The organism is Lyngbya aestuarii BL J (assembly GCF_000478195.2).
Lineage (GTDB): Bacteria > Cyanobacteriota > Cyanobacteriia > Cyanobacteriales > Microcoleaceae > Capilliphycus > Capilliphycus aestuarii.
Genome location: NZ_AUZM01000029.1, coordinates 1 through 57,671, shown reverse-complemented (window position 1 = coordinate 57,671; position 57,671 = coordinate 1). Strand labels below are relative to the sequence as shown.

The following is a 57,671-nucleotide window of genomic DNA, read 5'->3' as shown; positions in this document are numbered from 1 at the left end:
GACTAACTTGGTGATTTAGACCATTTGTTGCGCCTTCGGGTGCCGCTGCGATTGGAAAGCGACCATTTACAAATAAATTTCGGGCTGATCTTAATCCTTGACGATCTAGTTTTCCTCGTAATATTGAGGTGCCGCCCAATTTTGGAAATAACCAAGTCACATAGTTTCCCGCCCATAATGGAATACCGCGATCATACATGAAATGGGCATGAACAGGAGATTTTAAAGCAATTCCTTGTTTTTTTGCCTGTTGAGGAATTTTTCGCCAAAATAACTGAGAAATCGATAAGGGATCATCGGGGTTGGGATGACGAAAGGCTAACATAAACCGAACTTTTTCCTGTTGGAATTGTTGATAGAGTTCAACTAATTGTTCGACGTTTTCCGCTTGGATTTCTGTGATGGGAGTTTTGAAGCGAATCCACCACGGGAAAATCCATTGACTGAGTTTTAAAACTCCAGATTGAAAGTCAGGAGGGATAAATTCTAAGGGCGGTTGTACGTTGGTCATTGAATTGGGCATTTTTTATTTCCCTGATTATTTTAGATTAATTTCACCATACTCCTGAGTTGTACCTTTGTATAGAAAGTTGATTTCTAAAAGACTGGGGTTACTTGCCAATACAAAATCGACTGAATATTCGATCTAAAACCGATTCGGTGACTTCTTCTCCGGTGACTTCTCCTAACGCTTGAACGGCATCTCGCAGATCAATGGTCCAAAAATCTAAAGGAAGTTGATTGTCAATGGTGGTTTTCATTTGGTCTAAGGCTATTTTTGCTCGAGTAATCACAGATGCTTGACGTTGGTTGATGGCAATATCTAGGTTTTCGGCTTGAAGATTTCCGGCGTTAATGGCGGTTAAAATTGTAGTTTCAAGTTCTGAAATTCCTTGATTTAAAGCGGCTGCGGTTTGAACTGTTAATAAATTTTCTCGGTTCAGTTTTGCGAGGATTTCCTGAACTTTTGAGTCTAACTCGTTGACAGATACTCGGTCAATTTTGTTGAGGATTAAAATCAAAGGGCGGTGTTTGACTTGTTGATAAATTTCTTGATCGCTTTCTGTCCAACCTGCTTCGGCATCTATGGTTAATAACACTAAATCTGCTAACTTTGCGGCACTACGCGATCGCTCTATGCCGATTTTTTCAACTTGATCTTCGGAGTTACGAATTCCAGCTGTATCTAATACTTGTACGGGAATTCCACCCACGACTAATTGCGATTCTACCACATCCCGAGTTGTCCCCGGAAGGTCTGTTACAATTGCCCGATCGCTCTGACTCCACGCATTTAATAAACTTGATTTTCCCACATTTGGACGCCCGACAATTGCCACTTTCAATCCACTTCTTAACCGCTCACCTTTTTCGGCTGTTTCTATTAGTATTGACAATTCCGCAGAAATCTGGTTTACTTGTGATATGATATCGGGAACGTTTAGTGGCGGTAGGTCTTCCTCGAAGTCGATCCGAGCTTCAATTTCCGCTAATACATCTAAACAGGTAGCCCTGAGTTGGCGGATGGGAGTGGCGAGTTTTCCTTGTAATCCAGCTAAGGCAGCAAGAGCCGCCGCTTGAGACTGAGAACCGACTAACTCGGCAATACTTTCAGCTTGGGTCAGATCAATTCGGCCATTGAGAAAAGCCCGCAGGGTAAATTCACCGGGTTGAGCCAGTCTCGCTCCGGCTTCTAAACAGAGTTGTAGTACCTGCTGAACAGCGATAATTCCGCCATGACAGTGCAACTCAACGACATCTTCACGAGTGTAAGAACGAGGAGCAAGCATCAGCAACAGCAAGGCTTCATCGACAACCTGTTGAGTCTGAGGATGACGAATATAGCCGTACAGGATGCGATGACTTTCCCAAGCTTGACGTCCGGGGGCATTAAACAGCAATTTAGCGATCGCTTGGGCTTGAGATCCAGATAGACGCACAATTCCGATGCTCCCCTGCTGAGGAACAATCGCGGTGGCGATCGCTGCAATTGTTTCACCGCCTGATCCGGTTTCAGCCATGATTCGTCATTGAACAAACTAAGTTCTTTGATCTTATCTGAAATCGAAACAATAATGCGATCCTAGCCAAGAGGAATAAATCAAGGTCTGCCTTTGTCTCCATCAATCATAGTCACGCAAACATTTCAGGATTTCAGATCATCTACCTATGTCAAATGAAGGATCAAACAATCACAATAGTTTCTCTCTAAAGATCGATGGAGTTATCCAAGTTTGACTGATATATTAGTAAATGTGAATAACAAGCGTACCGGATGAGGGTTTTGCTGTTGTGACTCATTGCTTTTCACCGAAGGAGAGCGAATTGACAGGTGAAAAGACGGTACAAATAATAGAAGGCTAGTCCGTTGAGAAGTTTTTATCGCTTCCTTCTCTTAACCACTCCAAGGCGAGGCGCAATCCTCGATCAGAACGGCCCGAGGTAGTGGACGGCGTTAATCCTTCCCTTTCACGTTACTTAAGTGTAACTGATTATAGCACCGGATGAGGGTTTTGCTGTTGTGACTCATTGCTTTTCACCGAAGGAGAGCGAATTGACAGGTGAAAAGACGGTACAAATAATAAGAAGCTAATTTCGTTGAGAAGTTTTTATCGCTTCCTTCTCTTAACCACTCCAAGGCGAGGCGCAATCCTCGATCAGAACAGTCTGAGGTAGTGAACGATATTAGTTGATTATATCCCCTTTATTGCCTATTTCTTGTGAGAGTTCTCGCTCTTTGATTTAGGCAATATTTATCTATAGGCTAGCATAAAATATTGAGGTTTGCAACTTTTTTTAAATTTACAAAACAGAAAATTGGGCTGAGTTGGCTTGAATCGCTTGCCATTCGTGATCAGATAGAGGTTCAGTATTTAACTGTATTTGAAAACATTGACAAGCTGCTTGAACTAAAGCAGTGATTATCCGATTTTGAACCTCAGAGCATAGAGTTTCTGATTCACCACTGGAGTTCTGATTAAACCGTTGTAGAATAGAAGGCAAAGCTATCATCCCAAACACCTGTTGATGCAGTTCAATATCAGGATATAACCGCATAGAACCGTGTTGTAAAATTGTTTTATCCCGTCGGAGTTGAGCGCTACCAATTAACTTAGAACCATCGGATAAAATTAAATCTGCACCTGTTGCTGTTCCAAAACAATTAGGATTGTGAATGTAGCCTCGTCCTGCTGAACCGTAATCAAGTTTAAACCCCAGTTGACCCCACCCCTCAATCAAAAACTGACAAACCGTTTGATAGGCTTCCAGACGGCTCTCAGAGAGTCCTGAAGTCACCACCGCATAAGTTAAATCCCCTTGATGTAGCACTGCCCTTCCCCCGCTAGGACGGCGCACCAAATCTACAGATTGTCCTCGCCACATTAAGTTTTGCCAAGATTCTGGCCAACGGCGTTGATGATAGCCGAGAGAGATTGCCACAGGTTCCCAGGTATAAAACCGCAAGGTGGGGGGATGTTTTCCCAGGCGGTGTTGTTCGAGTAACCAAGCATCAATCGCCATTTGAAGATGTCCTGAAGCCTTAATAAATGGGATAAAACGCCAGACTGAACCTTGATTAGACATAGAAACTTTCGCTTCGGGAAATTGAGGAAGTTGGGGAGATTTATTGAACGGCGAGATGTTCTAGACTCAGGACTCCGCAAAAACAGAATATTTAATCTTTACTGTCCAAATTCCGCCTGTAAATCGTCGTCGTTATCATCGGCAATTGTAGCAACAACGGTAATAATCCGAGAAATTTCAGCCGGAGTAATTCCAGCCAGAGTGCGGTTAGAAAGAACAATTACCTGATTATTATTGATGGCAAAATGAGATTCATAGGTTGATAACCAATTGATCTCCAATAGTTTTCGCATCAATGTTTCTTCATTTTTAGCGGGAAGTTGCAAGACAGGCGACCAAACCGTAAGTGTATCGTCTTCGGTGTCTCCCGTTAATTGTACAAAAACTTCAGCACTTCCATATTGAAACTTCCACAAATGACCTGCATCACTTTGACCAACCATCACTTTCTGGTCTTTTGCCAAACCTGCAATCACCGTTTCAATTTCTTCAGTATAGGTGATCGTTGTCTCCGGTTCTAAATCTTCGGAGATGGCCTCTGTATTTTGGGGGGTTGTACTGCTCATCGCAAGTTCCTCTGATGATAAAATTGAGTGTCTGCACCCATATTATCTCGTTCGAGACATTCCCCGAGAACATCTCTAGGGAACATCTCCACCGTCAGTTTTGATTATCCCTCAACAGGTTTATGAGCAATCCAGTATTTGCTAACAAAATGATTTTGAGTGCTAATGTTCTCAAACCCTGCCTTTTCTAAACGTTCGATTAGATTATCCGTCGTATAGTGCCGATAATAGGGTTCATGGAACATAATCGGGAAATTGTCCATCATCGTTTTCATCTGCGGACAATCATTGACTTGCATGGAGTCACAAATCACGAAAACTCCGCCCGGTTGAAGGACTCGGAAACATTCCTCAATCACCCCTTGACGGGCTTCTGGGGGCAGTTCATGGAACATAAACACCGAGGTAATCCCGTGGAAGTATTGGTCTACATAGGGCATTTCTTCAGCATTTCCCTGAACCAGTTGGGGTAACTCGCCCGGAATTTCAGACAGCAATTGATTGGCTTTGCGTAAATAGGCAGGTGAGAGATCAATGCCGTATAGAGAAGCTTTAGGAAGACTAGCACGAGTATATTTTAAAGTTCGACCTGTTCCACAAGCAACATCTAAAATCCGAATGTGTTTAGGAATAACAGTATTAAACGTGCTTTGTACACCTTGTTTGAGAGGTGCTAATACCCGTCGCCGCATGGCATCAGCAGCACCACTAAACAGAATGTCTACCTGAATATCGTATAAGTTAGCAGACATATCGCTGAGATAACCATCGGTTTGATGATGGAAATTTTGCAGGTAATATTTGGGATAGCCCTCAGTATCAATATTCGGTGCAAATTCTTGATAACGTTTTTGGTTAGCCCGTTCTTGAATCGTCAACAAGTCAAACCACAGAGTCGGATAGTAGCTAAAAAAGTCTTCCCATTCGTTCTCAAACAGGAGAGATTCGGGATAAACGCCCCGCCTAGCATCCTGCAAGTCTGTTTCGATGATTTTATCCAGCCAACCTTGCAGGGTAGCCAGATTTTCAGGACTGAGGGATTGGGGTTTGCGTTCGGGTGTGGAAGGATGAACCCAGTTTAACAGTTGAGTGCTGAGGGTTTTATGTGCAACACCAAAATAAATCTTGCCTTTCTGCAAAGCTTCGTAAGTGAGTTTTGTTAAGGTATCAGTCATAGAGAATCAGTAAATCAATCAAATGAATTGCTTAATCATCTTGTAAATTATTGTAAACTTTTTCTGAAAATGACAACGCTCTTTGGAGAGAATTGTCCAGAAAAGAGCCACCCATAGTAGGTGGCGTGTAAAATCTCAATATTCAATCTGCCTAAACGTTAGACATCATAGTAGAGAGCAAACTCATAGGGGTGAGGACGTAACCGCATGGGGTTAACCTCGTTATCGAGTTTGTAGGAAATCCAGTTAGCGATGAAGTCTTCGGTGAAAACGCCGGATTCGGTTAAGAAAGCGTGATCATTTTCTAAGGCTTCTAGAGCAAGTTCCAACGAACCGGGAGTAGAAGGAATCTTACTTAACTCCTCTGGAGACAAGTCATAGATGTCTACATCGAGGGGTTCACCGGGGTCAATTTTGTTTTTGATCCCATCTATCCCTGCACACAGCATCGCCGCAAACGCTAAGTAGGGGTTGGCTGTCGCATCCGGACAACGGAATTCAAGCCGCTTGGCTTTGGGACTATCACCAGAGAGCGGAATCCGAACTGAAGCCGAACGATTACCCTGAGAATAAGCCAAGTTTACCGGGGCTTCAAAACCCGGAACCAAGCGCTTGTAAGAGTTGGTTGTCGGGTTTGTTAAAGCCAGTAACGCCGGAGCATGACGTAAAATACCGCCGATATAATGCAAGCCCATTTCGCTGAAACCTGCGTATTTGTCCCCTCCAAATAGAGGCTGACCGTCTTTCCAGATGGACTGGTGACAGTGCATCCCTGAACCGTTGTCATTAAAGACAGGCTTGGGCATAAACGTTACGGTTTTGCCATATTTTTTAGCAACATTCTTAATGACATATTTATAAATCATCAAGTTATCAGCCGCTTCAATTAGAGTTCCGAAGCGGAAACCCAACTCATTCTGACCCCCAGTTGCAACTTCATGGTGATGCTTTTCAATGGGAACGCCACACTCTGCCATCGTCAGCAGCATTTCAGTCCGCATATCCTGCATTGTATCCGTCGGAGAAACGGGGAAATAGCCTTCTTTGTAACGGGGTTTGTTTCCTAAGTTTCCACCGGGTTCTTCCCGTCCCGAATTCCAACGACCCTCAATAGAATCTACATAGTAGTAGCCACAGCTTTGGGTTTGATCAAAGCGAACATCATCAAATACAAAGAATTCTGCTTCAGGCCCGAAGAAAGCAGTACTTCCTATACCGGTTGATTCGAGATAGTCAATCGCTTTTTGAGCAATCACCCGAGGACAACGACTATACCATTCGCCTGTGCGGGGTTCTTTGATGCTACAAATGAGACTCAGTGTGGGTTCTGCCATGAAGGGATCGATCCAAGCCGTTTTGGGATCGAGTGTCATCATCATGTCCGATTCGTTGATCGCTTTCCATCCCCGAATACTGGAACCATCAAAGGGAACGCCATCTGTAAATGAACTTTCGTCAATTTGATCGTGGTAAACCGTTAAGTGCTGCCAGATTCCTGGCATATCAATAAACTTAAGGTCGATCATCTTGATCTTTTGGTCTTGAATCATGCTCAAGACTTCTTGCGCTGTTTCTGGCATAGGGATCTCCATATGATTTACGATCTGAGGATATCAGCAGATCTTCTCAACCAAGCATCTGGCTGATCATAGTGACTCAGATTGATTAAGTTTTGTATCAAGCATTACACTATAACACGACATGGCTGAGAATAATTGAAAGAATATGATAAGGAGATTATTTTCATGCGGGACGCAGTTACAAGCCTAATTAAAAATTACGACTTGACAGGACGATATTTAGACCGAGATGCCATTGATCAATTAAAATCCTACTTTCAGACGGGTACTGCACGGGTTCAAGCTGCTGCCGTGATTAATGGTAACGCAGCCGGACTGGTCAAACAAGCAGGTTCTCAATTGTTTGAAGAACTCCCGGAACTGATTCGTCCGGGTGGTAATGCCTACACGACTCGCCGTTATGCGGCTTGCTTGCGTGATATGGATTATTATCTACGCTATGCAACCTATGCGATGGTCGCAGGGGATACCGATGTTCTCGATGAACGGGTTTTACAAGGATTACGGGAAACTTATAACTCTCTGAGTGTCCCTATTGGCCCGACGGTTGTGGGAATTGGTATTCTCAATAATCTGGTTCGTGAACAAGTTGCAGCAGCAGGAGTTCCCACAGGTGAATATCTTGATCGACCTTTTGATCACCTGATTCGTGAATTATCAGAAACAGATATCTAGAGATTTTTTCTAGAATTGACTCGATTTCACTGGTTTGTAGAAAACTTGATACCCAATCACTGGGGGGTGGCTTTTTTCACCCCTCTTTATGATCGAGATAATCATCTAAAACAGTTGTGGTAAAATTAGTCTGGTTAAGATGCGTAGAACCCGCTCTGAGAAAATCTCTTGGCAAAACAAAGGCTCGATACTCTATTAATTGATCGCAACTTGTGTTCTTCCCGACACATCGCCCAACGCTTGATCCGGGCGGGAGAGGTGATGGTGAATCAACAGGTAATTGATAAACCGGGTACGGAAATTGACTTAGAAGCCCAAATCAAAGTTAAACAGCGATCGCCTTTCGTTTCTCGGGGCGGAGAAAAATTAATCAAAGCTTTAGATTATTTTAAGATTAATGTGAGCCAACGGATCTGTATTGATGGCGGAATCTCCACCGGAGGGTTTACAGACTGTTTGCTCCAAGCCGGCGCCCAACGGGTTTACGGGATTGATGTCGGTTACGGACAAGTAGACTGGCGACTCCGCACAGATCCGCGAGTGATTTTGCTCGAACGCACCAACCTCAGACATTTGACACCCGAACAACTCTATAGCCAGTCTGAACACTCTATTTCTCCCCTTGCGAAAAATGATATCGAATCGGATACTAAGGAAAGTGATCTCGAAAGTTACGCAGATTTAGCAGTTATTGATGTGTCATTTATTTCCCTAACGAAAGTTCTCCCGGCTCTGTGGAATCTTCTCCAACCGCCTCGCGAGGTGGTACTCTTGGTAAAGCCGCAATTTGAAGTCGGTAAGGGGCGCGTCGGGAAAAAGGGCGTTGTGCGATCGCCATTTGATCAAGCTGATGCCATATTTCAAGTCGCTTGTGCAGCGCAAACCCTTGGATGGAAGTATCGGGGTTTAACGGGATCACCCCTACAAGGCCCAGCCGGTAACATTGAGTATTTGTTGTGGTTAAGTGTCGAAGGTGAGCCTTTTCCCGACCTTGATTTCATCCAACAAACGGCACAATCAACTCAAGAAGACTTATCTCGTTCGTCGTCTAAATCCTCAATTCGCTCGTAGTTCCATGCAGTTGATCAACCAACTAGGGCGTGTCGGTCTATACATTATTAGTGCCTTTGGCTATGTGGCTTGTGGAGCGATTTTGTTTGGGGTCGCCGTTGCCATTAAAGTTGTGGCACTGATGCTAGCTCATCGATATTTATATCCTATCTTTATTTTTGGTGATTTGCTTCGGGGACTGGAGCTAATCGATTTACTCAATCTATTGGTTTTTGCTGTAGTCGGAATGGGATTTGGGTTAGCAACTGCTTTGCTTCCTTCTCAACTGGGTCGCAAAATTAGTGCTGGATTTTTGGTGATTTTGGTTCCGATCATTTTAGCGATTCCTCAATCTGTGAAATACGATTTGTGGATTCAAGATATTGTCAGCGATGATCAGATTTCTAAGCCCGAAGCGATTGATCTGGCGAATTCTTTTTTAGAAAGTCGGGTCAACCATTCGGGAGTGTTTGGATTTTATCTTTACACGGGTCAGTTTCCCATGATTCCCACAAAAGCATCTCAGATGGAAGATTTAGCCAAACTCGAAAAACAAGTCAATTCTAGATTTGTTAAAGTGAGTGGTATTCCTCCGACAGTGGTGACGTGGTTAATGGGAATTTGTTTTTGGGGAATTCGTATTTTTTATTTTTGTGTTGCTGTTGTGACCACGGTTGCTCATTTCAAAGATGGTTTAAAAATTGTTGGACGTTATTAAAAAATTGGGGTGCTTTAGCGCAGCAAGAAACACGGAATTAAGTAACGTGCTACTGTAGCATCTACCGACTGTTCTCCTCTCACTGTGATTGTTATGTCTATGATCCCGGATTATTTAGTTATCCTGATTGTTGCTTTAGTGATTATTCCTGCTGTGGTGGCGGTGTTGTTACGCATGGCACTTCATTATTATCTCACGAGTCAAGGTAATCAAGTTTGGCGATTAATCTACGGGAAAGTTTCAGGAAATAAACCGAGATTGATACAAGAACTAGAAGTTCGTTTAGCACAAGCCAGACGGGAGTTAGAACAAGTGAATACAGGTGCATTAATCGATCACGTTTACAGTCAGGAAAGAGTTTTCTTCATCTCTTGCGAACAAGTTGATTATTTTACTCGGATTTTACCGAATTTATTATTATCTTTTGGCTTATTAGGAACTTTTGTCGGAATTACAATTAATTTAGCCGCTTTGAGTCAAGCGGTGAGTGCAACGAGTGGAACTGATATTACCAGTTTATTACAAGAAATTCAACAACCGCTCCAAGGTATGGGAATCGCCTTTATTACCAGTTTAACAGCCATTTTATTTAGTGCATTTCTAACCATTGTTAATTTTTTGTTTAATACAACCTTTGCCAAAAATAAACTCTTGAGTGGATTAGAAGATTATCTGGATAATATCTACCAACCTACTCTAAAAGGAGAAACGCATTTAGATAAAGTGGTTCAGGGAATGGTGAATACTTTTGAACGGTTTTTACATCAATTTAGCCAAACGATTCAAAGTTCTATTGAAGTTGCACTCCAAGAAAAAATTCAAGAAGTTTCAGAAGCCCAAATTAAAACCAGTCAACTCACCGAACAAGTTTATCATCGACTCGTTGAAGCTTCATTGCAAATCACCCAAAGTTCCGAGAGTTTCCAACAAACCACAAATCAGTTTATGGAAGCAGCACAAGCTTTTGAACGCAGTCAGTTCCCGCAAACACTCTCTAGCGCAACCACAAATCTAGCCAATACTCAGCGTAATTTTTCTCAGTCTGCTACGAGTTTATCATCTTCTGTTCAATCCGTCGATTTGGCAATGATCGAACTGCAAAATTATAGCAAACGGTTGATAAAATTTGGCGAACAAATGAATCAAACTAATCAAACTTCCCAGGAGATTATCGAAGCCCATCGCATCAACCAACAGTCTCTCGGAGAGATGACGCAACAGCTTCAAAATGCGACTCAAGGCTTCCAACTGGCGATGAATACTTTAGATATTTTACAACGACGAATGGTAACACGCACCGAAAGTTTAGAAGAAATTCAAAGTGAGTTAACTAAGCTAGTTATTGCGATTGAACGATATACAGAAACCGTGCGTACAGGGCTGGATAAACTTGGCGATCGCCTGACTCAAAATACTCTATATTCTACCCAAAAAAATCCTTAGCCTTAAATACAAAACCAAAAATTAATGAATATTAGTCTGGAGAAGTTAAAATGCGTCATTCTCGCTACAAAAGTTCTGAGGAAGAATTAAATGTTTGGCCAGCGTTTACCGATTTAATGTCAAACGCTTTTATGATTTTGAGTTTATTTCTCATTTTAGCAATTATAAAATCAGTTTTTGTGCAGTCTGTTTCTGAAGCAAACGCCTCTCGTTCTGAACAACTCGAACGACAATTACAACAACGTTCTAATCGGGTTAGTAACTTAGAAGGAGAAATCGCCAGAATGAGAGGAGATTTAAAACAACGCAGTAGCCGCATTACTGAACTCAATCAAGAAATTGAACGGTTAAAATCTCCTCCGGTGATTGTTTTAAGAGATTCTGCTGAACGTAAATTTGAATCAGGAAGTGCAGAACTTTCTCCCCAACTGAGTCAATTTGTGGAAGAAGATTTAATCAACCAAATTAAAACTCAGGCGCAAGATTATCAAGGCTATATTGTCGAAGTGATCGGACATACAGATGGTCAAGTTAATACGGGAAATTATAGTAATTTAGATTCTAACTTAGAACAAGTTCTTCAGGGGAATGAATCACTCAATCAGTTAATCCCCGGATCTAATGCTGATTTAGGGTTAATGCGAGCATTGGCAGTAGTTGAAAAGCTACAAGAAAATCAAGAATTACAAGAGTTGGGGTTAAAATTCAAAGCCTATTCTGCGGCACAACTTTATAATCCATCGGGAGATTATGCACCCCAAAATAGAGCCGCTAATCCTAACCGACGCCGGATTGAAATTCGCTTTACTCCTCCGGCTGAAGAAAGATAAAATAGCTTAATAGTATTGTTATAAACCCTTGATTTGACCTCTCCCCCAACCCCTCTCCTACGAGGAGAAGGGAGTAATAATTGGTACAATATTAAGTTTGACAAAACGATAAAAAAGTGCATTCCCAAACTAAGCGAGGTTGTACAAACCGCAGTAAAGATTGTCGCGCTTTTTCTAACTGTTGGAGAAACAAAGGGTTAATTAAGTCCGTTTTTTGTTGCTGTTGCCAATAACAATGTTGTAAATAATCAATTAACCAAATTTGGGCTTCAGTATCGAGTGTTTTGCTAATTTCTTTAGCTAAATTTAAAGCATCATAAACCGTTTGAGGAGGCTGTTTAACACTTGCTAAAAATTCTGGTGACATTGCTTGTAATTGTTGCCAACACACCATCGCTTCACCCGGACTTCCTTGAGACATAGCAATAATTTCGGGATGTGATAATATTTCTTGCTGTCCCTGTTCTTTTAACACTTGGGCGACGGCTTGTTCATCTAAACGATAAAAGGGAATTTTGGCACAACGGGAGACTAAAGTTGATAACAACGAATCTACTCCGGGGGCAATTAAAATAAGAGTCGCTTTTCCTGGTTCTTCTAGTGTTTTAAGTAATCCATTTGCAGCGGCTTCTGCCATTGTTTCGGCTTGTTCTAAGACCACAATTAAACGACTTGCTTCTAAGGGAGGACGACTCAAAAATTGACCGATTTCTCTAATTTGTTCTAAGCGAATTTGAGGCCGGGAACGACGTTTAATTCCGGCTTCTTCGGCTTCAGAGACAGAAAACCGTTTTCCTTGATGTAAATAAGTCGGTTCAACCCAAAGTAAATCGGGATGATTTCTCGCTTGAATTCGATGTCTAACCTGTTGAGGATTGAGAGATTTTTGACTCCCATGACAAAATAAAAACTCGATAAAACACCGGGCGGCTAAACTGCGTCCAATTCCTGAACTTCCGACAAATAAGTAGGCAGGTGCAATTCTATTTTGAATCACGGTTTGTGTCAGTAATTCAATCGCTTGGGGTTGTCCAATCAAGGGAGAAAAGGAATCGTTTAAAGTCATTGTCAAAAGTTGTAAAAAATTAGGACTAAAGAGTGAATCCCCATTTCAATAAATATTGAGTTAAAATAGTTTGGATTTGGAGGCTAACTTGTTGTAAACTTAGATTAGCATCAATGCGAATTATGCGATCGCCTGCTTGATCGGCTAATTCACAAAACCCTTGATTGACTCGTTGATGAAAGGCTAAATCAGCTTTTTCCATCCGATCCATTTTGCCTCGGCTTTGAGTGCGGGCTAACCCTTTTTCAATCTCAATATCAAACCATAACGTTAAGTCGCTTTCTAAACCCACCGTGGCGATCTGGTTGAGTTGTTTGATCAAATTTTTGTCTAAACCGCGACCAAAACCTTGATAAGCAATGGTAGAATCGGTGAAGCGATCGCATAAAATAATTGCACCCTGTTTTAAATGGGGTTTGAGGAAGGTTTCAACGTGTTGAGCGCGATCGCAGGCGAACAAAAGCAATTCTGCTGTCGGTGCGATGGGTTCTTCCAAACGACTGTCTAGTAGGATGTTCCGCAGCGATCGCCCTAAAGCCGTTCCACCGGGTTCTTTGGTGGTGAGAATTGCAGGTACAGATGATCCGAGTTGATCGCGCAACCATTGCTCAGTTTGCTGGATCTGCGTTGTTTTCCCTCCTCCTTCGCACCCTTCAAACACGATTAATTTTCCGTTCATTGACTATTCTGGTTAAACCTGATGTTATTTTCGAGCAAAACCCGATTAGAAATTGCTTTGGTATCCTCTAGTATAACTCGCTGACTGCGTTCAAATTCTGAGTTACCCGTTTAAGTTGATACTGAAGAAAACGGCTAAACTTTGGTATAATTTTAACGATGGATTTTGCTAACGGTTTAATAGAATAGTCAAGATTTTTGTGACTTACGGGAGGCATCTGTCTGATTGGTGTGAGGATAAAATGATACATCTTTACAGATTTTAAGAAATACTCTGATCTTACGAGAAATGATTTGAAGAACAGTTCTAGTAGTCTTGCTGTCAAGTTGTCTAGTGAAAACTCTCATTCGCCGACACGCAGCTAGAGTTTACTCTCTACTCTACTCTGTTTAAATCTCAATATCTTGAGTTTGAGTTTTGTTGATCAACCCTTTTTCGCTAGAATCTTATTCGTTTGTGTTGCTGGAAGTGATTAGATACAATGGCAAAATTGTCAATCGAGGCTTTACCCCTTTGTAGTGACTCACATCATTTGAGATTGCATGATTTAACTTGATTTATTCATGTCGCCCTTAAAATTAAAGTTGATTAAAATGTTTATGACTTTCTAGTTATATTCAGTCTTTGGACAACGTTAATTTACATTAATTTCACTGAATACATTAGTTTATTCTTAATAACTTTGGAGTTTGATATGGCTCGCTACACTGGTTTTTTTGTGATTGCTACTCGGATTGATGAGTTACGACTGATGTTAATTGAAATGTTAGAGCCTTGTAATTTAGAGTTGATGTATGAAACTCCAAGTTCAATTATTTGTCGTGAATTTATTGGTCAAGTTCCTGTTCCTAAATTAGTGACTGTAGAGGTGGTGTTTGATACTGCAACATCTACAGAGTCGGAAACAAAAATGACATTAGTGATTAAAAACGAAGAACTTCCTTTACAAGTTAATAATCACTGTCGTCAAATGTTTGAACTGATTAGTCAGTTAATTATCGATAACCGTCACTGGGAACTGTTAGAAAGTATTGCGTTGTAAGGTCATTTGCAGTTATCAATCAAAACTCGGCATTGAATGTTACATAACTTATAAAATTGACAGAAACATCAAAATTATCAGCAGAGGGGTGATAGCTTTACATTCGCCCCTCTTTTGTAAAGGAATGCTGTTTTATTCGATTTAATTGCGGTGTTTGGCTTTGGGGTTTTATTCCCACAAAAACAGCGTTAATCGTGAGAAATGATTACCCCTTCCCGACTCCAATTTCAACAGGAAGGGGTTAAAAATCAGGAAAATTTACGCCGTAATAATAGCGAATTTGTGACCACACTCACCGAACTAAATGCCATAAATGCAGCCGCTGTTGCTGGACTGAGAATAATCCCAAAACCGGGTAAGAGTAAACCCGCAGCGACTGGAATTCCTAACGTATTATAACCAAACGCCCAGAATAAATTTTGGCGAATTTTGTTAAAGGTGGAACGACTTAAACTGATGGACTCAACCACATCCATTAATGAGTCTCGCATCAACACAATATCAGCCGTTTCCATCGCCACATCGGTTCCGGTATGTAATCCAATTCCCACATTAGCTTGGGCTAACGCAGGCGCGTCATTAATCCCATCACCTACCATCGCCACTTGCTGACCTTGCTGTTGTAGATCGGTAATGGCTTTTACTTTACCATCAGGTCGCACTTCTGCCAATACATTTTCTGGGGATAAATCCAATTGTTCGGCGATACTTTTAGCAACATCGGCGCGATCACCCGTTAATATTATCACCTTTAATCCGATTTTTTGCAACTGTTTAACCGTCGATTTTGCATCTTTTTTCAAAGGATCGCTAACTGCAATTAAACCGACTAACTGTTTCTCAAGCGCCACATAAACCGCCGTTTTTCCAGCAACATCGGGGGTATTTTCTGGAAATTCAATTCCTTGCTGAATTAACCAGTTTTGATTTCCTACCCAAACTCGTTTACCGTTGACATTGGCGGAAACCCCTAAACCCGCTTCGGTTTGAAAATCGTCTGCGGAAAGTAGGGATAATTCCTGTTTTTGGGCTTGATTAATAATCGCTTTTGCAATCGGATGATCTGAACCTTGTTCAACCGTTGCCACGAGTTGTAAGAGGTTTTCAGAGTTATAATGATCACTGATAGACAAACAATCAGTTACCGTCGGATGACCTGTGGTTAACGTTCCTGTTTTATCAAAAACAACAGTATCTAATTGATGAACTCGTTCAAGAATATCGCCGCCTTTGATTAATAAACCTCGTTCAGCGCCGATCCCTGAACCGACTAAAATCGCAGTCGGTGTCGCTAAACCCAACGCACAAGGACAAGCAATAACTAACACCGCAATGGCTAACTTCATACTCAATAATAATGAAGCGTGAGTCGCCATTTCTGACGCCCCAAAATCAATCACATCCGGCCAGATTTTTGTGCCAATTCCATACCAAAACAGGAAGGTAAACGTTGCTAAACTGATCACCCCATAAGTAAAATATCCCGCAACTTGATCGGCTAAATTTTGAATAGGGGCTTTACGAGTTTGGGCATTTTCAACTAAACTGACAATGTGAGCCAAAGTGGTATTTTCAGCAGTACGAGTGGCTTGAATAATAATCACACCAGACTGATTAATGGTTCCGGCTGCAACCTTCTCTCCCGACTCTTTAACCACAGGCATTGACTCGCCCGTTAACATCGATTCATTAACCGTTGTTTTCCCGGAAAAAATTTCACCATCCACCGGGATTTTTTCCCCAGGTAAGACTTTTAACCATTCCCCAACTCGGACTTGTTCGGCGGGAATTTCAACCGCTTGTTCAATCTTTTGATTCTCTTGGTCCGCTTGGGGTTGCGGAACTAAACGCGCCATTGTCGGTTGCAAGGCGATTAAAGATTGAAGGGCGTTTGTTGCCCGATGTCTGGCTTGTTGTTCGAGAGTTTTTCCGAGTAAAATAAACCCTAACAACATCACAGGTTCATCAAAGAAACATTCCCAACCCAATTGCGGAAATAACAGCGCCACAAAACTGGTTGTATAAGCCGTTATGGTTCCTAAGCCCACCAAAGTATTCATATTGGGGGCGTTTCTCAGCAGGCTACGAATCCCATCAATAATAATAGCTCTACCGGGAAATAATAACGCAATTGTTGCTAATCCCCAGTGAAACCACATATTATTTAAAATCGGCAGATGACCGATCCCAAAATGATGTAAATGACCAATCCCTGAGAGTAAAATTAATAACCCACAAGTAATGACTCGACCAATTTGTTGGCGAATTTCTTGACGGTGACGTTGGGCTAAATTTTCACTGGCTTCGGCTGTTTGACGACTTCCACTTCGAGGTTGAGAAGGAAAGCCAGTATCGGTTAATTTTTGGGCTAATTCTTCCGCTTCAACGGTGTTTGCTTCACACTCAACTGTTGCAACTTCTGTTGCCAAATTCACACGGGCGGAAATCACCCCAGTTTGTTGAGTAAGCTGACGTTCAACTGCACTGACACAGCCCGCACATTTCATTCCACCAACATCTAGAATAATCGTTTCTTTCGACTGCTGAGGCGAAGTAGATTCAACCTGAACATCGGTTTTGGAAGCAAGTTGCATAGATAAAAATTATGGCTTAATCTAAGTGGTTATAATTTTAGCAAGTGAGTCGATTAACGATCTACCCCCGTAATGAATAGATTGAAAGGTTTAGAGGTGTTTTTAGGCAATTTTCAACTCTATTAATTTTTTAGCTTTCCCGTTCTAAAATCAGAGTGACTGGGCCGTCATTTTGGATCGAGACTTCCATCATTGCCCCAAATTCCCCTGTTTCGACCTTTAAGCCACTTAAACGCAACTTTTCGACAAATTTTTCATACAGTTTTTTGGCGGCTTCTGGCGCGGCTGAACGGTCAAAGGAAGGACGACGACCTTTGCGACAATCTCCATACAAGGTAAACTGACTGATCACCAAAAGTTCACCCCCAATGTCTTGAACGGATTTTTCCCAGCGCCCAGTCTGATTATTTTGATCGGGAAAAAGTCTTAATTCCAAACATTTGCGAGTCATCCAGTCAAGTTCGGCTTCTGTATCCGTTTCTGCAATTCCCACCAGTAAATTTAACCCCTGGCTAATTTTACCGATAATTTGACCTTGAACTTCTACTTGAGAAGCTGTAACTCGCTGGATAATGACTCGCATTTGTTCAATCTAGTCTCAGTAAATACATCAAGAAATCAGTGATAAATTAAGCTTTTCCAAAGCCTTTTCCTTTGTTTTCTTTGGGTGTACCTAAACAGTTTTCAAGTTGCGATCGCAAAGTTTCGTGATCAAGATTTTGACCAATTAATACTAACTGATTTTTCTTCTCACCTTTCCATTCTGAATCATCAATCGAAAATCGCTTTCCACTTAAGTGAAAAATATGACGTTTCGGACTTTCATCAAACCACATAATTCCCTTAGCCCGAAATACATTACTGGGGAGTTGGTTATCGAGGAAATATTGAAATTTTCGCAGAGAAAACGGACGATCACTCTCAATGGAAAGAGAAGTAAAGCCATCATTTTCTAAGTGATCGGAATGGTGATGATGGTGTTCGTGATCGTGATGTTCATGGTGTTCATGTTCATGGTGTTCGTGATCGTGGTGTTCATGTTCATGGTGTTCATGTTCATGGTGTTTATGTTCATGTTCATGTTCATGTTCTTCAGCTTCAAAATAACGATCTGACTCAAACAAACCCACACTCAAAACTAACGCTAAAGGAACTTGAGATTGAGTGGTTCTTAAAATTCGCGCATCTCCTTTGAGATCTCGAATTCTGACTTCTAAACTATCAACATCCGCCTCATCAACCAAGTCCGTTTTATTGAGAACAATAATATCACCGTAAGCAACTTGACTCTGAGCCGCTTGACTATTGAATAGATCTAAACTAAAGTTAGCACAATCTACCATTGTCACAATTGAATCAAGGCGAGTCATATCGCGCAATTCTGTTCCCAAAAACGTTAACGCCACCGGAAGCGGATCAGCGAGTCCAGTGGTTTCTACAACCATATAATCCACTTGTTCTGGACGTTCCAAAACCTTGTAAACTGCGTTCACCAAATCTTCATTAATGGTACAGCAAACACAGCCGTTACTCAACTCGACCATTGTGTTATCTTCATCGGTGGTAACGATTAATTCATTATCAATCCCAATCTCTCCAAACTCATTCACCAAGACGGCAGTTTTTACCCCTTCTTGATTGGAAAGAATATGATTGAGTAAAGTCGTTTTCCCACTTCCCAAAAAACCTGTAATAATCGTAACAGGTAAACCCCGTTTGGGATCATTCATGGTAGATTCTGTATTGGCAGCAGCGATTGAGGTCATAACAAACTTACCTGAACGAAAATATTATATCTTGTAGTTTATAGTTTATCGTATGGTTTTGCTGAACGTGAGGAAATCTCAGCGTTTTTTTAAGTTTTCCGTCTGTCCTCCCCTCCCCACGGGTATTCACGGTGTCAGCTTCGACTCATCTCAACGTCAAATCCTCCATAACTAATGATTACTCTAGTTGGCTTCTGATCCATTGACGAAATTCTCGCACCTTTGTTTACTAATATCTTTGAGTAAATATTCGTAGGTTTCCCATCGAATATCGGACAGTTTAATCGAGTCTCAAGCTAACGTTAAATCCTGAGTGTTTATTGTAAGATTAACTTCCTATCTAGATCAACTTTTCTCAAACTAACCTTGTAGTCTGGATGACAACCGATCATTTAATTTTTCATCGAATCAACTTTTTTCTGTCATCCACCCTACTTTTAAAAAATGACGGTCAGCAATTGATCGACAACGTGTTTCCAAGTAAAATTGTTGGCGACAAATTGGGGTAAATTCTGATAAGCTTGATTTCGGAAACTAGAATTTTCAATCATCGCCTCCATCAACTCAATTAAATGTTGGGTATTGGGTTCGAGGAAAAACTTAATATCTCCATTTTTTTCAGTATTAACTTTAAGTTTACTGTCAATTTTCCAAACAAACTCCGGTTGAACAAAATCATCCGTTGAACCTCCCTCTGTACAAATAACAGGTAAACCACAAGCCATTGACTCTAATACGGGAAGATTAAAACCCTCCGCAGAATAAGGCGAAACATAAGCATCAGATCCTTGGTAAAGTTCCGCCATTTCTAACGCCGATAAACTCTCTCCAATATAATACATTCGAGATTTAATTCGTTCAAGTTCGGCTTCTGTTAAAATATTTTTACTAGCTTTTTGAATTGATTCTTTAGAGGGAAAAATTGCATCTCTGCCTTTAAGAACTAAGCGAATATCGGGATACTTTTCAGCTAAAATAGCAAAGGCTTTTAATAACCGTTCAATTCCTTGACGTTCATTCCACATCACCCCAATATTGAGAAACACAAAAGCATTATTCCATCCAAATCGTTGACGTAAAGCTTGACGTTGATCCGGTTTTAAGGGATAATAAATATTAGGTTTAACTCCTAAAGGCACAACAACAACTCGTTCTGGATCAGCACCACTATTGAGAAATCCTTGTTTTGACCAATGGGAAGAAGTAACAATAACTGTATCAGAACTTAGATGGGCTTCTCGGAAGGAAGATACTCTCATTCCTCTTAAAATAGATTGGGGAACAACACCCCATTCTGTACAAGCAAACATAAACGTTTTTTGACTGCGAGAATTTGCTAAATTAAACGGACAATGGACTCGTAATGTCACATCTGAAGCTTGATTTTCGGTTGCTAAAGGAATCTTTTTCAAAGCGTGTTCATCTTCGGGAGAGAGTAACCCTTCGACGGCTTTCCAACTCTCGCTAACATAAGGCATATCTTGATAGAAAAGTTGAATATCATCTCGTTGATTAAGTTCCAAAAGTTGATAACTATTAATTAAAGCATAAGAATGAGGAATGAAACGCCAACCTTCTACAAGCAAACTTGGCTTTTGGGTTGAAACAGAAGAAAAGTGATGATCTACTTTTTTGGGTAAATTTCTAGACGTTTTACAGACTTCTAAGAGTTGATCAACTGTATGTTTCCATGTATAATTTTCTTGAACAAATTGAGGTAAAATTTGACGGGCTTGCTGACAAATTTCCGGTTTTTCAATCACTTTTTCCATTAACTCAACTAAATGTTCCCAGTCGGGATGTAGGAAGAAATGAAGGCGTTGGTTAATAATATGACTCCTAAATTTACTCTTAATTTTAAAGCTAAAATTAGGGTGAATAAAATCATCTGTCGCACTACCATCCGTAGAAATTATCGGTAAACCACAAGCCATTGCTTCTAAAGCAGATAAATGAAAACTTGAAGCCACAGTTGGACAAACATAAGCATCAGCCGCTTGATAAAGTTGTGCCATTTCTTGAAAAGAAAAAGTCTCGCCAATATAGGCAATATTCGGTTTTATTTTGGCGACTTCCGCTTCACTGAGAATACTTCTACTCGCGGTTAAAAGAGATTGTTTAGACGGATATAGTGCGTCACAGCCTTTTAAAACTAATCGAACCTGGGGATAAAGTTCGACAAGGGAAACAAACGCTTTTAATAGAGGACGAATACCATTTCTATCTTCCATTGGACTAACGTTTAAAAAGATAAAATAGTCATCCCATCCTAATTTTTGACGTAGGGTTTTTCGTTCTTCTGGCGTTAAGGGTTTATAAATATTGGGGTCAACCCCCCAAGGAACAACAGCAATTTTATCGGCTGCAATTCCACTGCGAATTAATCCAGATTTTGACCAAGAAGAAGGTGTAATTAACGTTGTATCTGAGTCGAGATAAATCGAACTTCCTAAATATTTTGGGGTGAAACTTTCATCGAGTAGAGTTCCCCATTCTGCCATTGCTAAAATAACAGTTTGCGAAGCATTAGAAGATTTTAAGTTTAAAGGTTCAGCCATTCTCAGCGTCACATCTGCGAAGGGAGAAACCGTTTGATGGAGTTGATCAAAATATTGTTGATTGGTTGAGTTCAATAAACTCTGAACTCCTTGCCAATTTGAGTTAGAATAAGGGAGATCTTGAAAAGAGAGTTGAAGTTTCGGTCGCCGCAACATTTCCAAGAGTTGAAATTGATTTGCGATCGCAATATAATGAGGAATAAAACGCCAACCTTCAATATGAATTTGCATAAGTCAAAATAGATTATTAAGGCAGTTTAGAAGTCATCAGCGAGATTGAGCTTAAAATTTTACAATGATTTGTATAACTCTCAACCTCTGATTTGAATTAAACATTATAAACTTAAAAATACAGGAGTAACCGTAATTAAACTCAATTAATCTCCCCTTGAAATTTAACCTTGAAAGATCAATATTTTTTCGCTAAAATTAAAATTTTGATGGAAATCATTTGAATACTTAGATTTGAAAAAAACAATCCATATTTTATTTAAAATACTCAAAATATATGATAAAATAGCACAAAATTTAACTCCTCTTGATTGTACCGTTAACCCCATTAAAAAATCCCTGAATCTATCCTGCTGTTCATTCCCATTCTTCCCCGTCCCAATCGCAATCGCCAACCCCTTCAATCCCCCTGACATGAAAAACACTGTAATCAATCCTTGAGACTCGACCCATGACTGATGATGAACGTCCATTAACTTCAGATCGTCGCATTACCCTATCACTGTCTAATGTCGTGCTAGTGTTGTTAGCGGTATTCGCTTTAGTGCTGCTTTGGCAACTTCAAAGCTTAATTGTACTGCTAATGATCTCGGTCGTTCTCGCCGCTTCAATTGTACCTCTTGTCGATTGGGCAGAAGCCCAAAGAGTTCCCCGTTGGTTAGCCGTCATTTTAGTTTATTTAACCCTAATTGCGGGATTAACCGGATTTGGTCTAGTCGTTGGCCCGCGTGTATTTGACCAAATCAACTTATTAGTGCGTCAACTGCCCCTATTTTCCGAACGAATTGTTGATCTTGCCAGTGCTTTAGCCAGTCGCCTGGGCGAAGACACCCCCGCCTTAATCGAAGATCTGATTGATACCCAATCTGTCACCAACTGGATCATTGGTTCTAGTCAACAACTGCTGCTGCGATCCTATAGCATCACACGGGGTATTGTCGGAGGCGTATTCAGCCTGATTATTGCCCTGTTCGTCTCGGGGTACATGGTCGCCGATAGCAACACCCTGATCAAAAGTTTAGTCCAACTCTTTCCCTACCCGTGGAACGAACGACTCAACGCCCAAGTCAGCCAAGTCAGCCGTCGCATGGGGGGATATATTCGCGGGCGCTTACTCGTTTCAGGAATTTTAGGCGTTGCCACCACAATGGGGTTAGGATTTTTAGGGCTGCGAGAATTTGCACTCGGTTTAGGTGCGATCGCAGGCGTAACCAACCTCATCCCCTTTCTCGGGCCAATTCTCGGGGCAATTCCCGCCCTGATCGTTGCCCTCGCCAAAGGAGGATTTCTATTTTTCTGGGTGCTACTTCTGTACGTGATCGTTCAAAACGTTGAAACCTACGTTCTTGATCCCTTATTAGTCGGAACCTCCGTGGGAGTTCATCCCCTGTTTCAACTGTTGTCTGTCTTAGGGGGTGTACAAGTGTTAGGAATACTGGGCGCTTTAATCGTTCCACCTTGGTTTGCAGGTGTCGCCGCCCTCGTCGAAAACCTCTATTTAAAACCCAAACAAGAACAAGAAAAGCTCAAAAAAACTCAAGAAGCCCAGGCATTAACCCTCACCCCCGAAAGACGGGGATAATTGACCTCGTACCCGTGCCTAAAAACTGCAATCTTGAAACCCATGAAATTGGAAACCTTTTTCTGGCATCCTCAAAACGGATGGTCATCTCATACCCTTCCCCCACTCGACTCAAAACACACCTTAGTTCTAGTCTTTGGTGCAGTCGAGTTGATCGATCATCCTCATCCCATTGAACACCTCAAACAAACCTATCCCCAGTCTCACCTAATTGGGTGTTCAACTGCTGGAGAAATTTTTGATACCCTATTATTCGATCACACCCTCTCAGTAGCGGTTGTGCAGTTTGAACAGACTCAACTCCGCAGTGCCAGTTGTCTCCTTGATTTCAGTCAAGGAATTGGCAGTCTGGACTCCTATCGTGCAGGTCGAACCCTCGCGGCTAAACTCAATTCAAACGACTTACAAGGCGTATTCATTCTCGGGGATGGACTATTGGTCAATGGTAGTGAACTGATTCGGGGATTCAATTCTACCATTAACCCCGGTTCTAAACCCTCTCGAACCCTACCGATTACGGGGGGATTAGCCGCAGATTATCACCAGTTTCAGCACACCTGGGTACTCGCTAACGGGGTTCCGACCAGTGGTGCAGTCGCAGCCGTTGGGTTCTATGGAGAACAGATACAAATCGGCTTTGGTTGTCAAAGTGGATGGACAATATTCGGCCCTGAACGTCGGGTAACTCGCTCTAAACACAATATTCTCTACGAACTTGATGGTAAACCCGTCCTAGAATTGTACAAAGAATATTTAGGCGTACAAGCCCGAGATTTACCCAAGAGCGCTTTATTTTTTCCGCTTGCTGTTCATACCGCATCCACCCGCAAAGCCAGTGTCAGAACGGTTGTGAGTCTCGATGAGGATACTCAGTCAATGCGTTTTAGTGGCAATATTCCCCAAGGCGCACTCACCCAACTCATGCGCGGAAACTATGAACGACTCGTCGATGGGGCAATAGTGGCGGCATTAGTCAGTCGTAATAGTCTGCAACGCCAGATCAGACAAGGGAATCAAAAACAAGAAAATGACTCTAACCGTTCCCAAAACGAACCCACACTTGCAATTTCAATCAGTGGTTCAGGACGTAGACTGGTTTTAGGGGAGCGAACAGAGGAAGAACTAGAAGTTACACTGGAAGAGTTACCCGCCCACACTCAACAAATTGGCTTTTATTCCTACGGCGAATTTGCTCCCTACGGTGTGGAAACAATCTGTCAACTCCATAATCAAACGATGACCTTAACCCTGATTCGAGAAAGTCCCAATACTCGCCCAAAAACAGTTCTTAACGGTTAATAACAGCTTACTGCTTAGTGATCTATTAATCGGCAGTGTTACAGCTTTTCCTCGTAAGATTTAATGTGACCTACCCCGTCTCAAAATGCCTTTGCGCTTTGACATTGTATCGATTTGCAAATACTGCCTTCTGGGTCATCCTTGATTTTTTGTCTCAAATTAGACTAGCACTTTAGCGAATCATTACCAGGAATTATGCATCCTTTGCTTCAGCGTCAACTCAAACGGCTTGCTCTTAGCGAAAACACGCCTCCAAGCAATGCTGTCGCCTGGCAGGAATTCCTCAATCATATCAGTCGTAGCTATACCGAAGCCGATCAAGAGCGATATCTGATGGAGCGATCGCTGACCCTCTCCTCTCGGGAAATGCTAAAACTGTATGAGCAGCAACGACAGGAAACTGAAACTCGTTTGGCGACAGAACGAGATCGACTGCTTGCAGTGATTAGTTCTTTGGGAGCGGGATTGTGTATTCTAGACCCAAATGGCTGTCTCCTGTCGATGAACCCAGAAGCTGAACGCTTACTCGGATGGAAACAGCCGGAACTTTTGGGTCAACCTTTATTACAGCATATTGCCTCCCATTCTCAACTGTCTACGGTAGATTTTCCTTGTACGTTTCAAGACTGCTTAGATTGTTTGCCTTCAGAGTCTCCTGAGCTACAAATTCTCAAATCCAGTGACGATCAATTTCGCTGTAAAAATGATGCCATTTTAGCGGTTTCCTACGTTCTCAATCCGATTCTCGATCATGAAACTTTGATCGGTGCGGTGTTGGTTTTTTTCGATATTACCGATCGCAAACGCGCCCAACTCGAAGCCGAACGATCACTGTCTTTATTACAAGCCACTTTTAATGCGACTGATGCCGGAATTGTTGCTTTGGATCGAGGGGGAAAAGTTTGTAACTTCAATCAAAAATTTGTCGAAACGTGGCAAATTCCAGAGGAAACTTTAAAGCCTCCTCACGAACAATCAGCGCTAACCTTTGTACTCCGAAAACTGAAATATCCACCTCGGTTTCTTAATACCGTGATGCAACTGTCGGCTGCACCTAAAACGCCAACCTATGATATTGTTGAGTTTAAAGACGGTCGAATTTTTGAAGTGTATTCTCATCCCTCGAAGGTAGGAGAAAAAATAGTCGGTCGGGTTTGGAGTTTTCGTGATATTACTGAGCGTAAACGGGTAGAAAAATCTCTCAAAAATCGTGTTGAGTTTGAACAGTTAATTACTAATTTATCGACCTATTTTATTAGTTTAAGTATTGATGAAATAGATGCCGGAATTGAACAGGCTCTTCAAAAAATTAGTACATTTATTGGGGTAGATCGCGGTTATATTTATCTATTTCCGAATCCAGATACACCGATGAAATTCCTCTATGAGTGGACAACCTTAAAAGCCCATGAAATCCAGGAAGAATCAATAGAAACATCCAATAAAACCAGTCAACTAATTGATATTTTAGAAAATCGTCTCCAACCCAATCATCCCGAAGCCGAACTGAATTCTGCAAGCATTCCTTGGATTATGGAACAATTAAATCAGTTTAAGAGCATTCATTGTTTGGCTGGTGATTTATCAGAAAAGGCTCAAGCTGATTTACAATATTTGCAACAGTTTCACACCACTCATAGTCCTTTTGACGATCAAAAAACATCTCCAGAAAACTTACAATATTTAACCATTATTCCGTTGGTTTGTAGTAAAACCGTTGTCGGCTTTTTACGTTTTGATGCGGTTAATTCTGCTTTTGCTTGGTCATCCGATAGCATCGCCTTATTAAAAATGGTCGCGGAAATGTTTTCTAACGCCATTGAACGGAAACGAACAGAAGCCGTGATCCGACAAACAGAAGCTAAATATCGAAGTATCTTTGAAAATGCAGCCGAAGGCATTTGTCAAACCACGCCTCAAGGTCGTTATCTCAGTGCTAATCCCGCTTTAGCTCGGATTTTAGGCTATGCAACACCAGCCGACTTAATTGAGGGAATTACTGATATCAGCAAACAAGTTTATGTCAAACCCCATCGACGGGCAGAATTTATTGCGGAAATGCAAGCGAATCCAGTGGTTTCTGGCTTTGAATCTCAAGTTTATCGTCAAGATGGTAGCATAATCTGGATCTCAGAAAATGCTCGGGCTGTACGAGATGCCACAGGCCGAATGATCTGCTATGAAGGCACTGTCGAAGATATTACCGAGAGCAAAGAAGCCTCTGTTGCGCTCAAACAAGCCAAAGAAGCTGCCGTCGCCGCGAGTCGAGCGAAAAGCACCTTTCTCGCCAATATGAGCCATGAATTGCGAACCCCTCTAAATGCGATTATCGGCTACAGCGAAATTTTAACCGAAGAAGCTGAAGATTCTGGGTATCGAGATCTTGTACCGGATTTAGAACGAATTTGTAAAGCCGGACGTAATTTGCTCACCCTGATTAATGATATTCTCGATATCTCCAAAATTGAAGCGGGTCGGATGGATTTGTATCTGGAAGATTTTAGTATTTCCGCTTTGATTGAGAGTGTTATTTCAACGGCTCAACCTCTCGTCGATTGCAACAGTAATACCTTAGAAGTTGAGTGTAGTGATCAGATTGATATTCTGTACGCCGATATCACCAAAGTTCGACAAATTTTATTAAATTTACTGAGTAATGCGGCAAAGTTTACCACAGGAGGTCAGATTAAATTAACAGTCTCTCCCCAGCCCACAGAATCTCAAAATCTGGAAAATTCCGACTCTCCCACTACAGCACCTGCGTTGATTCGGTTTCAAGTCAGCGATACGGGAATTGGGATGAGTCCTGAACAACTTGATCTGCTATTTCAACCTTTTACTCAAGGTGATGCGTCTACAACCCGTCGATATGGAGGAACGGGATTAGGCTTAACCATTAGTCAACGCTTTTGTCAGATGATGGGAGGAACCATTACGGTAGAAAGTCAACTTGATTGCGGTTCGACCTTCACGATTATTCTACCCAGGGAGGTCAAACAGATAAAGCAGCAAAGTACAGAATCACTCGATGAGTCTGATCCGCAACCGAAGCAGGAGACTTCTCCGACTCGCGATCACCATTCGGGATCTTCCCCGGTTACAGCTGATCGCTCCAATACCATTTTAGTAATTGATGATGATTTGATGGCGCGAGATTTAATTGTGCGATCGCTCACCCGAGAAGGGATGAAAATTGAAACCGCATCTTCAGGACAAGAAGGACTCCGCAAAGCAAGAGAACTTCATCCGGATGCGATTACCCTCGATATTATCATGCCGAATATGAATGGTTGGGCTGTATTGTCTGCCCTGAAAGCCGATCCAGAGTTAGCCGATATCCCGGTAATTGTGTTATCCTTCATCAGCAATAAAACTCGGGGCTTTGCATTAGGTGCATCGGACTATGTGATTAAACCGGTTGATAGCAAACGTCTAGCTAATCTGGTGAAAAAATATCAGCCTCTACTTCAGGATAATGATCACAATGCAGTCAATCACATTTTAATTGTGGAGGACGATCCGCTCACCCGTCAAAAGCTCGGAAAATTTTTAGAACAAGAGGGTTGGCAGGTTGATCAAGCCGAAGACGGCTCGGCGGCTTTGAAACAACTGACCCAAAAGACACCCAGTTTAATTTTATTGGATTTGGTCTTACCTCAAATCAATGGTTTTGAGCTGATTGATATTTTACGCAATACTCCAGAGTGGGCTAATATACCGATTATTGTCACCACAGCTATGGACTTAACGACTCGAGAAAGCTCCCAACTTCAAGGTTGTGTAGAGCAAATTTTGCAAAAAGGAAGTTATAACTGTGATGATCTGTTGCGTGATATTCAGGGGCTAGTCAATGCTAGTCTAAAAATATCATCCTTAATTACACCCAGTTTCAATACTGAACTATCAACGCAAGAATCAGATCATGGCTAAGATTTTGTTGGTTGAAGATAACGAAATGAACCTAGATATGCTAAAACGCCGTCTCAGTCGTAAGGGATATGAACTCCTGATCGCGGTTGATGGGGCTGAAGGAGTAGAACTGAGTCGCTCTCATCAGCCTGATATCATCCTGATGGATATGAGTTTACCTGTGATGGATGGATGGCAAGCCACACGTGAGATTAGAAACTATCCGAAAACGAAACATATACCTGTGATTGCCCTAACAGCTCATGCGATGGCTGGCGATCGCGAAAAGTGTATGGCTGCTGGGTGTGATGACTACGACACAAAGCCCATTGAATTTCCCCGACTCTTAGAGAAAATTGAATCCCTATTAAAAAAAGCAACGAATCCCTAACTCAGCAGTTCTATTAATGATTGATCGAGCCGGGAATTGAATCTTTAATGGCATTACTAGACGACACAGGAGAGAATAAAGACTCTACTCACTGTTTAAAGCGGTGTAATTGCTCCCATCCTATCAAAAGTCTCTTGAGTTTTGCTCAAACCCAAAGAAGCTGTGAGAAGGACATTTATCCTAAAGCCAGATGAACGCTGACCTAGAATCATCTCTTGTTCTCATCGTTGATGATAATGAGGTTAATCGTGACTTACTAGCCCGACGCATTACACGAGAAGGTTATCGAGTTATGCTGGCTTCTAATGGCTTTGAGGCGTTAGAAATGATGCGTTCTCAACCGCTTGATTTGGTGTTGCTTGATATCATGATGCCTCAAATGAACGGTTATCAAGTCCTAGAAGCGGTGAAAGCCGATCAGACTTTGCGCTACATTCCGATGATTATGATCTCAGCCGTTAACGATATTGAGAGTGTGGTGCGCTGTATTGAACTCGGGGCGGAAGATTATCTGTCTAAACCCTTTAACCCCGTATTATTACGCGCTCGTATCAACGCCTGTCTGGAAAAAAAACGACTCCGAGATCAAGAACGGGCTTATCTCAAAAAATTGGCTGAAGAACAGGAAAAGTCTGAACAGCTTCTGTTGAATATTCTCCCTAAAGCCATTGCAGAACGCCTCAAGCGCGGAGAAAGTACCATCGCTGATAGTTTTGACGATGTGACGGTTTTGTTCGGTGATATTGCCAATTTTACGAAGCTGTCGGCGGATCTCTCCCCGGCGCAATTGGTGGAGATTCTCAATCGCATTTTTTCTCTGTTTGATGAGTTGGCTGATAAGTACAACCTTGAAAAAATTAAAACTTTGGGAGATGCTTATATGGTTGTGGGTGGACTCCCTATTCCTCAAGCTAATCATGCCTCCGCGATCGCTGAAATGGCTCTGGAAATGCAATCGATTATTGGTCAGTTTAGCCTGAAAGTCGGAGAACCGCTACAAATGCGGATTGGGATTAATACAGGCCCGGTGGAAGCGGGTGTGATTGGGATGAAAAAGTTTACCTATGATTTGTGGGGTGATACGGTTAATACTGCTAACCGCATGGAGTCTCATGGCATCTCGGGGAAAATTCAAGTCACAGCTATAACCTATGAACGCTTGAAGGAAAAGTATCTGTTGGAAGAACGGGGTAAAATCACGGTTAAGGGGAAGGGAGAAATGATCACCTATTTTCTTACGGGACGAAAAGGGGAATAATAGGGAACTGTTACCCATTCGGATTGAACAACAAATTTATGTTATCTACGGCAGCACTGCTCAATTATTCTAAATGGATTGGCTTTTTTACTTTATTTTGTGCGTTTTTAATGGTACTTGGATTTATTTTTAAATGGGGGATTCGCTTTCGCTTGGTTGGGATCACGGCTTTTATGGGGGTTTTAACCGGTGGGGTCTTTGCTTTGGGTTTGGGACTGTTTAATCGGGTTGAGGTTCCGGGTGCGGTTCAATATTCTCGGGTTTATGATGATGGCGATCGCCAAATTGTTATTGTAGTTAAGCCTCAGACGACTCCCACGGAGTTAGAAGCGACGTTACAACAAGCCGGGGCGGATTTGTTTTCTCCGGGACGGGCAGGACGACCTGATGAACGTTTAACGATTCGGGCGCGGACTTTAATTCATCCTGAACCGGGGGTTTCTGAACCTGTTTATTTGGGTCAAGTTAGACGTTCATATTCTCCAGAAAAGGGTCAAGATTTAGAGGTTGATCTTTATCTGGAACGGTTTGCTCATCTCCAAGAAGTGATGGAGAATTCTCCGGCTTAGTTCGTCATTTCGATGCGCTATCTTTTATACAAAAATTATGAGTCAGGGTTGAACAATGATTTAATGTCTTTAGAGTTAGCCGTCGGATTAGCTTATTTGACTCAACGACGGCTTGTTTATTATGGTTCAGCCGGAGAACAAAGACAGTTAAAGTCGGTTTCAGGAGGACATTATCATCGGGTTCCAAAACATCGCCGAGGAATCGTTAATAACCAGAAAATTCCGACTATTCTTGATTTGTTAGATCCGTTGCCCGTTGACTGGATTAGTTATTCAGATTTTGTTCAAGAAAAGCAAACTCAAACTTTAAGTTTATCTCGCTTTGAACAGCGGTTAATTGACTCTGTTTTTGTGCCAAATCCTGGGGTTGTTATTCCTGATGTTTTAGAAGAATTTGCAGAAAATCGGTTTATTTTAAGAGATGTTGAACAGGATATTTGGCATTTAGAAAATTGTAATTTTGGGTTTTATTCTCGCTTTTTTTATTTGCCTCATCCTTCTCTTTATACTTTAATGGAATCGATTCGTCCTCATGCTATTTATCGGAGTTTAGCGGATAAAATTAGTGATAAACTCGGAAAATTTAACGGTATTCACGTTAGACTCACTGATTATCGTAAACATATTCCAGGCATTGACCAATATTATTCTCAAAAAATACTCAGCAATATTCAAGCTAATTTTAGCCCAGACGAATTATTAGTCATTTGTACAGATGAATCAGATAATAAAGCGTTTTTTGCTGAAATTATTAATAACTATAAAAACTATCTCTTTATTGATGAATTAATTATGACTGAATTTCTCGATGATTTCCAAGACTTACCCTTTACTGACGAACAAACTTTAGGGCTAATTTGTAACTTAGTCATGGCAAAAGCTGAAAAATTTGCCGGAACACTTCGTAGCACTTATACAGGCATTATTCATCGCAATTGGCTAAGAAATCGACTGCGGTTAAATCCTATCCTGTCCTCACTTTCCTTTCAATATATTGACAGTGGCTTTGATTCCCTAAGTATTGATTTTAAAGATGGGTTTTTTTTAGAAAAAGATCAGGGTTTATTTAGCTGGAACCGAATTCAATTACCCATTTCCTCAGCAGGTAAATCTTGGTATAGAGAATGGCCAGAATCAGTCGTGATCACGATCTAAAATTATTCTGAACACCGTCATTGTGAATGTCGTGAAGAATCTAGGATGTACGAGGAGATGATCTCAAACTCTCACGGCTGTTATCGGTTTCTCGCCCGAAAGAATAGTGAATTTCTCATTTGTAGCTATTTTAACGATCGCCAATGCGTTACAATTATTAAGATACGTCAACAAATGCCAATAATCTTAATATATTCTGCTATTAGGCACTAACCTATGTCTCTCCCCATTCGCAACGTTGCTATTATTGCCCACGTCGATCACGGCAAAACGACCTTAGTCGATGCTTTATTGAAACAATCCGGTATTTTCCGCGAAGGGGAAGATGTGCCGGACTGTGTAATGGACTCCAACGATATTGAACGAGAACGCGGCATTACGATTTTATCGAAAAATACAGCCGTTCGATACAAAGACACCCTAATTAATATTGTCGATACTCCGGGTCACGCCGATTTTGGCGGAGAAGTTGAACGAGTTTTAGGCATGGTAGACGGGTGTATCCTGATTGTGGATGCGAATGAAGGCCCGATGCCTCAAACCCGCTTTGTCTTGAAAAAAGCCCTAGAAAAAGGCTTACGTCCTATTGTCGTTATTAATAAAATTGACCGTCCTCGGGCTGAACCCTTTGGGGCGATTGATAAGGTTTTAGATCTGTTCCTCGAACTCGGTGCCGATGATGATCAATGTGAATTTCCCTATTTGTTTGCTTCCGGTTTAGAAGGCTACACCAAACGGGCCTTAGAGGATGAAGGGGTCGATATGCAGCCCTTGTTTGAAGACATCCTCGAACACGTTCCGCCGCCTGTCGGAGATCTCAATAAACCTCTGCAACTGCAAGTCACGACCCTAGACTATTCTGAATATTTGGGTCGAATTGTGATTGGTAAAATTCACAACGGCACTATCAAAGCTGGACAACAAGCGGCTTTAGTGGTCGAGAGTGGCGCAATTGTCAAAGGTAAAATTACGAAGTTAATGGGCTTTGAAGGCTTAAGCCGGATTGATCTCGAAGAAGCCACCGCAGGAAATCTAGTCGCTGTTGCCGGGTTCAGTGATGCCAATATTGGGGAAACGATTACCTGTCCGAACGATCCCCAAGCCCTGCCTCTGATTAAGGTCGATGAACCGACTTTACAGATGATGTTCTCGGTGAATGACTCACCGTTTGCCGGGCAAGAAGGATCTTACGTCACCTCTCGTCAGTTGCGGGATCGGTTGATGCGGGAGTTGGAAACCAACGTCGCCCTGCGAGTTGAAGAAACAGACTCTCCCGATCAGTTCATGGTGTCGGGACGGGGTGAACTTCACCTGGGCATTTTAATTGAAAATATGCGCCGGGAAAGCTACGAGTTCCAAGTCTCTCAGCCTCAGGTGATTTATCGTGAAGTTAGTGGTCAACCCTACGAACCGTTTGAATATCTGGTGTTAGATGTTCCTGAAGAGGCGGTGGGAAGTTGTATGGAACGTCTGGGCCAACGACGGGCGGAAATGCAAGATATGCGCGTTGGGGGGAATGGTCGCGCCCAGTTAGAGTTTGTAGTTCCGGCGCGAGGGTTGATTGGTTTCCGGGGTGATTTTATGCGAATTACTCGCGGGGCTGGGATTATGAACCACAGTTTCCTTGAATATCGGCTTCTCTGTGGGGATATTGAGACTCGCCGCAACGGGGTTTTAATTGCTTTTGAAGAAGGGGTGACAACCTTCTACGCGATGAAAAATGCTGAAGATCGCGGTTCATTTTTTATTACACCCGGAACTAAGGTGTATAAAGGGATGATCGTGGGTGAACACAACCGTTCTCAAGATTTAGATTTGAATGTTTGCAAGGCGAAACAGTTGACTAACCATCGTTCTGCAACCGGGGATGAACTGGTACAACTCCAAGCCCCTGTTGATATGAGTTTGGAACGGGCTTTAGAATATATTGGTTCGGATGAATTGGTGGAAGTTACACCTGAGTCTATTCGTTTGCGGAAAGTCAGTAAAAAGTTAGTCAGACGTTAAATATTCCTTAAAAGGCACGGCATCTTTCCTCAAAGATTGAAAGTCGTGCCTAACTAACTTTTGCTCAAAAGTTAAGATTTTCTGGAGAGAAAAATAGGCAGTGTGTCTCTCATTTGTAAGAGATTTGAGGAAATCATTTCTATTTTAGAGAAAAACTAAAAAGGGATCGTCGATTAACTAGAAACGCTTTGATTTGAATGAGTTCACCAGGGTGATAGTATCCTATTCTCCTATCAGCAAGTTAGCTTTTATTGACAACGAATTGATCAAGATGAGCATATACTTTTTGTAAAGAGATGCTATGATCTGATGAATTGGATCATTCTATTCATCTCCCCCAACCGCTGAACTTAAACGTAGAGCCACAGCGATCGAGGAAGACTTCGCTCGGGATTTATCCCGTATGCGTTAATCCACAAGCTAGGGACGCGCTTGATTTTAAACCTTTGAGAGGGGGCTGCCTTAAATGTTAATACCTGATTTAATCTATCTGTCAATTTCGCTTTTGGCAGTTGGTATCAGTGTGATTACCACCGATGAGATTGCTAAAATAATGGCTCGAGGAATTGCTTTGGTGTTTTTGTTCCTCAGCATTGCCTCGGCACCTTGGTTAGTTTTACTGATCATACTCGTTCCTTTACTGAGTTACAAGCTCACAGAACGATTTCAATAGAAACGTTTAAGACTAACCAGAAAAAGTTAATTTTGGCTTAAATCTTGTGACGGGGAAGGATATTTAATCTCTCCCCCGCCTCCGGCTTAACCCAAAAATTGAGTTTTAACTTAGACTTGAGGCTTTTATTTGTATTTGATCATTCTGGTAACTCATACTGCCCAACAATTCGTTTTGCAAACTCGGGAACGTGTGCTTCTAACTTTTCAGGATGGTTGCGCTTGACATAGAGATAGTTGCGCGTAAAGTGAGAATCTATCGAAAACCGAGCATATTCTAACCCTTTGGGGCCGATTTTTTCAATCACCACACCCATCAATTTCGCCGCCCACATCGGTAACGTTACGCCTTTGTCGTAAGCGGGAATACTTTGTTGAACGGCTGGTTGACGCTTGCCTTCGGTATGAACGGGTTGAGTGTCGAGTTGATCTGAAACTAAGTCTAACATCTCTTTGCCCGTGTCGTTACGAACAACAATCCATTGCCAACCAAAAGGCGCTCCCATATATCCTACCACGAGATCGGCTAAAGAGTTGACATAATCAAAACAACTCAAACAAGAGGGGGCGAAAATATCTTTGAGTTCTTTGGTATTTAACCCAAAAAAGGGAACTTTTTCAATCGTTCCATCTTCGTGTTTGAAGTGAACCCGAAAGTCTTGCATAAATTCATAATGTACGACAGTTTCGGGAGATTTACTGGTGGTTTCTAGAAACTTTTGTAAACCTGCGCGAGTCACATTATCAACACAAGGCGTTCCCAACACATAGAGTTTTTCTAATCCTAATTCTTTCTCAACTGCCCGCAGCGCTTGAATTTGACAACCTACACCAATCACTAATAACCGCTTCATTCCCGACTTTTCGATTTCTTCGAGAACGGAAAGATTTGGCGAAAGTGTTGGTTTGTTGACTCTGGCTGCTAGAATTTCTTCAGGAGTTCTCGCAATTACAGGCATCGGTTGAAAGCGATCTTCTTGAGTATTTTGAACACAAACAACGCCTTCTACAATTCCCTGAGTCAACATTTCACAGGCAATACTACTAACAATTCCCGTCCATTGGGCGCCTTCGATGGGCTGTTTTTTTCGCGCCGCCATCATCGTTTGATGAACCCCAAAATAGAGATCATCATCGTTTTCTAAATTGCGACTTTTCCCGTGTGTTTGGGTTTCGAGTTGGGTAATTTGTTGGTTGATGAAAGCGCAGGCTTCTCTAACGTAATGAACGTAATAGGTGTCACATAGTCCACACTCGCTACACAGTTCTTTAGCGGGACGGCGACTCCCTGGTTTCAATGCTTTGGCTTTCTGATGTTTGGGTGTTTCCTGTATTGCGGTCATTGAAACTTTGTTTATTATACCAAGTCTTAGGTTTATCACATTTTGTCACCCAGTTTCCCTTTTGTCATATTTTTTAAGGTTGAATATCAACGGCGTTGAGTTTGTATTAGAAAATAAGTCTATAAACGCATCAAATTAAATCGGTACGTTAGCCTAAGTAAATTCACGGACAAAAGATGTAAAAAATAAACGATAAAGTTCAGTGAAACCTCGAATAGTATAAAAGTAAATTTTGAGATACCTTATTAATAGAGATTTCTAAACTCTAAATTGCACAAACTAAGATTAGGTCATTATTCGGGTCTATCTAAATTATGAATGAAAACTTTGGTCTTATATTTCAATTCCTCCCAAAGCACTATAAACTCTTAATCGTATTCTCTCTTTGGTTTGCTTTGACTTGTGTTCTGTCTGGATGTGGTAATAGTTCTTGTGTGGGTTATTGTCCGTGCAACGGAATATTCTGCTAATTTTCAAAAATAAAAAATAGCCGAATCAAGTCTTTAGGATGCGTCAAACTTCTGTATTTGTTGATTCTAGAATTAACTAAACCGTTTGGCGCCTTCTTAGGAAATCAAGATTAACACTCAGAAATTTATCAACCTTCGAGGTTTATCTGATGGTGTACAACTTTATTCTCTTGGAAAGAGTCTTGAGATGGAACTTACAGGATATAGCAAAAATTGCTGAAAATCCTGATAAGCTTTTAGATTTGATGATTCTTAATATGCAAGAAGATCTCATCGAATTTCGTCAAGTCGTAGATCAAGCAACGGCTTCTCAAAAAAAGAACCAGCAACAATACAATCAATATAAATCTCAAGCGGATAAGTGGTTTTCTCGCGTTCAACTCGCACTAGAGAAAGGAAAAGATAACCTCGCTAAAGAAGCATTACAGCGTTACAAACAATATCAAGAACAAGCAGACGAAATGAAATTTACTCTCGATCAAGAAACCATTCAAGTTAATAATTTTCAGAATCACCTAATCACCTTTGAGAATCAAATATCGGAACTGAAAATCAAGCAAAAAAGCTTAAGGTATCATAAAAACAGCGAAAGCACAGAAAAAATGTTCGAGAAAACTATCACAATGTAGGGGCGGGTTCCGCGTTAATTGATGTTTCTCCAAAATAATATTACTAAACTCACCCTAATCATGTGACAAAATCAGAAGTGGATAGTAAGCCGATCAATTGCGACAACAATTAGATAAGATATAAATCAAGGCTCTTAAACTAGAGCGATGAAAAAATAATTGATTGAATGAGGAGAAAGAGTGTGTCTGATTTCAAAGAATACAGAAGTGTCAGTGAATTTCCTGCAAAAGCAGAGAATTTAACTCATGAAGAATTAATAGCAAACTATTATGATTTGCGTAATACTTACAGAAGTTTAACTGGTAGTCGGGGACAGCTTGTTCGTCGTCAAAGAGAGGCAAAAGAAAAAATTGTTATCCTTAATCAAGATATTCGAGAAAAAATCCAGCAGTTAGAAACTCTAGAACGAGAAAAACAAGAAATTGAGAGAATACTAGAAAGACGTAGCTTTGAACTCCAACAAAAAGATATCCAAAAGCAAGAACTTCAACAAGAACTCAATACAATAACTACAGAAATTATTTCTTTGAAAGAAGAAAGACAAGTAATTACAAATATGATTCTGAATTTAAAAAACACTTATGATGATGTTCAAGGAACAAATGGTATCTTGGGTACATTAGAACGTTTACAAGCAATAATGCGATCTGTTAAGTTTTTCTTGACTACAGATATTGGTGAACTGATTAAGCAGCAAAAATCAGAGATTAATTCTAATCCTGACAGCAAAGAAAATTCTCGTACCCTCGGGAAAAACTTATTAGATAATAAATAGGAATTAAAAAAATGCCGAATATTTTAGAAACACTGCAAGATGAAAGCCGCTTTGACAAAATAAATAAAAGTATTAACAAGGTTAATCAAGGCGTAGAAAATCTGAGCGATATTGCTGAAAATTTAGCCGATCAAACCGTTGATGCGGTTGAGTCTGGAATGCGGTTGGGATATGCTTATGCACAGGTTGAAGCGGTAGAAAAGCAATCTGATAGTTCTGATCAATATATCGATGTTGAGGTTGAATCTTTATTACCCAATACCTTTGAAGTTCTCGATCAAGAATATCTCAAAAATGCAGATTCTTGGACAAAAGACGCTTTAAAAGATCGTTTTGGGACTTGTCAGAAAGCTTATCGATATTTACAAGAGAATTATAATTTCAAGTTTAAACCCAGTTGGGATAAAGTTCTAGAAGCTTTTAATACGGGTGGAAAAAAGGAAAGTATTACTCTTGAACAGGAAGTAGAAACTTTAAAACAGACTGTAAGTTTACAACAACAGCAAATCAATAAGTTAGAATCTCAACTTAATGAAGTTTTGAAATTCCTGAATTCTACTAATTTTTCAAAAATGAAATAGTAGCTGAATTAAGCCTGTACATCTAATTAATTCGTTATCTGTGTAGGGATGGGTTCTGTCAAAATATATGTTTCTCACAAATAACATGATTAAACCCGTTCCTATTTTAGTATTTTTTATTGATAAAAATAATGAACAATCCTAACAATTTTGACATGATAAAACCCCTAACAGAATCAACAACATTTGCACTCGCAGGAGTGACAACAGGCGCCGGTTTAGCCACAACAATAGGAGGGATGGGGTTAGTTGGTGGGTTTGGTGGAGTTGCGGTGGGAAGCGTACCGATGACACTAACAGGTGGCGTTTTGGGTGTGGCGGTTTACGGTGCAAAACAAGCCATTCAACAATCAGATTCTTCTGTTATTTTACCTCTGGTTGGAGGTGCGATCGCAGGCGTAGGAGTCGCGAGTTTTGTGGGAGGAATGGGGTTAACGGTTGGGGGAACTGCGGTTAGTATTGGAGTGGTATCCGTCGCCACCGCAGGCGCTATTTTGGGGTTAGCTGGATATGGCTTTCAACAGATAATTGAACATCATTTAACCGTTCAAAATTCCCAAGCAAAACAATGGGAATATGCAATTTCTCGAAAACTTAATGAAGATTTAGCCGCAGCAAAAAAAGCAAAGTTAGAAGTAGATCAAGCCCAACGAGATAAATTTTGGAAACAACGAGATGCAGGATTATAGCCGAAAAAATCCTAATAGTTTCAAGATTGTAAACTCAAAACTCAGTTAATTTTGATCCGTCAGTATTTTTATTGGCTTTAAATTTTACTCATATCGTGTATAATAAGGGGTTAACCTGATAAATCTATCGAAAGAGAGTTGAAAAATTTTCTTTTTTAAGAGTTTTAAAAATACAAAATAAATTCCGGTATCATTCAAACACTTAAAAAGCAATTTAGTAAAAATTCGTAATATTATTCAATATTGGTAAAACAATGCGTTAACCTAAAAAATAAGTCTTAAATCGATTAATGATGATCTCAGAATTGATCGATTAATCTATTGTCGTCAATAATTACGTTTGTGGAGTCACTTTAAAAATGGTTGAATTGTTGATTTGGATTCTTGTCTTTGTTGTGAGTTTAATTGTTTTAATTAAATTTTCAGATATTTTTACAGAAACAGCGGGAAAAATAGGAGTATCTTTAGGATTTAGTCCGTTTATTGTGGGTGTAACTATTGTTGCAATTGGTACATCACTTCCTGAATTAATGTCCTCACTTTTTGCGGTTTATCAAGGGGCTACCGAAATTGTTGCCAGTAATGTAATCGGTTCTAATGTCGCCAATATTTTCTTAGTTATCGGTGTAGCGACGCTGTTGAGTAGTCCCCTAAAAATAACTTACAATCTCCTGGATGTTGATTTACCCTTATTTGTAGGTTCAGCATTTCTTCTCTATTTTACCCTATCAGACGGTGATTTTTCCTTTGGAGAAGCGATTCTTTGTATCTTAGCCTATATTATTCATCTGACTTATACAATTCGTTGTGGACAAGTTGAAACACCAGAAATGCCGAGTGATGGAAGCACTCGTTCTAGCTACTTATTCAAACAAGTTATTGTTCTGTTAATCTGCACCGCTTGTATGTTTTTGGGTGCAAATTTTACAATTCAGTCTATTATTAAAATAGCAGATATTTTAGGAATAGGCAAAGAATTAATTGCAATTAGTGCAGTTGCACTTGGAACTTCCTTACCCGAACTTGCGGTTACATTTTCCGCTTCTCGTCGAGGAGATGCAGAAGTTGCGATTGGAAATGTGTTAGGTTCTAATATTTTTAACTCCTTAATTGTGATGGGAGTTCCTGGATTATTTGAAGATTTAATTATTCCAGATACGATTATTAGAGATGGTTTACCGATGTTACTTGCATCAACATTATTATTCTTTTTTGTGACTCAAGATAAGAAAGTTACAAAATGGGAAGGATGGCTCTTTTTTGTTTTGTATGCTTGGTTTATTGGTCATCTGTTTGACTTAATTTAATCACCCAACGAATTGATCAAAAACTAAAAACACCGACCATTTAAACAACTTAAAAAGATCGGTGTCCTGAAAAGTTTTAAATTAAAGTGTTGTGATCAAACTCCAATAATTTGATAAATCACTGAGTTAATAATAACCAACGCCACTGAACCAATTAAAGCACTTAAGATTCCCCACTGTAAACGAAATCCAGGAACCAACCAAGCGGCGAGTCCAAAAATAGTCATATTCAGAATCAAACCTACAATAAAGGCTGAGAAAATGACATCCAGAGGTAAAGCAAAAGTTTCTAATACAGGTCGAACCAATACATTTAAAACCCCGAAAATTGCAGCCGACCACAACGCTTTTTGAAAGTTATCAATTTCGACTCCAGTAATCGGACTAAGTTGAGCAATTAAAAACAAACTAATCGCATTAACAACCCAAGCCATTAGCAAAGTAGCGGGATCATTGATGATATTTTCCATCTGAGTTGACCTCCTCAGTTATGTTTTTGGATTACGCCCTACACATTAAACCGAAATAGCAACACATCTCCCTCTTGTACAGTATACTCTTTCCCTTCTGAACGCACCAACCCTTTTTCTTTCGCCCCATTCATCGAACCTGTACTCACTAAATCCTGATAAGCAACGGTTTCAGCGCGAATAAAACCCCGTTCAAAATCGGTATGAATAACCCCTGCGGCTTGGGGAGCTAACATTCCCGACTGAATTGTCCAAGCGCGAGTTTCTTTTGGCCCAGTTGTTAGAAATGTTCGTAAACCCAAGAGTTGATAAGTCGCCTTAATTAAAGATTTTAAACCCCCTTCTTTCCCCCCCAAAGACTCTAGAAAATCCGCTCGTTCTTCCGGGGGTAATTCAACCAATTCTGATTCAACTTGAGCCGAAATAATCACAACTTGAGCATTTTCTTGAGCCGCCACTTCCCGAACTTTTTCCACCCAATCATTCCCGGTTGCCAAATCATCTTCTGAAACATTTGTAGCGTAAATAATCGGTTTTTGAGTTAACAATTCTAAGACTTTAACGGCTTCTAATTCTTCTTCTGTTAAATCTGCTTGTCTGGCGGATTTTCCTTCATTCAAAACAGCCGTTAACTTCTCTAAAGCACCCAACTCCAACTGAGCCTCTTTACTGGTACGAGCGAGCTTACGAACTCGTTCCATCCGACGTTCAATTTGAGCTAAATCTGCGAGTCCTAATTCTAGATTAATGATCTCAATATCTCGCACCGGATCAATCGAACCCGAAACATGAATAATATCATCATTTTCAAAGCAGCGAACCACATGAATAATGGCGTCAACTTGACGAATATTAGCCAAAAATTTATTTCCCAATCCTTCGCCCTGACTCGCACCTTTGACTAATCCTGCAATATCAACAAATTCAATCCGAGTCGGGATAATTTGTTCAGAATTAGAAATTTTGGCTAATACCTCTAAGCGTTCATCCGGTACGGCGACAACACCCACATTCGGTTCAATGGTACAAAACGGAAAATTCGCGGCTGTGGCTTTAGCATTGGCAACCACAGCATTAAATAAGGTTGATTTACCAACATTCGGAAGTCCAACAATTCCAGCTCTGAGCATATCGCAAATTAAAAGGTGTTACCTTTGTAACAATAGCAGACCGATGGCTTGTTTTGTAAACCCTTTTTGTGAATTCGGGATGTTTAGCTCGCTCAAGACTTCAAAGGTTTGAGAATAAAACGATTTTTTCCTTCCATTTTAGCTTGATAGAGAGCTTGATCTGAAATGTCTATCAAAGAGAGAGGAGACTCTTCACAACAGGGAATTCCCCCCGCAATTCCCATACTGAGCGTTACGGATGAACTCACGAGAGAAGCAGAGTGAGGAATGGCTAATTCTTGTATCGCCTCTTGAATTCGTTCAGCAATATAAATTGCTCCTTCAGCAGACGTATTGGGTAAAATAATTGCAAATTCTTCACCCCCATAACGAGCAACCAAATCAGCAGGACGCCGTACTACTTCGTAAAGGGTTTGAGCAACTTTAATCAAGCATTCATCTCCTGCAAGATGTCCGAAAGTATCATTATAATTTTTAAAACAGTCAATATCGCATAAAATCAAAAATAAGGATTTTTGTTCACGACATAATCGCAACCATTCTTGATTTAATGTCTCATCAAAACAACGACGATTAGGAATTTGAGTTAAACCATCTAGAGTTGCTAGGATTAATAATTGTTTATTTTTTGCTTCGAGTTCTTGTTGGAGTAAATGTTCTTCGTTGATCTGCTTTTTGAGTTGGAGAGACATTCTTCGCACTCGGAGTAAAGCTTCTATTCTTAAAAAAAGTTCTGGTTTTTCTATCGGACTAAAAATAACTTCATCCACACTTTGCCAAACTTGAGCTGTTAATCGTCCAGCATATTCTCGAGGGGTAATGAATAAAAAGGGTAAAAAAATAGGTTCAGAAGCTTTATTTTTTATTTGAATTGATGGGTAATGTTTTTTGAGCATGACTCCATCTAGCAAACATAAATCAAAGTCTTGATGCCAAATCTGCTCATTCTCATCCAGAAGAACTTGATAGTGTTTTTCCAGGAGTTTAACTAAAAGATTACAGTTTTCTTTATGAGCAACCAACAGTAAAATACAATTCATAATATTTGACCAATAAAGCTGCAAAGTTCATCCAGCTTACAGCGATGAAACAGAGAAAAAATGACAGATTAAATTAGATTTTAATCATTGATAATAACTCCCAAAAAATAGTTAAACTGAGATCAATGTCTAACTTGATAAGCGATAAATCATCTGATGCTTTCTATATTGGTTCATCGAGATCATCAAAGCGAATAATCTCGGGATTTCCACTGAGAATTCCTCGCAAATTTGTGAGAGGTTTTCCGACTTTAATTCCATAACGAGTAATCGAAATTTCTCGGAGTGTTTTTTCAAAGTCACTCAGTCGTTTTTTGAGTACACCAATCGCTTTGCGAAGTTCACCTCGAATTTCTAGATACCGCATGAAAATAATATTATCCGCTAAATAGGATATCCCCAATTCTGTCACCCGAAAATCCCCTGTTATCCATTCCATCTCATTAATTAATAAGGTTGCAACTCCCATATTTTTGAGATAGCGACATAGACTATGAAGATGATTGGTTAAGTTTTCTTGCTGAAAAGACAGCCGATAACCTGACATACTATCAATCATAACAATTTGAGCAGACTGTTTCTCAACTTCTTGTCGGACAATATTCGCAAACTCATCGGGTGTGTAGAGTAGAGGTTCAATCGACAAAATACACAAAGTTCCCCGTTCAACCATCGCTTTGACTGGGATATTTACGGACTCACAACGACGAGTCAGTGTATCGATTGATTCCTCAAACGTACAAACCAATGAGCGCTCACCTCGACCCGCAGCTTCTTTCATAAATTGCATTCCTAAAGTCGTTTTTCCGACTCCAGAAGGGCCACTAATAATAGTAATTGTACTGCGTTCTAAACCTCCTTGCAACAGTTCATCTAAATCGGGAATTCCAGAGGAAATAGTTTCAGTCGGAAAACTTTGTTTAAATTCATCAGGAAGTAATCGTGGAAAAATCAGCACACCAGAATCGGTGAGTCGCATTGCATGATTTCCTGGACGAAAGTTAGAACTGCGAAACTTAGAAATACTTAAGTTACGTCCGTAGGAATTAAACTCTAAATTAATGATACCATCACTGATAAATTGTAGTTCTTCATCAGGAGCTTCTGAACTGCTTTCTGTTGTAAGTAATACTGTGATTTTACGTTCTTTCAGAAATTTCAGAAAAGCACTAATTTGTTTATGAAAAATAAACTTATCATTAGCCAAATAGCGAAATTGAGTTATTGAGTCAATAAAAACTCGTTGAGGTTTGAGGGTTTCGATTTGTGCAACAATTTTTTGTGTAAGTGGATCTCGTTCAACATCAGCAGGTGAAAAAATATCATAACTTTGAGCTTGAGTAAAAAACTCTGAACTGGGACTCAAATCGAGAAAATGAAACTTATTTTGATCAAAATTTAATGCTGAAGCAATACTGCGTAGCTGAACTTCTGCTTCTCCCAAAGTAATAAATAGGCTGATCTCTCCCTCTAAAATTCCTGCTTGCAAAAAGTGTAACCCAATCGTCGTTTTGCCACATCCTGGCCCACCTCGAACGATATAAGCACGTTCAGAAATTAATCCTCCATAAAGAACTTCATCTAAGCCAGAAATACCTGTTGAAAGACGATTTTGATTCATGTTTTAAGTTGCAACCAATAATTAAAAAGTAGCGATGAAAGAATTGACAGAGAACTGATTAAATCATCATATCCTGATTAATAAGTATTTTAAATTCCGATTTTAAGTTATTAACTTTTTTTCATATTTTTGTATTATTTCTTATTAAAAATTAAGATTAATTTTAATGTTTTTGGAGAGAATTAGATTGATTAATCTTAATAAATTATTCCTTTTTAACTCTCATTCCACCCAATTCGCTGCGGCTTCCCATCCTTTCCCCTCTCGGACTAAAATCGGTTCATCCCCTGTTAGATCCAAAATAGTAGAAACTTGATAACCCGGATCAGAACTATCATCAACAATAATATCCACCAACTTTTCTAAACAATCAAACAACTCAGCTTTTCCCATATTTCCATCAATAGGAAGGGCTATAGGAGCCTGTCCTTCTTCCTCATTAGTGATGTGTGCAGAAGTAGAAATGATCGGATTTCCTAACTTTTCAATTAAAGCCAAACAAAAATGATTATCGGGGACTCGAATTCCAGTTGTTTTTCGTTTAGGAGACATCACCAGACGCGGTACTAACTTTGTTGCCGGGAGTAAAAACGTATAGCTTCCGGGAATTAACCGCTTAATAATTCGATAAGCCGGATCGCTAACGTTTGCATAATCAGAAATATTAGACAATGAGGAACACAGAAACGTCAAGGGTTTATCATTAGAAAGTTGCTTGATTTGTCGTACCCGTTCAACCGCCGATTTGACAGTCAGATCACAACCAATTGCATAAACCGTATCCGTTGGATAAAGCATCACCGCCCCTGATCGCAGATCCGCAATCACTTTTGCGATCGTCCGTTCTTGCGGGTTTTGGGGATGAACTTCGTAATAAGTCGCCATAGATTTAATCTTAGAAATTCGGTTGAGACTTAAGGGTTTTGATTTTAGATTAAAGTGTGAGAAGGCTAATTTTCCCTCGAACACTCACCACAGACACCAAACCATGACCAAAATCGCCTATTTTCAATGTCCAACAGGTATCGCAGGCGATATGTGCCTTGGAGCCTTAGTTCATGCGGGAGTACCCCTAGAGTACATCACCGAAAAACTAGAACATTTAGGGCTTTCCTCAGAATATCGGCTTTGGGCGGAATCCATTCACCGCAATGGTCAGTTAGCTACAAAAGTTCATGTTGATCTTACCCATTCTCCCACTGAACATCACCACCATCATCACCCAGATCATCCTACCGTTATTCGCCATCTACCCGACATTGAGAATATTATTCTATCAGCTCGATTACCCAAACGCGCAGAAACTTGGAGTTTAGCTATTTTCCGTGAACTGGCTGAAGCCGAAGGAGCCGTTCACGGGATTTTACCTCAAAAAGTTCATTTTCACGAAGTCGGCGCGACAGATGCCATTGTTGATATTGTCGGGACTTGCTTGGGTTTAGACTGGTTAGAGATTGAACAATTGTATTGTTCGGCCTTACCAACGGGTGGAGGGTTGATTCGTGCAGCACATGGTCAGCTTCCTGTTCCTGCACCTGCCGTTTTAAAGTTATTTGAAAGTGGTCAAGTTCCAGTTTACAGTAATAACATTGAAAAAGAATTAGTAACACCAACCGGAGCCGCGATCGTTGTGACTCTCGCCAAAACCTTCGGACAACCTCCAGCGATGTCCATTCAAAAAGTCGGTTTAGGTGCAGGTTCACGAGATTTACCGTTACCGAATATTTTACGACTTTGGATCGGAGAATCTTCACAAACAACTGCTTCTCCACTTTCCTCAACTTCTAAACATTCAACTCCAGAACCTTCGACTGTAGAAACGATTTCTGTTTTAGAAACCCAAATAGACGATCTCAGTCCCCAAGCGATCGCTTTTACTTTAGAAGAATTATTTGCTGTCGGAGCGTTGGATGTCTTTACCCAACCTATAACCATGAAAAAATCTCGCTTAGGCGTTTTATTAACTGTGATTTGTCATCCCGAAAAACAAACCGTTTGTGAGGATATTTTATTTAAGAATACCACAACATTAGGGATTCGTTCGACTCAACAAAAACGGCGAATTTTAAAGAGAAAAATGCAAACTATAGATACACCTTATGGTTCTATTGAAATTAAAGTTGCCTATTCAGGAGACAAGTTAGTTAATGTTCAACCCGAATATGAAGACTGTGCTAAACTCGCCCGACATCATCAAGTGAGTTGGTTAGATGTTCATCGAACCGCATTAGAAAATTGGTACAGTTCTCAAAGTAAATAAGTGCAGCATTGATAAACTAAGTTTTAACCACCGATCAACTAGAAATTAAACTGAAGTCAATCAAGACACACAATGGCTAAGTCTACAAATTAACAAAACCTGCTTGTCAGATGATTATTTTTATGATAGTCTGCTAAACAAAGCTCAGGGAAAGATATTAACCTAAATATTGCTCCTATTCACTTTGTCAAGCTGAGAATCATTAACAAATCTGAGCTAGGCTAATGTTTTCTACTAAATATTGAGGATAAGGTATAAAAATTAAGATGACTTTTGTGGCGTTTTTTTGGGTTTTTAGTATTCTTTTTGCTGGCGTAGGTTTCATTCTACCTGTGCAAGCTAATTCCATCGGCAATACATTCCTAGAAATTGCTCAATCCCCGAGTCCAGTTACTTACATGACTCCGCAAAATGATGACGAAATAGCGGTTCAACTTGAAGAAGGCGAATTCTTTTTCTCAGGAATACTCAAACGAACTGTAGACAACAATTTTATTGGTGAAGATGAACAAGTTCGCGTTATCTATGATCGGGATACAAGTCGAGTTGTGGTGATTAATAAGGTAAAAGGTGATGAATTCTACAACTACTTTTTCTCAGAAGTAGATGAAGGTTATCTATAATTTCAGAAGTCAAAGCTGGTGTCGAGTTATAATTGTTAATGAGGTTCAAAAACAAGTTTTGAATATTCAATCAAATATCGGAGGTCAAACTTGTGGATAAATGCCCACAATGTAATTCTGAAAAATTAATTCCCCATGTCAGAGTTATAGATAGAGCCAATTCAGGCGAGATGAATCTGACAGCTGTAGTCTACGAGAGACCTGGTAATTTACCCCTTCCCCTTCTTAGAGGCGGACAAAAATCTGAACTTAGGGCAACAATCTGCGGGGAATGCGGTTATACCATACTAAAAGCTGAGAATCCAGATAAACTCTTGCTTTGCTTATCAAAAAGCAAAGCAATACGGTTAATTTAAAAAGGGAGGATTTCAACATTCTTCCCTCCAAATACAATTAAAATAAACCTTCGTAAAATTACAAATTAAATCACAAACTTTCTGTTGCAAACGTATTGCATTCATCTATATTTCCTGTTTGTAAACCTTGCTTGAACCAACGCACTCGTTGAGCCGAAGTTCCATGAGTAAACGAATCCGGTACTACATAACCTTGTGCTTGGCGTTGTAAACGATCATCCCCAATACTACTCGCCGCATTAATCCCTTCTTCTATGTCGCCTTGTTCGAGAATTTGTTCGGCTTTTTGAGTACGATTTGCCCAAACTCCAGCAAAACAATCAGCCTGCAATTCTTGTCGAACCGAAAGTTCATTAGCCTCAACTCGATTAACTTGACGTTGTAAATTATTCACCTGTTGAGAAATCCCCAATAACGTCTGAACATGGTGTCCGACTTCATGAGCAATCACATAAGCTTGAGCAAAATCCCCCGGTGCATTAAGATTATATTTTAGTTGTTTATAGAAGCCTAAATCAATATAAACGTTTTGATCACGCGGACAATAAAAAGGGCCTGTCGCAGCTTGAGCATATCCACAAGCCGACTCAACAGCATCAGTAAATAAGACTAACTTGGGTTCAACATAAGTTTCGCCTCTTTCACGGAATATTTCATCCCAAGTATCCTCGGTATAACCCAGAACAACAGAGACAAAATCAACTAATTCTTCCTCCTCTGGAGAACCGGAAGTTACGCTAGAATCTGGAGAGGAACTTTGTTCAGAGGGTACTGATTGTTCAAAAATAATACTCGGATCAACCCCTAAAAACAGAGCCGCAATCACCAGAAGGACAGTACCAATACCTCCACCGACAGCTACACGTCCCCCAGCCGAACTTCCCCGTCTATCCTCTACATTGTCACTCCGCCGCCCCAATTGCCAACGCATAAATGATCACCCTCTTGAGAGTTTATTGCTGAATAATCCAATAAAGCTTAAGTTAATATTACGTTGAACAAAGGTATTTCTTCTCTGCCCAATGGAATAATTCCAATCAGTCTTAATCTCAAAACATTAGAGAGACTCGTCATTAGTTGATGATCGGTTTCATCAAAAAACAGTTAAGGGGATTTCACGGCGATCGCTTGCGAATCTGTGAGGAGAGTGTCAAAATATAGTGAACAAATTGTAAATCTTCTGTTCAGCTTTAGATTACTGTGAAGGGTCAGAACGTTCACTCAGCTTATACGAACAGATCATCAGCCTCAAGACATCGTTCTTGGGTAGGAACCTACTATGGTTTACTCGGGCTTCATCCTTCCGCTTCCTCCATAGAAATTCGTCGCGCCTACAGAAAACTCAGCAAGCAGTATCATCCCGACACCACAGAATTATCAAAAACCGTCGCGACAGCCAAATTTCAACATCTTAATGAAGCCTACGCTACCCTCAGTAATCCTGAACGTCGTCAGGCTTATGATCTCAAAATTCGCTATTCTCGTTACAATGTCATTCAAGCTTCTCATCCATTCGAGAATTCCAGGAGTTCTGGCTCTAACCGTTCTTCTTCTTCGGCCTATCTCGATCCAACAGATCGGCCTTTATCACCCGGAGAATTATTCGCCGTATTAATGATGGCATTAAGTTTAATCGCTTGTCTAATTCTAGCGATCGCCATCGGTTTAGCCCGTTCAGAGTTTAGCTTAGAACCAATTCAGCCGCCCGGAGTTTTGATTCGGAGTCTGCGACTTCTCATAATTCCCAATGGATAAACAAGTTAGAATAAATTTCTGAAACTTTCAACTTTTTAACTCTCAACCGTAACTGTTATGGCTCTTGACAATCTTGATCTCCCGAGTCCAGAAACCCCCTTATACAATCATACCCTTCCCAAAATCGAAGCCTGGTTGCGATCGCAAGGTTGTCAACAAGACTCCAAAGAACTAAATGCTTGGTTTGTACAAACACCAACCTGGAAAGCGCAACTCTGGCTGGATGTCGAGCAAATCTCAGTTCGCTACATCGAAGCGGGAGTTGAAAACCAAGATATCCAACGCTCCTTTAAATATTCCCTGAGTCGCCAGGACATAGAAGAAGCTGTTTTTACAGGGCCATGAGAGCGTTGGATCTTTTTACCGTTATTGACGATTAGTTTAGATCAAGTTTAGACCTTACCAAACCGTCGATCACGTTTTTGATAGGAACACAAGGCTAGATGAAATTCTGAGCTGTCAAAATCTGGCCATAAGGTATCAGTGACATAAATTTCAGCATAAGCCATTTGCCAAAGTAAGAAATTACTAATCCGCATTTCTCCACTGGTGCGAATCAGCAAATCGGGGTGAGACAATCCGGCGGTATAAAGATGTTTTTCAAATAAAACTTCATCTATATCATCAGGATTTAATTGTCCTTGCTGAACTTGACTCGCAATTTCCTGACAAGCCCGGATAATTTCTTGACGTCCCCCGTAATTCGTTGCCACGTTAAATAAAATGCCGTGATTGTTGCGCGTAGACTCCCTAGATTCTTCAATCTTGGCTTGCAAAGAAGTTGGTAAAGCATTCAAATTCCCCACGAACTGAATTCGCACCTCCTCCTCCATCATCTCGCGCAGTTCCCGCATCAGTACACGCTCAAACAAAGCCATTAAAAAATCCACTTCTTCGAGCGGACGGCCCCAGTTTTCCGTAGAAAACGCATAAGCGGTTAAGGCTTCAATCCCCCAATCCCGACAGCAGCGCAGCAGTTCTTTGAGCGTTTCTACCCCCTGACGATGACCCATTGTACGCGGCCATCCCCGACGTTTAGCCCAACGACCATTACCATCCATAATGACGGCAATATGTTTAGGCAGTCGGTTGGGATCGAGGTCGGCAGGTAACTCGTATACAACCCTTTGCTTTGCAGTCATTGTTTCTCCCGAGAAGCTGATGAACGAAGACGAAACACCCGCGATATTAATGCCCATCCCTTTGATCCAATCTGGCGTTTAAGACTTCCAATTGAGATGGGAGCTGTTTTTCTGTCATCACCAGACGGAAACGAGCGAGCCTCTAGTAGTTCCTTTAGTTTACTGCTCGTTAGGGGTCGATTCAGAACACCTTTTTCTGCAAGTGAAATTGATCCGGTTTCTTCCGATACAACAATACATAAACATTTAGCGACTCGCTCTGTAATCCCCATCGCCGCTCGGTGACGAGTTCCGAGTTGTCGAGAAGCCATCCGTTCCGATAGGGGTAAAATAACACCTGCTGCCGAAACGCGAGACGCTCGAATCAATACCGCACCATCATGCAGTAAGGTTTTGGGTTGAAAGAGAGTTTGTAGTAGTTCTTTAGACACTTCAGCATTAAGCTTGACACCCGGTACGGAAAAATCCCGTTCATCAATAGGACTTCCCGTTTCGATGATAATTAAAGCACCTGTACGGTTTTGGGATAACTCTTTAACGGCTTCCACGATCTGATCAATAACGCTATCGGGTTCGGGAATCGCTTTACGCCCTCGTCCAAACAGTTGTAAAACTTCCCCTCGACCCAATTGTTCTAGAAACTGGCGAAATTCCGACTGCAACATTACAGCCATTGCTACCGCAGAACCCGTCACTAGACTATTGAGGGCGATTGATAACAGTCTCAAATTTGCCCAGTTGCTGATCGCTGTAGCCAGCATCAGGATGATAAACCCCCTGACCATCCACAGCGTTCGACGCTCTCCAATGATGACTAGCACCATGTACGCGACAGCAAAGACCAGTCCAATATCAATACTATGAACTAACCAGGACTGCATCCAGCCAGGGTCATTACTAGGACCCGATTTCATTGAACTTGATGAGATTGAGCTAAGTGGTCTTATCTATGGTACAAAGTGAACTGTTGGAAGGTCGAGTGCATTCGGAAACCGTTACCTCAGATTGAGAAGGGTTTGAGCCAATTGCTTTCGGCTTTCCTCAAAGAGAATAACAATAACTCCAAAATCGTCACCGCAGAGAGTAACGCTTGACCTCCAATTCAATCCCTTTTTGAGTGAATCGCACTCAGCACCGTTCCTTATTGTCCCTTACAATGCAGCGAGTCGTTCTGGTAAACGATCTTGCCGAATTAGGTCTTCATAGGTTTCTCGTTCTAAAATCAGGTTACACTCTCCTCCGGAGACTAAAACTGCCGCAGGTCGAGATAAGCGATTGTAGTTAGAAGCCATGCTGTAATTGTAAGCTCCCGTTGCCAGAACCGCCAAAATATCACCCGGTTCACAGGGTGGTAATTGAGCATCTTTGATGACAATATCCCCTGACTCACAATGTTTTCCGGCGACTGTTACGGTTTCGCTTAAAGGAGCAGACATCCGGTTGACTAGCACGACTCGATAAACAGATTGATAGGTAATCGGTCGGGGATTATCCGACATTCCCCCATCTACAGCAACATAGGTGCGAATTCCTGGAATTTGTTTTTGAGAACCAACCGTATAAGCTGTGATACAAGCAGGCCCAACAATTGATCGTCCGGGTTCACACAACAGCTTGGGAAGTTCAATATTCTGCTGTTGACAGGCTTTAACCATCGCTTGACAAACTGTTTTCGCCCAAGTCTCAATACTGGGAGGATCATCAGCTTCCGTATAGCGAATTCCCAATCCCCCGCCCACATTCACTTCAGTAATATTTAAGCCATATTGACTGGCTTTGGTGATCGCATCAACAATCACACTGGCTAGATCTCCATGAGGTTGAAGTTCAAAGATCTGAGAACCAATGTGAGCGTGTAAACCCACACAACTCAGCCCAGGTTGTTGAGCGATAGCGCTAAAAACCGCATCAAATTGATTGGGATCAAAGCCAAATTTGCTGTCAAGATGCCCAGTGCGGATATACTCATGGGTGTGACATTCAATTCCCGGTGTCAAACGAACCATCACTCGAATTGGAGTTTGAGTTGATCTCTGTTCCGACAACTGAGCCAGCATTTGTAAGTCTAGCCAATTGTCGATCACAATCGTGCAACCCGTCTCTATAGCCAAGAGGATCTCATCTCTAGATTTATTATTTCCGTGTAAATAGAGCGTCTTGGGATCAACATTAGCGGTGATCGCGGTGTAGAGTTCACCCCCCGAAACCACATCTAAACCCAAGCCTTCTGATGCGACTAAAGCACAAATCGCCAAACAACTCCAGGCTTTCGAGGCATAGAGAACAAGAGATTCACCTGGATAATAACGCGCTAAAGCTTCTCGATACTGGCAACAAGCCGCACGTAGGGTTTGTTCGTCTACAATGTAGAGAGGTGAGCCAAATCGCTCCACCAGAAGCTTGACATCACAGCCACCAATTTCCAGGTGATCGTGATCGTTGACCCGAGCGCTCAAAGGTAAAAGTTCCTGATTCGGTGAGCGAGTTTCGGGGATCTGTGTTGATTGAGGTAGATATTGGAGTCCTGAGTTTTCCACGCTTGTGTATATTGAGTTAATCTCGGTCACGCCACTACCCGCCCAACGGCATGGTCACTTCCGGTTTTACAGGGTCATTGCCACGGCTAACCGAGGTCAGCTTTGCTCCCCGGTTGTTAGAATCTTTTTTGGGCATCCACCCCATACACGAACTTAGTGTACAGTGGGTTTCAGCTTATGTGAACTGGGCGGTACGCGCTCAGGCGGGTCAATGACCAATTTGATTGTACATCAAAATCTGGACTAAACAATCATCGAGCTTCGCTTTCCAACTGAACATTTTCTCAAAACGGAAAGCGGAAAATTTGACCGACTGATCGTTAAAATTGAGCCGACACCCGACATAGCAAGAGTGATTTCAACGTGGTTTGGTTAGAACTTCAATCTTTAACTTCTGAACAGCTTCCTGCTGCTGTTGAACTGGATCAGCAGTGTTTAGGGGGACTATGGACACAGTCCGGTTATCAACGGGAGCTAGACAGTCCCAATAGTGATTTGCTGGCCTGGGTGGTGGTTGAGGACGGTGCGACTCCTACTGTCAGGGGGCAAAATTTAAGATTTGAGGTGCAAGATTCCCCTTTAAGACCCGAGCAGACTCTGGTGGGCGTTGGCTGTCTGTGGGCGATTTTAGAGGAAGCTCATATTACTTTACTATTGATTCATCCCGATTATCAGGGACAAGGCTTAGGACAAGGGTTGTTGTATGCGTTACTGAAGTCAGCTTGGCATCGTCAACTTGAACGAGCAACCTTAGAAGTCCGAGTGTCTAACGACAAAGCCCTGGCTCTTTACCGTAAATTTGGGTTTAAAGAAGCCGGACGCCGACACCATTATTATTCTGATACCGGAGAAGATGCTCTCATTCTCTGGAGAAGCGGCTTACAGCATCGTGAGTTTAGCCGCACTTTGGGGAGTTGGTATCAACAGATTTGTGATCGTTCACGCCAACCTTACTCTAAAAAACATTAAGATTAAAAGGAAGTTTAAGAAAATTTGCATTCAGCATCAGTTTACTCCATGGATTCCGGTTGATTCCGGTGGGTTCGACAATCGCTGATTCATTGACTTTGGGTAAGCTTGTGGGACATCTCTAATCCGTTAGGTTAGCAATCCGTTCAACAAAGAAACCCGAACCATCCCCAAAGTGATTGTGCTAGAATCCATCATTAAATCTAAAACAAACTGTGTTTTAAGAAGTGACAGAGAGACAACCTCTATACAGAATGAAAATTCAGTTCAAAGTAGGTTGGCTCTATAAACTTAGACACTCGGTGTTGACTTCAACAGAGGTTGAAATTCATCCGAGAGTATCAGTTGAACAGGCGTGGTCTGTGTTCTCCGTTACAGTAATTCTTTGGATACCTTAGACAGAGAATTGATTCTTAAAATTCGGCAAACTTGTTCCTGAGAAATCAGCACAACTGCCCAGTGAGGATCAACGGATAAACAGACAAGAATCAGATCCAACGAAGAGAAATCTTCACAGGCTAAAAGGGAAAGGTTGTCAGTCTACTCCTCAATTGGATTTTTCCAGTTGCATCAGACGATTCAGCCCCGAACTAGAGGCTACCCCAGAAAAATTAAACATTATTTAAGATCATTTAATTTTTCGGGAGTTGAAAGTGTCACGCTAAAATTAGCGTAACGGGTATGCAGCAGGTGGTGGAAATTTGCCATGTTTGAACGCTTCACAGAAAAAGCAATTAAAGTAATCATGTTAGCCCAGGAGGAAGCACGTCGCCTGGGTCATAACTTCGTCGGAACCGAGCAGATTCTTCTAGGTCTGATCGGGGAAGGAACAGGCGTTGCGGCCAAGGTGCTGAAGTCGATGGGGGTTAACCTCAAAGACGCTCGCATTGAGGTCGAAAAGATCATCGGTCGGGGTTCGGGATTTGTCGCCGTCGAAATTCCCTTTACCCCCCGTGCCAAGCGTGTTCTTGAACTCTCCCTAGAAGAAGCTCGCCAACTGGGGCATAACTATATTGGTACTGAACATCTCCTTCTTGGCCTGATCCGTGAAGGAGAAGGGGTAGCCGCTAGAGTCCTGGAAAATCTAGGAGTTGACCTCTCGAAAGTCAGAACTCAGGTGATTCGGATGCTCGGAGAAACTGCCGAAGTGACAGCCGGAGGCAGTGGTAGCCGCACGAAGACACCGACCTTAGACGAGTTCGGCTCGAATTTAACCCAAATGGCAGCCGAAGGGAAGCTTGATCCCGTTGTCGGTCGTCAGAAAGAAATCGAACGGGTGATCCAAATTCTGGGTCGCCGGACGAAAAATAACCCAGTTTTAATCGGAGAACCGGGAGTCGGTAAAACGGCGATCGCCGAAGGATTAGCCCAACGGATTGCCCAAAACGACATTCCCGACATTTTAGAAGAAAAGCGGGTCGTTACTCTCGATATTGGTTTATTGGTCGCCGGAACCAAGTATAGAGGGGAATTTGAAGAACGACTGAAGAAAATTATGGATGAGATCCGCTCGGCGGGTAATGTCATCCTGGTGATTGACGAAGTTCACACCCTGATCGGTGCGGGAGCAGCAGAAGGGGCAATTGATGCGGCAAATATCCTCAAACCCGCTTTGGCGCGAGGAGAATTGCAATGTATCGGTGCAACGACCCTTGATGAGTACCGCAAGCACATCGAACGGGATGCCGCCTTAGAACGCCGTTTCCAACCCGTGATGGTCGGTGAACCGAGCGTCAGTGAAACCGTTGAGATTCTCTATGGTCTGCGCGAACGCTATGAACAGCACCACAAGCTGAAAATTCTCGACGAGGCCCTAGAAGCTGCCGCGAAACTCTCAGATCGATATATCAGCGATCGCTATTTACCCGATAAAGCGATTGACTTGATCGATGAAGCCGGATCTCGCGTCCGTTTGATTAACTCCCAACTGCCTCCCGCGGCCAAAGAACTCGATAAAGAACTGCGTCAGGTTCTCAAAGAAAAAGACGATTCAGTTCGTTCCCAAGACTTTGACCGGGCCGGAGAACTTCGCGATCGCGAAATGGAAATCAAGTCTCAAATTCGAGCGATCGCCCAAACCAAGAAATCTGAAACCAATACCACAGAGGATGATTCCCCGATGGTAACGGAAGAAGATATCGCCCACATCGTCGCCAGTTGGACAGGAATTCCGGTGAATAAACTCACCGAGTCTGAGTCTGAAAAGCTGCTGCACATGGAAGATACCCTGCATCAGCGTTTAATTGGTCAAGAAGAAGCGGTTAAAGCGGTTTCTCGCGCCATTCGTCGCGCTCGGGTGGGCTTAAAGAACCCCAATCGACCGATTGCCAGCTTTATCTTCTCTGGCCCAACTGGAGTGGGTAAAACAGAACTCACCAAAGCCTTAGCGACTTACTTCTTCGGATCAGAAGAAGCAATGATTCGCTTAGATATGTCTGAGTTCATGGAACGTCATACCGTTTCTAAGCTGATCGGTTCGCCTCCCGGTTATGTCGGGTACAACGAAGGCGGTCAACTGACTGAAGCCGTGCGTCGGCGTCCTTACACGGGGGTTCTATTCGACGAAATCGAAAAAGCCCACCCCGATGTCTTCAATATGTTGCTACAAATTTTAGAAGACGGACGCTTGACTGATGCGAAAGGTCGCACGGTAGACTTCAAAAATACCTTGATCATTATGACCTCCAACATTGGATCGAAGGTGATCGAAAAAGGTGGCGGTGGTTTAGGATTTGAGTTCTCCGAAAATGAATCTGATGCTCAGTATCATCGGATTCGTAACTTGGTTAACGAAGAACTGAAGCAATACTTCCGTCCAGAATTCCTCAACCGTCTCGATGAGATTATTGTCTTCCGTCAATTGACGAAGGATGAGGTTAAGGAAATTGCGGTGATTATGCTCAACGAAGTCTTTCGTCGTCTGACGGAAAAAGGCATTAAGTTGGAAATCACTGATCGGTTCAATGAACGCTTAGTTGAGGAAGGTTACAACCCCAGCTACGGCGCTCGTCCCTTACGTCGGGCGATCATGCGCTTACTCGAAGATAGCTTGGCTGAAGAAATTCTCTCAGGTCGCATCGGTGAGGGCGATACCGCCGTTGTTGATGTCGATGGAGAGGGTCAAGTCACAGTTGCCCAAGGAGAAAAAGAAAAGCGGGAATTGTTACCGCAAACGGCTGAATAATCAGTTACTGTTGAGCTATCTCTAGCTCAACTTGAGTAACATCTCATAAATTTAATCAGGGGTATAACAACTGTTGTACCCCTTTCTATTCGGTTTTGTTTGTTTGGAGAACTCCTGTTAAGGAACAAACTCAGTCACAACCTGACCCCCGCTTTGATCCCCAGTCACCACAATGGTATCACTGGTAAACTCACCCACTGCTCGATTTCCCCTTAAAGTCAAAGGTGGATCAATTTGACGGTAAACAACATTACCTTGAGCCTGAAACTGTTGTTGGGATGTAGACCAAGTTAACTGATTCGTATTCAACTGAGCTTGACGCTTTTGACCGATCGCCACAACATTTCCGACTAAATCAAATTGTTCAGCTTTGATATCACCCCATCCCT

General features: G+C 41.5%; 49 protein-coding genes and 1 pseudogene (1 of these 50 running past the window's edge). 26 read left to right on the top strand and 24 right to left on the bottom strand.

Annotated features, from left to right (window positions below; all coding sequences use genetic code 11):
• From M595_RS13935 to glnA, 6 genes are all read right to left on the bottom strand, one after another.
• On the bottom strand, positions 1–523 hold the start of the coding sequence (locus tag M595_RS13935; RefSeq protein ID WP_023066888.1) for a lysophospholipid acyltransferase family protein. The gene continues 839 nt to the left of window position 1, outside the view; 523 of the gene's 1,362 nt are visible here — the first part of the coding sequence; its start codon is at positions 521–523; its stop codon lies beyond the left edge, outside the window.
• A gap of 88 nt (positions 524–611) precedes the next feature.
• Positions 612–2,021, bottom strand: coding sequence for a tRNA uridine-5-carboxymethylaminomethyl(34) synthesis GTPase MnmE (gene mnmE / locus M595_RS13930; protein ID WP_023066936.1), 1,410 nt, complete (start codon positions 2,019–2,021; stop codon positions 612–614).
• 781 nt (positions 2,022–2,802) lie between these two features.
• Positions 2,803–3,585 (bottom strand): lipoate--protein ligase family protein, encoded by a 783-nt coding sequence (locus M595_RS13925; RefSeq protein WP_040484101.1) that lies wholly within the window; start codon positions 3,583–3,585, stop codon positions 2,803–2,805.
• Between the two features lie 98 nt (positions 3,586–3,683).
• Positions 3,684–4,151, bottom strand: a complete 468-nt coding sequence (locus M595_RS13920; RefSeq protein ID WP_023066913.1) for a YbjN domain-containing protein — start codon at positions 4,149–4,151, stop codon at positions 3,684–3,686.
• Positions 4,152–4,255: 104 nt separating this feature from the next.
• The gene (locus M595_RS13915; protein ID WP_023066922.1) at positions 4,256–5,326 is read right to left on the bottom strand and encodes a class I SAM-dependent methyltransferase; all 1,071 of its coding nucleotides are present in this window, start codon (positions 5,324–5,326) and stop codon (positions 4,256–4,258) included.
• A 158-nt stretch (positions 5,327–5,484) separates the two neighbouring features.
• Positions 5,485–6,906: a type I glutamate--ammonia ligase gene (gene glnA / locus M595_RS13910; RefSeq protein WP_023066912.1), complete on the bottom strand. Its 1,422-nt coding sequence runs from the start codon at positions 6,904–6,906 to the stop codon at positions 5,485–5,487.
• A gap of 165 nt (positions 6,907–7,071) precedes the next feature.
• On the opposite strand from glnA, the gene apcB reads away from it, so the two are divergent.
• The 5 genes from apcB (at position 7,072) to M595_RS13885 (ending at position 11,622) form a co-directional block, all read left to right on the top strand.
• Positions 7,072–7,581: an allophycocyanin subunit beta gene (gene apcB / locus M595_RS13905; protein WP_023066931.1), complete on the top strand. Its 510-nt coding sequence runs from the start codon at positions 7,072–7,074 to the stop codon at positions 7,579–7,581.
• A gap of 168 nt (positions 7,582–7,749) precedes the next feature.
• The gene (locus M595_RS13900; protein ID WP_023066935.1) at positions 7,750–8,652 is read left to right on the top strand and encodes a TlyA family RNA methyltransferase; all 903 of its coding nucleotides are present in this window, start codon (positions 7,750–7,752) and stop codon (positions 8,650–8,652) included.
• Positions 8,653–8,656: 4 nt separating this feature from the next.
• Positions 8,657–9,349 carry a hypothetical protein gene (locus M595_RS13895; protein ID WP_040484100.1) on the top strand — a complete coding sequence of 231 codons (693 nt, stop codon included), beginning with the start codon at positions 8,657–8,659 and terminating at the stop codon, positions 9,347–9,349.
• A gap of 93 nt (positions 9,350–9,442) precedes the next feature.
• The gene (locus M595_RS13890) at positions 9,443–10,792 is read left to right on the top strand and encodes a hypothetical protein (RefSeq protein WP_040484099.1); all 1,350 of its coding nucleotides are present in this window, start codon (positions 9,443–9,445) and stop codon (positions 10,790–10,792) included.
• Positions 10,793–10,842: 50 nt separating this feature from the next.
• On the top strand, positions 10,843–11,622 hold the full coding sequence (locus tag M595_RS13885) for an OmpA family protein (RefSeq protein ID WP_023066920.1): 780 nt from the start codon (positions 10,843–10,845) through the stop codon (positions 11,620–11,622).
• Positions 11,623–11,713: 91 nt separating this feature from the next.
• Here the strand turns inward: M595_RS13885 and holB are convergent, their stop codons facing one another.
• Together holB and tmk are read right to left on the bottom strand one after the other, a co-directional pair.
• Positions 11,714–12,688 (bottom strand): DNA polymerase III subunit delta', encoded by a 975-nt coding sequence (gene holB, locus M595_RS13880; RefSeq protein WP_023066896.1) that lies wholly within the window; start codon positions 12,686–12,688, stop codon positions 11,714–11,716.
• Between the two features lie 25 nt (positions 12,689–12,713).
• Positions 12,714–13,367 carry a dTMP kinase gene (tmk, locus tag M595_RS13875; RefSeq protein ID WP_023066884.1) on the bottom strand — a complete coding sequence of 218 codons (654 nt, stop codon included), beginning with the start codon at positions 13,365–13,367 and terminating at the stop codon, positions 12,714–12,716.
• A gap of 694 nt (positions 13,368–14,061) precedes the next feature.
• Between tmk and M595_RS13870 the strand changes: the two genes are divergently transcribed.
• Positions 14,062–14,409 (top strand): hypothetical protein, encoded by a 348-nt coding sequence (locus M595_RS13870; RefSeq protein WP_023066880.1) that lies wholly within the window; start codon positions 14,062–14,064, stop codon positions 14,407–14,409.
• A 248-nt stretch (positions 14,410–14,657) separates the two neighbouring features.
• Here the strand turns inward: M595_RS13870 and M595_RS13865 are convergent, their stop codons facing one another.
• The 5 genes from M595_RS13865 to M595_RS13845 form a co-directional block, all read right to left on the bottom strand.
• Positions 14,658–17,003, bottom strand: a complete 2,346-nt coding sequence (locus tag M595_RS13865) for a heavy metal translocating P-type ATPase (protein WP_023066882.1) — start codon at positions 17,001–17,003, stop codon at positions 14,658–14,660.
• A gap of 130 nt (positions 17,004–17,133) precedes the next feature.
• Positions 17,134–17,586, bottom strand: a complete 453-nt coding sequence (gene dtd, locus M595_RS13860) for a D-aminoacyl-tRNA deacylase (RefSeq protein ID WP_023066897.1) — start codon at positions 17,584–17,586, stop codon at positions 17,134–17,136.
• A gap of 46 nt (positions 17,587–17,632) precedes the next feature.
• Positions 17,633–18,769: a CobW family GTP-binding protein gene (locus M595_RS13855; protein ID WP_023066928.1), complete on the bottom strand. Its 1,137-nt coding sequence runs from the start codon at positions 18,767–18,769 to the stop codon at positions 17,633–17,635.
• Between the two features lie 437 nt (positions 18,770–19,206).
• On the bottom strand, positions 19,207–21,558 hold the full coding sequence (locus M595_RS13850) for a glycosyltransferase family 4 protein (protein ID WP_023066921.1): 2,352 nt from the start codon (positions 21,556–21,558) through the stop codon (positions 19,207–19,209).
• 164 nt (positions 21,559–21,722) lie between these two features.
• Entirely contained in the window at positions 21,723–22,031 is a 309-nt protein-coding gene (locus tag M595_RS13845; protein ID WP_040484098.1) for a hypothetical protein, read from the bottom strand.
• On the opposite strand from M595_RS13845, the gene M595_RS13840 reads away from it, so the two are divergent.
• From M595_RS13840 to M595_RS13800, 9 genes are all read left to right on the top strand, one after another.
• Positions 22,010–23,140 carry an AI-2E family transporter gene (locus M595_RS13840; RefSeq protein WP_023066947.1) on the top strand — a complete coding sequence of 377 codons (1,131 nt, stop codon included), beginning with the start codon at positions 22,010–22,012 and terminating at the stop codon, positions 23,138–23,140. The genes M595_RS13845 and M595_RS13840 overlap by 22 nt on opposite strands.
• Before the next feature lie 42 nt (positions 23,141–23,182).
• Positions 23,183–24,439, top strand: coding sequence for an FIST signal transduction protein (locus M595_RS13835; protein WP_040484097.1), 1,257 nt, complete (start codon positions 23,183–23,185; stop codon positions 24,437–24,439).
• Positions 24,440–24,634: 195 nt separating this feature from the next.
• Positions 24,635–28,369: a response regulator gene (locus M595_RS13830; RefSeq protein ID WP_040484096.1), complete on the top strand. Its 3,735-nt coding sequence runs from the start codon at positions 24,635–24,637 to the stop codon at positions 28,367–28,369.
• Positions 28,362–28,739 (top strand): response regulator, encoded by a 378-nt coding sequence (locus M595_RS13825; protein WP_040484095.1) that lies wholly within the window; start codon positions 28,362–28,364, stop codon positions 28,737–28,739. The genes M595_RS13830 and M595_RS13825 overlap by 8 nt, the downstream gene beginning before the upstream one ends.
• A 190-nt stretch (positions 28,740–28,929) precedes the next feature.
• The gene (locus M595_RS13820) at positions 28,930–29,997 is read left to right on the top strand and encodes an adenylate/guanylate cyclase domain-containing protein (RefSeq protein WP_040484094.1); all 1,068 of its coding nucleotides are present in this window, start codon (positions 28,930–28,932) and stop codon (positions 29,995–29,997) included.
• A 38-nt stretch (positions 29,998–30,035) separates the two neighbouring features.
• Positions 30,036–30,566 (top strand): Ycf51 family protein, encoded by a 531-nt coding sequence (locus tag M595_RS13815; RefSeq protein WP_023066895.1) that lies wholly within the window; start codon positions 30,036–30,038, stop codon positions 30,564–30,566.
• Positions 30,567–30,629: 63 nt separating this feature from the next.
• Positions 30,630–31,721 carry an O-fucosyltransferase family protein gene (locus tag M595_RS13810; protein ID WP_152983576.1) on the top strand — a complete coding sequence of 364 codons (1,092 nt, stop codon included), beginning with the start codon at positions 30,630–30,632 and terminating at the stop codon, positions 31,719–31,721.
• Between the two features lie 216 nt (positions 31,722–31,937).
• A complete protein-coding gene (gene typA / locus M595_RS13805; RefSeq protein ID WP_023066929.1) occupies positions 31,938–33,728 on the top strand; it encodes a translational GTPase TypA in 1,791 nt (596 codons plus the stop codon).
• A 466-nt stretch (positions 33,729–34,194) separates the two neighbouring features.
• Complete coding sequence (locus tag M595_RS13800; protein WP_023066902.1) at positions 34,195–34,401, top strand: hypothetical protein; 207 nt, start codon at positions 34,195–34,197, stop codon at positions 34,399–34,401.
• Between the two features lie 139 nt (positions 34,402–34,540).
• Here the strand turns inward: M595_RS13800 and M595_RS13795 are convergent, their stop codons facing one another.
• A complete protein-coding gene (locus M595_RS13795; RefSeq protein ID WP_023066939.1) occupies positions 34,541–35,743 on the bottom strand; it encodes a Coenzyme F420 hydrogenase/dehydrogenase, beta subunit C-terminal domain in 1,203 nt (400 codons plus the stop codon).
• 619 nt (positions 35,744–36,362) lie between these two features.
• Here M595_RS13795 and M595_RS13790 point away from each other — a divergent pair.
• The 5 genes from M595_RS13790 (at position 36,363) to M595_RS13770 (ending at position 40,195) form a co-directional block, all read left to right on the top strand.
• The gene (locus M595_RS13790) at positions 36,363–36,842 is read left to right on the top strand and encodes a PspA/IM30 family protein (protein ID WP_023066900.1); all 480 of its coding nucleotides are present in this window, start codon (positions 36,363–36,365) and stop codon (positions 36,840–36,842) included.
• 182 nt (positions 36,843–37,024) lie between these two features.
• Positions 37,025–37,618, top strand: a complete 594-nt coding sequence (locus tag M595_RS13785; protein WP_023066919.1) for a hypothetical protein — start codon at positions 37,025–37,027, stop codon at positions 37,616–37,618.
• Between the two features lie 11 nt (positions 37,619–37,629).
• A complete protein-coding gene (locus M595_RS13780; RefSeq protein ID WP_023066906.1) occupies positions 37,630–38,199 on the top strand; it encodes a hypothetical protein in 570 nt (189 codons plus the stop codon).
• Between the two features lie 131 nt (positions 38,200–38,330).
• On the top strand, positions 38,331–38,888 hold the full coding sequence (locus M595_RS13775) for a hypothetical protein (protein WP_023066905.1): 558 nt from the start codon (positions 38,331–38,333) through the stop codon (positions 38,886–38,888).
• Positions 38,889–39,247: 359 nt separating this feature from the next.
• Positions 39,248–40,195: a calcium/sodium antiporter gene (locus M595_RS13770; protein ID WP_023066898.1), complete on the top strand. Its 948-nt coding sequence runs from the start codon at positions 39,248–39,250 to the stop codon at positions 40,193–40,195.
• Between the two features lie 95 nt (positions 40,196–40,290).
• Here the strand turns inward: M595_RS13770 and M595_RS13765 are convergent, their stop codons facing one another.
• The 5 genes from M595_RS13765 to M595_RS13745 all read right to left on the bottom strand — a co-directional run bounded on the left by M595_RS13765 (position 40,291) and on the right by M595_RS13745 (position 45,341).
• Positions 40,291–40,665, bottom strand: coding sequence for a phage holin family protein (locus tag M595_RS13765; protein WP_040484093.1), 375 nt, complete (start codon positions 40,663–40,665; stop codon positions 40,291–40,293).
• 38 nt (positions 40,666–40,703) lie between these two features.
• Positions 40,704–41,795 carry a redox-regulated ATPase YchF gene (ychF, locus tag M595_RS13760; RefSeq protein WP_023066914.1) on the bottom strand — a complete coding sequence of 364 codons (1,092 nt, stop codon included), beginning with the start codon at positions 41,793–41,795 and terminating at the stop codon, positions 40,704–40,706.
• A gap of 92 nt (positions 41,796–41,887) precedes the next feature.
• A complete protein-coding gene (locus tag M595_RS13755) occupies positions 41,888–42,835 on the bottom strand; it encodes a diguanylate cyclase (RefSeq protein ID WP_023066945.1) in 948 nt (315 codons plus the stop codon).
• A gap of 163 nt (positions 42,836–42,998) precedes the next feature.
• Positions 42,999–44,456, bottom strand: coding sequence for an ATPase domain-containing protein (locus M595_RS13750; protein WP_023066901.1), 1,458 nt, complete (start codon positions 44,454–44,456; stop codon positions 42,999–43,001).
• Between the two features lie 222 nt (positions 44,457–44,678).
• The gene (locus M595_RS13745) at positions 44,679–45,341 is read right to left on the bottom strand and encodes an L-threonylcarbamoyladenylate synthase (protein WP_023066894.1); all 663 of its coding nucleotides are present in this window, start codon (positions 45,339–45,341) and stop codon (positions 44,679–44,681) included.
• A gap of 103 nt (positions 45,342–45,444) precedes the next feature.
• Here M595_RS13745 and larC point away from each other — a divergent pair, with 103 nt between their 5' ends.
• Entirely contained in the window at positions 45,445–46,716 is a 1,272-nt protein-coding gene (gene larC / locus M595_RS13740; RefSeq protein ID WP_023066940.1) for a nickel pincer cofactor biosynthesis protein LarC, read from the top strand.
• Between the two features lie 266 nt (positions 46,717–46,982).
• Positions 46,983–47,339 (top strand): hypothetical protein, encoded by a 357-nt coding sequence (locus tag M595_RS13735; protein ID WP_040484092.1) that lies wholly within the window; start codon positions 46,983–46,985, stop codon positions 47,337–47,339.
• 426 nt (positions 47,340–47,765) lie between these two features.
• On the opposite strand, the gene ypfJ is transcribed toward M595_RS13735, so the two are convergent.
• Positions 47,766–48,626 (bottom strand): KPN_02809 family neutral zinc metallopeptidase, encoded by an 861-nt coding sequence (gene ypfJ / locus M595_RS13730; protein WP_023066886.1) that lies wholly within the window; start codon positions 48,624–48,626, stop codon positions 47,766–47,768.
• A gap of 383 nt (positions 48,627–49,009) precedes the next feature.
• Here ypfJ and M595_RS13725 point away from each other — a divergent pair, with 383 nt between their 5' ends.
• Positions 49,010–49,450 (top strand): J domain-containing protein, encoded by a 441-nt coding sequence (locus tag M595_RS13725; protein WP_445974340.1) that lies wholly within the window; start codon positions 49,010–49,012, stop codon positions 49,448–49,450.
• A 57-nt stretch (positions 49,451–49,507) separates the two neighbouring features.
• Positions 49,508–49,795, top strand: coding sequence for a DUF3143 domain-containing protein (locus tag M595_RS13720; RefSeq protein WP_023066910.1), 288 nt, complete (start codon positions 49,508–49,510; stop codon positions 49,793–49,795).
• 47 nt (positions 49,796–49,842) lie between these two features.
• Here the strand turns inward: M595_RS13720 and uppS are convergent, their stop codons facing one another.
• The 3 genes from uppS to lysA all read right to left on the bottom strand — a co-directional run bounded on the left by uppS (position 49,843) and on the right by lysA (position 53,129).
• Complete coding sequence (gene uppS, locus M595_RS13715) at positions 49,843–50,592, bottom strand: undecaprenyl pyrophosphate synthase (protein ID WP_023066916.1); 750 nt, start codon at positions 50,590–50,592, stop codon at positions 49,843–49,845.
• Positions 50,589–51,506: a diadenylate cyclase CdaA gene (gene cdaA, locus M595_RS13710; protein WP_039896004.1), complete on the bottom strand. Its 918-nt coding sequence runs from the start codon at positions 51,504–51,506 to the stop codon at positions 50,589–50,591. Before cdaA ends, uppS begins: the two co-directional genes overlap by 4 nt.
• Before the next feature lie 237 nt (positions 51,507–51,743).
• A complete protein-coding gene (gene lysA / locus M595_RS13705) occupies positions 51,744–53,129 on the bottom strand; it encodes a diaminopimelate decarboxylase (protein WP_023066907.1) in 1,386 nt (461 codons plus the stop codon).
• 363 nt (positions 53,130–53,492) lie between these two features.
• On the opposite strand from lysA, the gene rimI reads away from it, so the two are divergent.
• Both rimI and M595_RS13695 read left to right on the top strand, forming a co-directional pair.
• On the top strand, positions 53,493–54,098 hold the full coding sequence (gene rimI, locus M595_RS13700; RefSeq protein WP_023066923.1) for a ribosomal protein S18-alanine N-acetyltransferase: 606 nt from the start codon (positions 53,493–53,495) through the stop codon (positions 54,096–54,098).
• A gap of 706 nt (positions 54,099–54,804) precedes the next feature.
• The gene (locus M595_RS13695; RefSeq protein WP_023066904.1) at positions 54,805–57,282 is read left to right on the top strand and encodes an ATP-dependent Clp protease ATP-binding subunit; all 2,478 of its coding nucleotides are present in this window, start codon (positions 54,805–54,807) and stop codon (positions 57,280–57,282) included.
• Positions 57,283–57,399: 117 nt separating this feature from the next.
• Here the strand turns inward: M595_RS13695 and M595_RS13690 are convergent.
• Positions 57,400–57,671: pseudogene (locus tag M595_RS13690) on the bottom strand (LPS export ABC transporter periplasmic protein LptC); the annotation flags it as partial.

What these genes read in the sequence shown, in the direction of transcription:
- mnmE (WP_023066936.1), bottom strand. Translation starts at nt 2,021, where the DNA reads ATGGCTGAAACCGGATCAGGCGGTGAAACAATTGCAGCGATCGCCACC.
- M595_RS13925 (WP_040484101.1), bottom strand. Translation starts at nt 3,585, where the DNA reads ATGTCTAATCAAGGTTCAGTCTGGCGTTTTATCCCATTTATTAAGGCT.
- M595_RS13920 (WP_023066913.1), bottom strand. Translation starts at nt 4,151, where the DNA reads ATGAGCAGTACAACCCCCCAAAATACAGAGGCCATCTCCGAAGATTTA.
- M595_RS13915 (WP_023066922.1), bottom strand. Translation starts at nt 5,326, where the DNA reads ATGACTGATACCTTAACAAAACTCACTTACGAAGCTTTGCAGAAAGGC.
- glnA (WP_023066912.1), bottom strand. Translation starts at nt 6,906, where the DNA reads ATGCCAGAAACAGCGCAAGAAGTCTTGAGCATGATTCAAGACCAAAAG.
- apcB (WP_023066931.1), top strand. Translation starts at nt 7,072, where the DNA reads ATGCGGGACGCAGTTACAAGCCTAATTAAAAATTACGACTTGACAGGA.
- M595_RS13895 (WP_040484100.1), top strand. Translation starts at nt 8,657, where the DNA reads ATGCAGTTGATCAACCAACTAGGGCGTGTCGGTCTATACATTATTAGT.
- M595_RS13890 (WP_040484099.1), top strand. Translation starts at nt 9,443, where the DNA reads ATGTCTATGATCCCGGATTATTTAGTTATCCTGATTGTTGCTTTAGTG.
- M595_RS13885 (WP_023066920.1), top strand. Translation starts at nt 10,843, where the DNA reads ATGCGTCATTCTCGCTACAAAAGTTCTGAGGAAGAATTAAATGTTTGG.
- holB (WP_023066896.1), bottom strand. Translation starts at nt 12,688, where the DNA reads ATGACTTTAAACGATTCCTTTTCTCCCTTGATTGGACAACCCCAAGCG.
- tmk (WP_023066884.1), bottom strand. Translation starts at nt 13,367, where the DNA reads ATGAACGGAAAATTAATCGTGTTTGAAGGGTGCGAAGGAGGAGGGAAA.
- M595_RS13870 (WP_023066880.1), top strand. Translation starts at nt 14,062, where the DNA reads ATGGCTCGCTACACTGGTTTTTTTGTGATTGCTACTCGGATTGATGAG.
- M595_RS13865 (WP_023066882.1), bottom strand. Translation starts at nt 17,003, where the DNA reads ATGCAACTTGCTTCCAAAACCGATGTTCAGGTTGAATCTACTTCGCCT.
- dtd (WP_023066897.1), bottom strand. Translation starts at nt 17,586, where the DNA reads ATGCGAGTCATTATCCAGCGAGTTACAGCTTCTCAAGTAGAAGTTCAA.
- M595_RS13855 (WP_023066928.1), bottom strand. Translation starts at nt 18,769, where the DNA reads ATGACCTCAATCGCTGCTGCCAATACAGAATCTACCATGAATGATCCC.
- M595_RS13850 (WP_023066921.1), bottom strand. Translation starts at nt 21,558, where the DNA reads ATGCAAATTCATATTGAAGGTTGGCGTTTTATTCCTCATTATATTGCG.
- M595_RS13840 (WP_023066947.1), top strand. Translation starts at nt 22,010, where the DNA reads ATGACTGATGATGAACGTCCATTAACTTCAGATCGTCGCATTACCCTA.
- M595_RS13845 (WP_040484098.1), bottom strand. Translation starts at nt 22,031, where the DNA reads ATGGACGTTCATCATCAGTCATGGGTCGAGTCTCAAGGATTGATTACA.
- M595_RS13835 (WP_040484097.1), top strand. Translation starts at nt 23,183, where the DNA reads ATGAAATTGGAAACCTTTTTCTGGCATCCTCAAAACGGATGGTCATCT.
- M595_RS13830 (WP_040484096.1), top strand. Translation starts at nt 24,635, where the DNA reads ATGCATCCTTTGCTTCAGCGTCAACTCAAACGGCTTGCTCTTAGCGAA.
- M595_RS13825 (WP_040484095.1), top strand. Translation starts at nt 28,362, where the DNA reads ATGGCTAAGATTTTGTTGGTTGAAGATAACGAAATGAACCTAGATATG.
- M595_RS13820 (WP_040484094.1), top strand. Translation starts at nt 28,930, where the DNA reads ATGAACGCTGACCTAGAATCATCTCTTGTTCTCATCGTTGATGATAAT.
- M595_RS13815 (WP_023066895.1), top strand. Translation starts at nt 30,036, where the DNA reads ATGTTATCTACGGCAGCACTGCTCAATTATTCTAAATGGATTGGCTTT.
- M595_RS13810 (WP_152983576.1), top strand. Translation starts at nt 30,630, where the DNA reads ATGTCTTTAGAGTTAGCCGTCGGATTAGCTTATTTGACTCAACGACGG.
- typA (WP_023066929.1), top strand. Translation starts at nt 31,938, where the DNA reads ATGTCTCTCCCCATTCGCAACGTTGCTATTATTGCCCACGTCGATCAC.
- M595_RS13800 (WP_023066902.1), top strand. Translation starts at nt 34,195, where the DNA reads ATGTTAATACCTGATTTAATCTATCTGTCAATTTCGCTTTTGGCAGTT.
- M595_RS13795 (WP_023066939.1), bottom strand. Translation starts at nt 35,743, where the DNA reads ATGACCGCAATACAGGAAACACCCAAACATCAGAAAGCCAAAGCATTG.
- M595_RS13790 (WP_023066900.1), top strand. Translation starts at nt 36,363, where the DNA reads ATGGTGTACAACTTTATTCTCTTGGAAAGAGTCTTGAGATGGAACTTA.
- M595_RS13780 (WP_023066906.1), top strand. Translation starts at nt 37,630, where the DNA reads ATGCCGAATATTTTAGAAACACTGCAAGATGAAAGCCGCTTTGACAAA.
- M595_RS13775 (WP_023066905.1), top strand. Translation starts at nt 38,331, where the DNA reads ATGAACAATCCTAACAATTTTGACATGATAAAACCCCTAACAGAATCA.
- M595_RS13770 (WP_023066898.1), top strand. Translation starts at nt 39,248, where the DNA reads ATGGTTGAATTGTTGATTTGGATTCTTGTCTTTGTTGTGAGTTTAATT.
- M595_RS13765 (WP_040484093.1), bottom strand. Translation starts at nt 40,665, where the DNA reads ATGGAAAATATCATCAATGATCCCGCTACTTTGCTAATGGCTTGGGTT.
- ychF (WP_023066914.1), bottom strand. Translation starts at nt 41,795, where the DNA reads ATGCTCAGAGCTGGAATTGTTGGACTTCCGAATGTTGGTAAATCAACC.
- M595_RS13755 (WP_023066945.1), bottom strand. Translation starts at nt 42,835, where the DNA reads ATGAATTGTATTTTACTGTTGGTTGCTCATAAAGAAAACTGTAATCTT.
- M595_RS13750 (WP_023066901.1), bottom strand. Translation starts at nt 44,456, where the DNA reads ATGAATCAAAATCGTCTTTCAACAGGTATTTCTGGCTTAGATGAAGTT.
- M595_RS13745 (WP_023066894.1), bottom strand. Translation starts at nt 45,341, where the DNA reads ATGGCGACTTATTACGAAGTTCATCCCCAAAACCCGCAAGAACGGACG.
- larC (WP_023066940.1), top strand. Translation starts at nt 45,445, where the DNA reads ATGACCAAAATCGCCTATTTTCAATGTCCAACAGGTATCGCAGGCGAT.
- M595_RS13735 (WP_040484092.1), top strand. Translation starts at nt 46,983, where the DNA reads ATGACTTTTGTGGCGTTTTTTTGGGTTTTTAGTATTCTTTTTGCTGGC.
- ypfJ (WP_023066886.1), bottom strand. Translation starts at nt 48,626, where the DNA reads ATGCGTTGGCAATTGGGGCGGCGGAGTGACAATGTAGAGGATAGACGG.
- M595_RS13720 (WP_023066910.1), top strand. Translation starts at nt 49,508, where the DNA reads ATGGCTCTTGACAATCTTGATCTCCCGAGTCCAGAAACCCCCTTATAC.
- uppS (WP_023066916.1), bottom strand. Translation starts at nt 50,592, where the DNA reads ATGACTGCAAAGCAAAGGGTTGTATACGAGTTACCTGCCGACCTCGAT.
- cdaA (WP_039896004.1), bottom strand. Translation starts at nt 51,506, where the DNA reads ATGAAATCGGGTCCTAGTAATGACCCTGGCTGGATGCAGTCCTGGTTA.
- M595_RS13695 (WP_023066904.1), top strand. Translation starts at nt 54,805, where the DNA reads ATGTTTGAACGCTTCACAGAAAAAGCAATTAAAGTAATCATGTTAGCC.